This is a genomic window from Chryseobacterium arachidis, assembly GCF_900129245.1.
Taxonomy (GTDB): Bacteria; Bacteroidota; Bacteroidia; order Flavobacteriales; family Weeksellaceae; genus Chryseobacterium; species Chryseobacterium arachidis.
Window position 1 is genome coordinate 230,685 of sequence record NZ_FQUT01000005.1, and the last position, 57,671, is coordinate 288,355.

General features: G+C 35.5%; 51 protein-coding genes and 4 tRNA genes (2 of these 55 cut by a window edge). 38 read left to right on the forward strand and 17 right to left on the reverse strand.

Annotated features, from left to right (window positions below; genetic code table 11):
* Together BUA89_RS11850 and BUA89_RS11855 are read left to right on the forward strand one after the other, a co-directional pair.
* Positions 1 to 332: the 3' portion of an Rrf2 family transcriptional regulator gene (locus BUA89_RS11850; RefSeq protein ID WP_072957779.1), read on the forward strand. 79 nt of this gene lie to the left of the window's left edge; only the last 332 of its 411 coding nucleotides appear in the window; the start codon falls outside the window, past its left edge; it ends in the stop codon at positions 330 to 332.
* Between the two features lie 59 nt (positions 333 to 391).
* Positions 392 to 1,042 carry an NAD(P)-dependent oxidoreductase gene (locus BUA89_RS11855; RefSeq protein WP_072957782.1) on the forward strand — a complete coding sequence of 217 codons (651 nt, stop codon included), beginning with the start codon at positions 392 to 394 and terminating at the stop codon, positions 1,040 to 1,042.
* 72 nt (positions 1,043 to 1,114) lie between these two features.
* Here the strand turns inward: BUA89_RS11855 and BUA89_RS11860 are convergent, their stop codons facing one another.
* Positions 1,115 to 2,143, reverse strand: a complete 1,029-nt coding sequence (locus BUA89_RS11860) for a M23 family metallopeptidase (protein ID WP_083531672.1) — start codon at positions 2,141 to 2,143, stop codon at positions 1,115 to 1,117.
* 226 nt (positions 2,144 to 2,369) lie between these two features.
* On the opposite strand from BUA89_RS11860, the gene BUA89_RS11865 reads away from it, so the two are divergent.
* The 7 genes from BUA89_RS11865 to BUA89_RS11895 all read left to right on the forward strand — a co-directional run bounded on the left by BUA89_RS11865 (position 2,370) and on the right by BUA89_RS11895 (position 11,140).
* Positions 2,370 to 3,407 (forward strand): NAD(P)H-dependent glycerol-3-phosphate dehydrogenase, encoded by a 1,038-nt coding sequence (locus BUA89_RS11865; protein WP_072957786.1) that lies wholly within the window; start codon positions 2,370 to 2,372, stop codon positions 3,405 to 3,407.
* Between the two features lie 534 nt (positions 3,408 to 3,941).
* Entirely contained in the window at positions 3,942 to 5,447 is a 1,506-nt protein-coding gene (mqo, locus tag BUA89_RS11870) for a malate dehydrogenase (quinone) (protein WP_072957789.1), read from the forward strand.
* 86 nt (positions 5,448 to 5,533) lie between these two features.
* Complete coding sequence (locus BUA89_RS11875) at positions 5,534 to 5,935, forward strand: hypothetical protein (protein WP_072957792.1); 402 nt, start codon at positions 5,534 to 5,536, stop codon at positions 5,933 to 5,935.
* Between the two features lie 58 nt (positions 5,936 to 5,993).
* A complete protein-coding gene (locus tag BUA89_RS11880; protein WP_072958000.1) occupies positions 5,994 to 6,611 on the forward strand; it encodes a DUF1684 domain-containing protein in 618 nt (205 codons plus the stop codon).
* Positions 6,612 to 6,614: 3 nt separating this feature from the next.
* Complete coding sequence (locus BUA89_RS11885; RefSeq protein WP_072957796.1) at positions 6,615 to 7,088, forward strand: GNAT family N-acetyltransferase; 474 nt, start codon at positions 6,615 to 6,617, stop codon at positions 7,086 to 7,088.
* A 199-nt stretch (positions 7,089 to 7,287) separates the two neighbouring features.
* On the forward strand, positions 7,288 to 8,097 hold the full coding sequence (locus BUA89_RS11890) for a glucose 1-dehydrogenase (protein ID WP_072957800.1): 810 nt from the start codon (positions 7,288 to 7,290) through the stop codon (positions 8,095 to 8,097).
* A gap of 388 nt (positions 8,098 to 8,485) precedes the next feature.
* Entirely contained in the window at positions 8,486 to 11,140 is a 2,655-nt protein-coding gene (locus BUA89_RS11895) for an MGH1-like glycoside hydrolase domain-containing protein (protein ID WP_178362457.1), read from the forward strand.
* Positions 11,141 to 11,295: 155 nt separating this feature from the next.
* On the opposite strand, the gene recO is transcribed toward BUA89_RS11895, so the two are convergent.
* Genes recO through BUA89_RS11915 form a run of 4 tightly spaced genes read right to left on the reverse strand, consistent with a single transcriptional unit; the run spans position 11,296 to position 15,978 of the window.
* On the reverse strand, positions 11,296 to 11,982 hold the full coding sequence (gene recO, locus BUA89_RS11900) for a DNA repair protein RecO (protein ID WP_072957806.1): 687 nt from the start codon (positions 11,980 to 11,982) through the stop codon (positions 11,296 to 11,298).
* Positions 11,982 to 14,267 carry a type IX secretion system anionic LPS delivery protein PorZ gene (gene porZ / locus BUA89_RS11905; protein ID WP_072957808.1) on the reverse strand — a complete coding sequence of 762 codons (2,286 nt, stop codon included), beginning with the start codon at positions 14,265 to 14,267 and terminating at the stop codon, positions 11,982 to 11,984. Before porZ ends, recO begins: the two co-directional genes overlap by 1 nt.
* 2 nt (positions 14,268 to 14,269) lie before the next feature.
* The gene (locus tag BUA89_RS11910) at positions 14,270 to 15,220 is read right to left on the reverse strand and encodes a bifunctional metallophosphatase/5'-nucleotidase (RefSeq protein WP_072957811.1); all 951 of its coding nucleotides are present in this window, start codon (positions 15,218 to 15,220) and stop codon (positions 14,270 to 14,272) included.
* Positions 15,220 to 15,978: a 5'-nucleotidase C-terminal domain-containing protein gene (locus BUA89_RS11915; protein ID WP_072957814.1), complete on the reverse strand. Its 759-nt coding sequence runs from the start codon at positions 15,976 to 15,978 to the stop codon at positions 15,220 to 15,222. Before BUA89_RS11915 ends, BUA89_RS11910 begins: the two co-directional genes overlap by 1 nt.
* Before the next feature lie 192 nt (positions 15,979 to 16,170).
* On the opposite strand from BUA89_RS11915, the gene dapA reads away from it, so the two are divergent.
* From dapA to BUA89_RS11935, 4 genes are all read left to right on the forward strand, one after another.
* A complete protein-coding gene (dapA, locus tag BUA89_RS11920; RefSeq protein ID WP_072957817.1) occupies positions 16,171 to 17,043 on the forward strand; it encodes a 4-hydroxy-tetrahydrodipicolinate synthase in 873 nt (290 codons plus the stop codon).
* Positions 17,044 to 17,261: 218 nt separating this feature from the next.
* Positions 17,262 to 17,765 (forward strand): GNAT family N-acetyltransferase, encoded by a 504-nt coding sequence (locus BUA89_RS11925; RefSeq protein WP_072958003.1) that lies wholly within the window; start codon positions 17,262 to 17,264, stop codon positions 17,763 to 17,765.
* Positions 17,766 to 18,060: 295 nt separating this feature from the next.
* Positions 18,061 to 18,639 carry a helix-turn-helix domain-containing protein gene (locus BUA89_RS11930; protein WP_072957820.1) on the forward strand — a complete coding sequence of 193 codons (579 nt, stop codon included), beginning with the start codon at positions 18,061 to 18,063 and terminating at the stop codon, positions 18,637 to 18,639.
* Positions 18,636 to 19,082, forward strand: coding sequence for a hypothetical protein (locus BUA89_RS11935; RefSeq protein WP_072957824.1), 447 nt, complete (start codon positions 18,636 to 18,638; stop codon positions 19,080 to 19,082). The genes BUA89_RS11930 and BUA89_RS11935 overlap by 4 nt, the downstream gene beginning before the upstream one ends.
* Before the next feature lie 584 nt (positions 19,083 to 19,666).
* Here BUA89_RS11935 and recG read toward each other — a convergent pair.
* From recG to BUA89_RS11960, 5 genes are all read right to left on the reverse strand, one after another.
* Complete coding sequence (recG, locus tag BUA89_RS11940; protein ID WP_072957827.1) at positions 19,667 to 21,751, reverse strand: ATP-dependent DNA helicase RecG; 2,085 nt, start codon at positions 21,749 to 21,751, stop codon at positions 19,667 to 19,669.
* A gap of 73 nt (positions 21,752 to 21,824) precedes the next feature.
* Positions 21,825 to 22,358, reverse strand: a complete 534-nt coding sequence (locus BUA89_RS11945; RefSeq protein WP_072957831.1) for a thioredoxin family protein — start codon at positions 22,356 to 22,358, stop codon at positions 21,825 to 21,827.
* A 38-nt stretch (positions 22,359 to 22,396) separates the two neighbouring features.
* Positions 22,397 to 23,908, reverse strand: a complete 1,512-nt coding sequence (locus tag BUA89_RS11950; RefSeq protein WP_072957836.1) for a peptide MFS transporter — start codon at positions 23,906 to 23,908, stop codon at positions 22,397 to 22,399.
* A 148-nt stretch (positions 23,909 to 24,056) separates the two neighbouring features.
* Positions 24,057 to 25,769 carry a peptide MFS transporter gene (locus BUA89_RS11955; RefSeq protein ID WP_072957839.1) on the reverse strand — a complete coding sequence of 571 codons (1,713 nt, stop codon included), beginning with the start codon at positions 25,767 to 25,769 and terminating at the stop codon, positions 24,057 to 24,059.
* A 132-nt stretch (positions 25,770 to 25,901) separates the two neighbouring features.
* Complete coding sequence (locus BUA89_RS11960; protein WP_072957842.1) at positions 25,902 to 27,557, reverse strand: peptide MFS transporter; 1,656 nt, start codon at positions 27,555 to 27,557, stop codon at positions 25,902 to 25,904.
* 79 nt (positions 27,558 to 27,636) lie between these two features.
* Here BUA89_RS11960 and BUA89_RS11965 point away from each other — a divergent pair, with 79 nt between their 5' ends.
* A complete protein-coding gene (locus BUA89_RS11965) occupies positions 27,637 to 27,861 on the forward strand; it encodes a DUF2281 domain-containing protein (RefSeq protein ID WP_072957845.1) in 225 nt (74 codons plus the stop codon).
* A 106-nt stretch (positions 27,862 to 27,967) separates the two neighbouring features.
* On the opposite strand, the gene BUA89_RS11970 is transcribed toward BUA89_RS11965, so the two are convergent.
* The gene (locus tag BUA89_RS11970) at positions 27,968 to 30,097 is read right to left on the reverse strand and encodes a S9 family peptidase (RefSeq protein WP_072958006.1); all 2,130 of its coding nucleotides are present in this window, start codon (positions 30,095 to 30,097) and stop codon (positions 27,968 to 27,970) included.
* Positions 30,098 to 30,216: 119 nt separating this feature from the next.
* Between BUA89_RS11970 and BUA89_RS11975 the strand changes: the two genes are divergently transcribed.
* Positions 30,217 to 30,690, forward strand: coding sequence for a hypothetical protein (locus BUA89_RS11975; protein WP_072957849.1), 474 nt, complete (start codon positions 30,217 to 30,219; stop codon positions 30,688 to 30,690).
* A gap of 12 nt (positions 30,691 to 30,702) precedes the next feature.
* A complete protein-coding gene (locus BUA89_RS11980) occupies positions 30,703 to 30,888 on the forward strand; it encodes a DUF6496 domain-containing protein (RefSeq protein WP_072957851.1) in 186 nt (61 codons plus the stop codon).
* Positions 30,889 to 31,103: 215 nt separating this feature from the next.
* Here BUA89_RS11980 and glgP read toward each other — a convergent pair whose 3' ends face one another.
* Positions 31,104 to 32,768, reverse strand: a complete 1,665-nt coding sequence (glgP, locus tag BUA89_RS11985; RefSeq protein ID WP_072957855.1) for an alpha-glucan family phosphorylase — start codon at positions 32,766 to 32,768, stop codon at positions 31,104 to 31,106.
* 198 nt (positions 32,769 to 32,966) lie between these two features.
* On the opposite strand from glgP, the gene BUA89_RS11990 reads away from it, so the two are divergent.
* From BUA89_RS11990 to BUA89_RS12010, 5 genes are all read left to right on the forward strand, one after another.
* Complete coding sequence (locus tag BUA89_RS11990; protein ID WP_072957858.1) at positions 32,967 to 33,764, forward strand: hypothetical protein; 798 nt, start codon at positions 32,967 to 32,969, stop codon at positions 33,762 to 33,764.
* 133 nt (positions 33,765 to 33,897) lie between these two features.
* Positions 33,898 to 35,991 carry a T9SS type B sorting domain-containing protein gene (locus tag BUA89_RS11995; protein WP_072957861.1) on the forward strand — a complete coding sequence of 698 codons (2,094 nt, stop codon included), beginning with the start codon at positions 33,898 to 33,900 and terminating at the stop codon, positions 35,989 to 35,991.
* Positions 35,992 to 36,078: 87 nt separating this feature from the next.
* Positions 36,079 to 36,669: a DUF1572 family protein gene (locus BUA89_RS12000; protein ID WP_072957864.1), complete on the forward strand. Its 591-nt coding sequence runs from the start codon at positions 36,079 to 36,081 to the stop codon at positions 36,667 to 36,669.
* A 66-nt stretch (positions 36,670 to 36,735) separates the two neighbouring features.
* Positions 36,736 to 38,082: a tRNA (N(6)-L-threonylcarbamoyladenosine(37)-C(2))-methylthiotransferase MtaB gene (gene mtaB, locus BUA89_RS12005; RefSeq protein ID WP_072957867.1), complete on the forward strand. Its 1,347-nt coding sequence runs from the start codon at positions 36,736 to 36,738 to the stop codon at positions 38,080 to 38,082.
* A gap of 185 nt (positions 38,083 to 38,267) precedes the next feature.
* Positions 38,268 to 39,788, forward strand: coding sequence for an FMN-binding glutamate synthase family protein (locus tag BUA89_RS12010; RefSeq protein ID WP_072957870.1), 1,521 nt, complete (start codon positions 38,268 to 38,270; stop codon positions 39,786 to 39,788).
* Between the two features lie 45 nt (positions 39,789 to 39,833).
* Here the strand turns inward: BUA89_RS12010 and BUA89_RS12015 are convergent, their stop codons facing one another.
* The gene (locus BUA89_RS12015; protein ID WP_072957873.1) at positions 39,834 to 40,604 is read right to left on the reverse strand and encodes a hypothetical protein; all 771 of its coding nucleotides are present in this window, start codon (positions 40,602 to 40,604) and stop codon (positions 39,834 to 39,836) included.
* 57 nt (positions 40,605 to 40,661) lie between these two features.
* On the opposite strand from BUA89_RS12015, the gene BUA89_RS12020 reads away from it, so the two are divergent.
* Positions 40,662 to 41,099 (forward strand): RNA-binding S4 domain-containing protein, encoded by a 438-nt coding sequence (locus BUA89_RS12020; protein WP_072957876.1) that lies wholly within the window; start codon positions 40,662 to 40,664, stop codon positions 41,097 to 41,099.
* A 26-nt stretch (positions 41,100 to 41,125) separates the two neighbouring features.
* On the opposite strand, the gene BUA89_RS12025 is transcribed toward BUA89_RS12020, so the two are convergent.
* A complete protein-coding gene (locus BUA89_RS12025) occupies positions 41,126 to 41,641 on the reverse strand; it encodes a shikimate kinase (protein WP_072957879.1) in 516 nt (171 codons plus the stop codon).
* A gap of 114 nt (positions 41,642 to 41,755) precedes the next feature.
* On the opposite strand from BUA89_RS12025, the gene BUA89_RS12030 reads away from it, so the two are divergent.
* The 4 genes from BUA89_RS12030 to BUA89_RS12045 all read left to right on the forward strand — a co-directional run bounded on the left by BUA89_RS12030 (position 41,756) and on the right by BUA89_RS12045 (position 42,331).
* A tRNA-Lys gene (locus BUA89_RS12030) sits at positions 41,756 to 41,828 on the forward strand.
* Positions 41,829 to 41,867: 39 nt separating this feature from the next.
* Positions 41,868 to 41,950 (forward strand) — tRNA-Leu (locus tag BUA89_RS12035).
* A gap of 74 nt (positions 41,951 to 42,024) precedes the next feature.
* A tRNA-Lys gene (locus BUA89_RS12040) sits at positions 42,025 to 42,097 on the forward strand.
* 161 nt (positions 42,098 to 42,258) lie between these two features.
* Positions 42,259 to 42,331 (forward strand) — tRNA-Lys (locus BUA89_RS12045).
* A gap of 354 nt (positions 42,332 to 42,685) precedes the next feature.
* Here the strand turns inward: BUA89_RS12045 and panC are convergent.
* Positions 42,686 to 43,534 carry a pantoate--beta-alanine ligase gene (panC, locus tag BUA89_RS12050; protein ID WP_072957881.1) on the reverse strand — a complete coding sequence of 283 codons (849 nt, stop codon included), beginning with the start codon at positions 43,532 to 43,534 and terminating at the stop codon, positions 42,686 to 42,688.
* A 181-nt stretch (positions 43,535 to 43,715) separates the two neighbouring features.
* On the opposite strand from panC, the gene BUA89_RS12055 reads away from it, so the two are divergent.
* The 9 genes from BUA89_RS12055 to BUA89_RS12095 all read left to right on the forward strand — a co-directional run bounded on the left by BUA89_RS12055 (position 43,716) and on the right by BUA89_RS12095 (position 54,251).
* Entirely contained in the window at positions 43,716 to 44,486 is a 771-nt protein-coding gene (locus BUA89_RS12055) for a glycogen/starch synthase (RefSeq protein WP_072957884.1), read from the forward strand.
* Positions 44,487 to 44,499: 13 nt separating this feature from the next.
* Positions 44,500 to 46,098, forward strand: coding sequence for a DUF4270 family protein (locus tag BUA89_RS12060; RefSeq protein ID WP_072957887.1), 1,599 nt, complete (start codon positions 44,500 to 44,502; stop codon positions 46,096 to 46,098).
* 24 nt (positions 46,099 to 46,122) lie between these two features.
* Positions 46,123 to 47,976: a glutamine--fructose-6-phosphate transaminase (isomerizing) gene (gene glmS, locus BUA89_RS12065; protein WP_072957891.1), complete on the forward strand. Its 1,854-nt coding sequence runs from the start codon at positions 46,123 to 46,125 to the stop codon at positions 47,974 to 47,976.
* A 108-nt stretch (positions 47,977 to 48,084) separates the two neighbouring features.
* Entirely contained in the window at positions 48,085 to 49,503 is a 1,419-nt protein-coding gene (porK, locus tag BUA89_RS12070; protein ID WP_072957894.1) for a T9SS ring complex lipoprotein PorK/GldK, read from the forward strand.
* A 54-nt stretch (positions 49,504 to 49,557) separates the two neighbouring features.
* The gene (gene porL, locus BUA89_RS12075; protein ID WP_072957896.1) at positions 49,558 to 50,247 is read left to right on the forward strand and encodes a type IX secretion system motor protein PorL/GldL; all 690 of its coding nucleotides are present in this window, start codon (positions 49,558 to 49,560) and stop codon (positions 50,245 to 50,247) included.
* A gap of 40 nt (positions 50,248 to 50,287) precedes the next feature.
* Positions 50,288 to 51,877 (forward strand): type IX secretion system motor protein PorM/GldM, encoded by a 1,590-nt coding sequence (gene porM, locus BUA89_RS12080; RefSeq protein WP_072957899.1) that lies wholly within the window; start codon positions 50,288 to 50,290, stop codon positions 51,875 to 51,877.
* Between the two features lie 15 nt (positions 51,878 to 51,892).
* Entirely contained in the window at positions 51,893 to 52,831 is a 939-nt protein-coding gene (porN, locus tag BUA89_RS12085; protein ID WP_072957902.1) for a type IX secretion system ring subunit PorN/GldN, read from the forward strand.
* 55 nt (positions 52,832 to 52,886) lie between these two features.
* Positions 52,887 to 53,921 (forward strand): NAD(P)/FAD-dependent oxidoreductase, encoded by a 1,035-nt coding sequence (locus tag BUA89_RS12090; protein WP_072957906.1) that lies wholly within the window; start codon positions 52,887 to 52,889, stop codon positions 53,919 to 53,921.
* A 72-nt stretch (positions 53,922 to 53,993) separates the two neighbouring features.
* Positions 53,994 to 54,251 carry a SemiSWEET transporter gene (locus BUA89_RS12095; protein WP_072957909.1) on the forward strand — a complete coding sequence of 86 codons (258 nt, stop codon included), beginning with the start codon at positions 53,994 to 53,996 and terminating at the stop codon, positions 54,249 to 54,251.
* Positions 54,252 to 54,322: 71 nt separating this feature from the next.
* On the opposite strand, the gene BUA89_RS12100 is transcribed toward BUA89_RS12095, so the two are convergent.
* Positions 54,323 to 54,763 carry an META domain-containing protein gene (locus BUA89_RS12100; protein WP_072957913.1) on the reverse strand — a complete coding sequence of 147 codons (441 nt, stop codon included), beginning with the start codon at positions 54,761 to 54,763 and terminating at the stop codon, positions 54,323 to 54,325.
* 36 nt (positions 54,764 to 54,799) lie between these two features.
* The gene (locus BUA89_RS12105; protein ID WP_072957916.1) at positions 54,800 to 55,204 is read right to left on the reverse strand and encodes a hypothetical protein; all 405 of its coding nucleotides are present in this window, start codon (positions 55,202 to 55,204) and stop codon (positions 54,800 to 54,802) included.
* A gap of 457 nt (positions 55,205 to 55,661) precedes the next feature.
* Between BUA89_RS12105 and BUA89_RS12110 the strand changes: the two genes are divergently transcribed.
* The 3 genes from BUA89_RS12110 to BUA89_RS12120 all read left to right on the forward strand — a co-directional run.
* On the forward strand, positions 55,662 to 56,054 hold the full coding sequence (locus tag BUA89_RS12110; protein WP_072957918.1) for a hypothetical protein: 393 nt from the start codon (positions 55,662 to 55,664) through the stop codon (positions 56,052 to 56,054).
* Positions 56,055 to 56,204: 150 nt separating this feature from the next.
* A complete protein-coding gene (locus BUA89_RS12115) occupies positions 56,205 to 57,284 on the forward strand; it encodes an efflux RND transporter periplasmic adaptor subunit (protein ID WP_072958009.1) in 1,080 nt (359 codons plus the stop codon).
* Between the two features lie 88 nt (positions 57,285 to 57,372).
* Positions 57,373 to 57,671 carry the 5' portion of an efflux RND transporter permease subunit gene (locus tag BUA89_RS12120; protein WP_072957921.1) on the forward strand. Its footprint extends 2,893 nt past the window's final position, so 299 of the gene's 3,192 nt are visible here — the first part of the coding sequence; its start codon is at positions 57,373 to 57,375; its stop codon lies beyond the right edge, outside the window.

A 57,671-nucleotide genomic window follows, 5' to 3' on the forward strand; every position in this document is an offset into this window, starting at 1 on the left:
AATGGATGGCGGGGAGCATTAATATTAATCCGGTGATTGTTCGTAAAGAATTAAGTGTTTTAAGAGAAGCCGGGCTTATTATCAGCAGACAAGGGAAAGAAGGAGGAAGCCGGTTGGCAAAAAGTTCTGATGCTATCAGTATTTCAGAAATTTATCTGGCGGTGAAGAATACGGAAGTTTTAGGTAAGAAAAATAATAATCCGAATCCTGCGTGTACGGTAGGAAGAGAAATTAATGAGCATCTGAATACATTATTCTCGGAAACGGATCAAATGGTTTTAAATTTTTTAGGAAATAAATCGTTAAAAGAATTTACCGATCAATTCAAGTAAATTTTTTTAGGTGAAAATGTAACAAAAATTATTACAATTTAATTTTAAATAAATAAAGTATGAAAAAAGTAGCAGTAATCGGTGCAACGGGATTTGTGGGAACACAGGTCGTTAATGAATTAGTAAACAGAGGATATGAGGTAGAAGCGATTGTAAGAGATGTTTCAAAAGTTCAACAAAACGAAAAAGTAACGGCAAAAAGCGTTGATGTAAACAATGTTGATGAATTGGCAGAAGCTTTAAAAGGAAATGATGCGGTGATCAGTTCTTTCAATGCAGGCTGGACAAATCCTAATTTATATGATGATTTTCTAAATGGTTCGGTTAATATCGAAAAAGCGGTTGAACAGTCGGGTGTTAAAAGATTTATTACAGTTGGTGGAGCAGGAAGCCTTTATATTGATGGCAGCCAATTGGTAGACGGTTCGGATTTTCCGGCAGAAATTAAACCGGGAGCAACGGCAGCAAGAGATTATTTGAATAAAATTAAAGAAAACAAAACGTTAGACTGGACATTCTTCAGCCCTGCCATTGAAATGCATCAGGGAACTGCAGGAGTGAGAGTTGGAAAATATAGAACGGCTTTGGAAAATCCTGTATTTAATGAAGAGGGAAGAAGTATCCTTTCTGTAGAAGATGTTGCAGTAGCTTTGGTGGATGAACTGGAGCAGAACAATCATATCAGAGAGCGTTTTACGGCGGCTTATTAATTCTTATATGTGCTTAAAAAGTATCGGGGGCTCGTCAAAGACGAGCCCCCGATACTTTTTTATTTAATCAACTTATAAACTCATGAATAATCTCGGATTCACCGGAGCATTATTTTTATGCACCTCGTAATGAAGGTGAGGCCCTGTAGAGCGTCCTGAATTTCCGGATTTTGCAATGATCTGTCCTACTTTTACCTTATCATTGGTTTTAGCGACCAATTGGGACAAATGTCCGTAAAGTGTTGCCAAACCATTTCCGTGAGAAACAATGACACAGTTTCCATAGCCACCTTTTTGTCCGGAGAAAATTACAGTTCCTGCTGCGGTAGCCACTACATCAGACCCGAAAGGCACTGCAATATCCAATCCTTTGTGAAACTGCATCTGATCGGCTTCAGCAGGCGAATTATTTTTCTCTGCAGGTTTTCCTGTATTGGATGCAACAGCTTTTGACGGTGAATTAGCAGCCGGAGCGGCAGCAACTGGTGCAGCTTTAGGCGTTACCATTACTTTTACCTCTCTTTTGTTTCCGTAGCTGTCTGTCATTTCAATGATCTTTTCAATAGGCGCAGCTTTTACTTCCGGCTTTGGAGCAGCAGCAACAGCAACTTCCGGTTTTGCTTCAGACTTAGTCCCGGTTTTTACACCAGCCAAAACTGTTTTAAAAGGAATCGGATTTTTTCTGATCCCGAAGTTAGAGGAAATATAACCTTCAGTCGGCATTCCCAAAGGAACCTGTAAAAGTTTTTTCTGAAGATCCATCAGATATTGGCTGTAGCGATTGGCCTGTTTGGCCAGATAAATAGAATTCGAAATACTGTCTTTGCTCAGAACGGTAAGCTTTTCATTAGAAACATCCTTGGATTTAAGGAAAGAATTCAGCTGAGCGACTGTTTGATCTACCAGGGTAAGATCTGTTTTCATTTTTAAGTAATCTACACTGTCTTTTTCAGTGTTTATTTTTACAAGGTTCACTTCATAATTTTTGTCGTCTTTCTCAGAATACAATTTGGCAATGAAAATGCCTTGCGCAAAAACTACTAATAAAAGTACCCCTAAAAGGGTGTTTACGTTCCTTTTGCTGCTTAGAAATTTCTTCATTTTTTCTTCTCTTAGTAAATTAAAAACGGTTTTAAGCATACAAATTTAATTAAAAATAAACTTTCTGACTTATTTTTAACAAAACTTTAGTTATTTCTGTAATTAACGGTTAATTAGATATTTAATTGTGTTGAAGCGTTAATTTTATATAAAATTGGTTTTATCATGAGGTGAAATATTTTTCATCCATCTTTGTTTTAATATATTTGCAGTTCATATTTCTATTATGGCTAAAAAGAAAACCGGTACAGAGTCGAGTCCGAAAAAAGGCAAAAATGAGGTCGCGGTAGGCGTTGTCGGAAGCGGAAGTTTTGCGACGGCCATTGTCAAGATGCTTGTAGAAAACTGCAAGGTTGTACATTGGTGTGTGAGAAACGAATATGTAAAAGGGGCTATTGAGCAAAGAGGTCACAACCCGACTTATCTTACAGCGGTCAATTTTAACCTTAAAAATTTAAAACTGACCACGGATATCAACGAGTTGGTTTCTGCTTGTGAGGTCATTGTTTTGGCAACTCCTTCCATTTATCTTTCCGATACCTTGGATAAAATGACTTGTGATTATAAAGACAAGATTTTCGTTTCAGCAATCAAAGGAATTATCCCTAAGGTAAACGGTGTGGTAGCACATTATTTAAGAGACGAATTCAAAATCGGTTTCAGAAATCAGGCGGTTATTGCGGGGCCTTGTCACGCAGAAGAGGTAGCAATGGAGCGACTTTCTTATCTAACTATCGCAACGGTCGAAGATGAAGTTTCCCAAAAATTACTGGATATTTTCAATTCTGACTTTATAAAAATGCATTCCAGCAAAGATATTCTAGGAAACGAATACAGTGCGATTCTTAAAAATATATTTGCCATCGGAGCCGGAATTGCAAGCGGCTTAGGCTACGGAGACAACTTTACGGCAGTTTTTGTTTCGAATGCAATCCGTGAAATGGAAACTTTCCTTGAGGCCATTTATGAAGCACCAAGAGATGTTAACCAAAGCGCTTATTTAGGGGATTTATTGGTAACAGCCTATTCATTATTTTCCAGAAACAGAAGCTTAGGAAACCTTATCGGGAAAGGATATACCGTGAAATCTGCAATTCAGTCGATGAATATGGTGGCAGAAGGGTATTATGCTGCAGACTCTATTTATAAAACTTCAAAGGAAAAAGGATTAAAACTTCCAATTGTGGACACAATCTACGGAATCTTATATGAAGGGAAAAATGCAGAGAAACAATTCAAAAAACTAACGGCTAAGCTCGATTAATTTTAAAATTGAATATAAAAAATAAGCATCAGTAGGTTTCTGCTGATGTTTTTTATTTTATAAAGAGCAGTAAATTTTTTGAAGCTTTTCCGGCTTTCCGCACTCGCTATTTCATTGATTTTTGGTTGCGGCGGCTTTGCCGCCGCAACCAAAAATCAATGAAATGAGCTCAGGCAAATGCTGCAATCCGGGCTAGGGTTATAGTCATTTTTTAAACATTAGACAAAATATTCACAAACATCTGCGTTATCTGCAAAATCCACGAAATATTAAAAATAAAAATTTAATTTAATTAGGCTGTCCTTCAAGCTTCGCGGAGCAAATTTATTTGCCTTTGCTTTTTAAAAATAATACGAAATGATAGAATAAAAACTTTGCGTCCCCAAAAATAAACTCAAAGAAAGTCTCAAAATCGAAAGAAATTCAACAGATTTTTTAAATCAAATTTTTTGATAAAATCAACATGTTAAAATCGTAAAACCGATCACGATTTTAAGAACTTTTCCCGAACTTTGAGCTAACAAAATTTACATTATGTCACAATCGCTTACAAGCAGAACGCCGAAACCAAAATACGACGTTGTTCTAATAGGTGGCGGAATTATGAGTGCCACTTTAGCTACATTATTACATGAGTTTGATCCCAATCTTGAAATTGCCATTTTCGAACGGCTGGGAAGGTTTGCCAAAGAAAGTACGGCAGCCTGGAATAATGCAGGAACAGGGCATTCAGCATTTTGTGAGCTCAATTATACTCCGGAAAAACCGGACGGAAGCATCGATATTTCCAAAGCTGAAAGTATTGCCGAACAGTTTGAAATATCAAAACAATTCTGGTCTTATCTCATTGCGAAAGGATACATTAGCGAACCAAAGGATTTTATTAATTCCTGCCCGCACATGAGTTTGGTATTTGGCGAAAAAGATGCGGAATATTTAAAAAAACGTCACGATAAAATGTCAGAATCCGTTTTATTCAAAGGAATGGAATTCGCAACAGATCATGAAAAATTAAGAGAATGGATTCCTTTGGTGATGAGCAAAAGAAATCAGTCTGAAGTCATGGCGGCGACCAAAATGGATATGGGAACCGATGTGAATTTCGGAATCTTAACCAGAAAAATGGGAAGACACCTATTGGAAGATTCCAATGTTGAAGTTTTCCTGTATCATGAAGTAAAAGATATCGATCCTAAAAGTGACGGAACCTGGGAAATGAAGGTGAAAGACAGAATTCACAATCACAAGCAGGAAGTTAAGGCCGATTTTGTTTTCATCGGAGCGGGCGGCTATGCATTACCGTTGCTGGATAGTTCGGATATTAAAGAAAGTGAAGGATACGGAGGTTTTCCGGTTTCAGGACAGTGGCTGGTTACCCATAATCAGGAACTGGTGGAAAAGCATCAGGCTAAAGTATACACACAGGCGACTGTTGATGCGCCACCAATGTCTGTTCCACATTTGGATTTAAGAATTATTGATGGAAAAAAAGCGCTCCTTTTCGGTCCTTTTGCCGGATTTTCAACAAAATTCTTAAAAGAAGGAAGTTATCTGGATTTGCCGGAAAGTGTGAACACTAAAAATCTAAGATCTCTGTTTGGCGCTTGGTGGCATAATTTGCCCTTAACGAAATATCTTATTCAGCAGGTAGCCATGAACAAAGCGCAAAGAATTCAGCATTTACGCGAATTTATTAAAGATGCAAAAGAAGAGGATTGGGAACTGAAAGTAGCCGGACAAAGAGTTCAGATCATCAAAAAAGATGAAAAAGAAGGTGGAAAACTCGAATTTGGAACCGAAGTGGTAGTGAATAAAAAAGGATCCATCGCTTCATTATTAGGGGCATCTCCAGGTGCTTCAACAGCGGTGCATGCGATGTTAAACGTTATTGAGAAATGTTTCCCGGAAAAGCTTAACGGCGAATGGAAAGAAAAATTATTGGAAATGGTGCCGTCTTACGGACAGAAATTAGCCGATAACCCTGAACTCACTGAGAAAGTAAGAAATTACTCAAAAGAAAAATTAGAACTGGAATATTAAAAAAGTGAAAGGTGAATGGTTAATTGTGAATTTTAAAAATTGACATTTGAAAAAATAATTAACCATTCACTATTGACAACAGAATTATGTCTGATACGCTCGTAAAGCCCATTATTGCAAAAGAATTATTAGAATCTCTTCAGGCAAAAGTAGAAGAGGAGCAACAGGTTATTGTACATTGCTGTTTTCCGGCATCCCCATTTTTAGGAAATCTGATCAGGATTTGGCACACCACTTATCTTTTCGACAATCAGTCGGATCATAAGAGTAAACTGATTCATGCTGAAAATATTACGATCTTCCCCAATTGGACACCTGTCCCTTTTATGCAGGATTTTTGGTTTACCCTTGTATTTTCCGGGTTGCCGAAAGATTGTAAAAGCTTTGATCTGAAAGAAGTAATTCCTGAAGAAGGTGGTTTTTTTGTAGAATCTATCAAAAGAAATTCATCCGATATTTACCGGGTAAAAATTTCCGAGTCCTATTAGAAAGCCATAGGCAAACATCTGAGTAATGTGTAAAATCAGCTGGAGAAAGGCAAAAATTATGAAAAAATATATATTACTATTTTTAATAATCCCATTATTGGCATTATCACAAAAAACGGTTTCCAAAGAAATCAGGGAAGTGGAAAAATTTCAGAAAGAACTGAATGAAGAATATTTAAATCCCAAAGAAACACCGTTACGAGGAGATAATTTTACGAATTTCAAAAAGCATCCATTTTTCCCGATCGACTCGAAATACAGAGTGACCGCTAAATTTGTCAAAACAGAAAATGCAAAGCCATTCGATCTTCCGACATCTTCAGGAAAAACAAAGGTGTACAAAGAATATGGTAAAGTAACTTTTGAGCTGGGCGGAAAACCTTATACTTTAACCTTATACCAAAGCTTAGATTTAATCAAACAAAAGAAATACAAAGATTATTTGTTCCTGCCTTTCCGTGATGCAACAAATGAAAAAGAAACCTATGGTGGTGGCAAGTATATGGATTTAACGGTTCCTAAAGGAAATACTATCATTCTGGATTTCAATAAATCTTATCAGCCTTATTGTGCTTACAACGCCTACGATTACAATTGTCCGATCGTACCGGAGGAAAACAGATTGCCGGTTGAGATCCGTGCCGGGGTTATGTATGAAGATATTTATCATCATTAATCTATGATTAACCTAAAATTTTTCACACAAAAAGATTTTCACGGAGTACAGTATACTTTGAGTGAACTTCAATTGGAGTATACTTCCACAGCCGAATTTGCATTAAAGCGAATGGCGGAAAGAAATACGGGCTTAGAATTCGCTGTCACGATTTTTTTTGATGAGAAACCGGCAGGATTTTTTACGTTAGATTTTGGAGAAGATAAATTCGATTTAACGGATAACCCAAACTCTGCATTGCTTCGTTCGTTATCAATAAATCCTGAATTACAGGGAAAAGGTATTGGAAATGCAGCAATGATGCAGGTTGATGATTTCGTCCGCAAAAATTTCAGTGATTGTGAAGAAATTGTGCTTGCCGTTAATCAAAACAATATTTTGGCTTACGAATTATACTTAAAAGTCGGCTATCATTACGAAGGAAAAACCCGAATAGGGAGGAGCGGACCACAATATTTAATGTTCAAAAAACTTTAAGATAATTTCAAAGAAAGATTTATCACAAAAAACAACGCAATCTGCAAAATCAGCGAGAAAAAAACAGTATTTCAATTCATTAGAGGCGCACTTTAATCAAAACTTATTCACGATCAAACTTTAAGAAACTTTTAATTCAAAATTTTGGCCTTTGGCGTGAAACTTTCAGCTAAATTTGAATAACATCAAATAATAAAGTATGAAAATTTCATTGCATAATCAGGTCGCCGTGGTCACAGGTGCTTCCAGCGGAATAGGTTCAGGCATTGCCAAATCAATTGCCTCAGCAGGTGCAACAGTCATTGTCAATCATTCCTCAGAACGTTCAGTTGACGAAGCAAAGGCTGTTTTAAAGGAAATTACTGACGCCGGCGGAAACGGAATTACGTATCAATGTGATGTATCCAAAGAAGATCAGGTCATGAAAATGTTTCAGGATGTGGTTTCACAATTTGGGACAGTTGATATTCTTATCAACAATGCCGGAGTTCAGAAAGATGCAAAATTCACAGAAATGACGATCGACCAATGGAATACTGTTATCGGAATTAATCTTACCGGTCAGTTTTTATGTGCAAGAGAAGCCATCAAAGAATTTCTTCGCCGAGGAATCGATCCGTCCCGCTCCGTGGCCTGCGGAAAAATTATCCACATCAGTTCGGTTCATGAGATTATTCCTTGGGCAGGGCATGCTAATTATGCTTCGAGTAAAGGGGCGATTAAAATGCTGATGCAGACATTGGCGCAGGAATATGGAGCCGATAAAATCCGTGTCAATTCCATCTGTCCCGGAGCCATTCAGACGCCAATTAATAAAGACGCCTGGAGCACTCCGGAGGCTTTGAATTCATTATTAAATTTAATTCCATACAACAGAATCGGGCAACCGGAAGACATCGGAAATCTGGCTGCATTTCTGGCAAGCGATCTGGCAGATTACATCACCGGAGCAAGTATCTTCGTGGATGGCGGAATGACGACTTTCGAAAGTTTTTCCACGGGAGGATAAGCTTTGGGCGCACATTTCCGGCTCTCACTACTCGCTTTTTTGTGCCTTGCTTTTACCGAAGCTTACAAAAAGAGCTCAGACAGGCCGTTCAATCCGGGGCGCAGAACAGTCGAAGAAGAAGAGAAAGTCTTTTGAAAGTCAGTTATCAAGGTTGAATTCGTTCCCTTTGTCAATTTTAAATAGCTTCAGAAAGCTTGTATTTCAAAAATAAGCGAAGCGCCTTTGTTTATCTTAATTCAGAGGAAATAAATTTAAAAAACTTTGCTTAGATTCCTACGGATGACAAACAGAATGAAAACTATACGCAATCAAACCTCAAAGTTTTTTAAAAATTAAGCAATTCATATTTAATCATATATCATTGATCAATCATCATTTATAAAAAATTATGAAAGAAAAAGAAAGACTCTCCGATGTCACCTGGAAAAAATGGGGACCCTATGTAAGCAATCGCGAATGGGGATTGGTGCGAGAAGATTATAGCGCAGACGGTGATGCCTGGAATTACACCAATCATGACATTGCGGAAGCCAAAACCTATCGTTGGGGAGAGGAGGGAATCTGCGGAATTTGTGATGACCTTCAAAAGCTTGTTTTTTCCTTTGGATTCTGGAATAAAAAAGATAAAATGGTGAAGGAACGGTTCTTCGGACTTACAAACGGGCAGGGAAACCATGGAGAAGACGTGAAAGAATATTTTTACTATTTAGACTCTACGCCAACGCATTCGTACATGAAAATGCTGTATAAATATCCTCAAAATGCATTTCCTTACGAAGATTTAATAAAAACCAATACAACAAGAACCAAAGAAGAAACCGAATATGAATTAATAGACACCGGAATTTTTGATCAAAATGAATATTTCGACCTGTTTATAGAATACGCCAAAGAAAGTCCAAGTGATATTTTGGTTAAACTGACAATCATTAATAAATCTGAAAATGAAGCACCGTTAGTTATTCTTCCTACAGTTTGGTTCCGAAATACCTGGAATTGGGGGTATGATGAGTATAAACCGCAGATGAGTTCCGATGATGCCAATGTCATTAATGTTCATCACAAGGATTTGGAAATCAGGAATATTTATGCGAAAGAATCCGAGAAAGTTCTTTTTTGCGATAATGAAACACATAATGAAAGGCTTTATCAGTGTCCGAGCAGATCCAGATTTAAGAAAGACGGGATTAATGATTTCGTCATGAACGGGAATTCTCAAGCTATTAATCCAAAAGATTTCGGAACAAAAGCATCATTTTTCATCAATGAAAATTTTAAACCTAAAGAAACCAAGACATTCGAATTCAGAATATCAGACAAATCTTTGAAAAAGCCTTTCAAAGATTTTGACGATATTTTTACTTCAAGACAAAATGAAGCTGATGAGTTTTACGCCGAAATCCAGAACGGTATTAAAACAGATGATGAAAAACTGGTTCAGCGGCAGGCTTTTGCAGGAATGCTCTGGAACAAGATGTTTTATCATTACAACGTTGAAAAATGGCTAAAAGGTGATCCCACAGAACTCAGCCCACCAAAATCCAGAGAAAAAATCCGGAATTATGAATGGAAGCATCTGAACAACGAACATATTATTTCCATGCCGGATAAATGGGAATATCCATGGTATGCGACTTGGGATCTGGCTTTCCATACCATAAGTTTTTCATTAATTGATCCTGATTTTGCCAAGCATCAGCTCAAACTTTTTCTTTTCGAATGGTATATGCATCCCAATGGCCAACTTCCCGCTTATGAATGGAATTTCAGTGATGTAAATCCACCGGTGCATGCCTGGGCGGTTTTCAGAGTTTTTAAAATTGATGAGTATTTAAAAGATAAACCTGATCTGGAATTCCTTGAAAGTGCCTTCCAGAAGCTGCTGATGAATTTTACATGGTGGGTGAATAAAAAAGATAACAACGGAAATAATATTTTTGAAGGTGGTTTTTTAGGGCTTGATAATATCGGGATCTTTGACCGTAATGCCAAACTTCCTAATGGGGAACACCTGGAGCAATCGGACGGGACAAGCTGGATGGCAATGTTTGCGCTCAATATGATGAGGATCGCATTGGAATTGGCTTTATACAACAATGTGTATGAAGAAATGGCAATGAAGTTTTTTGAACATTTCCTGTCTATTGCGAATTCACTCGACAATATGGGGGATGAGTGTTTTAGCCTTTGGGACGAAGAAGATGAATTTTTTTATGATGCTCTTGCATCCAGCGACGGTAACCACATGTATTTAAAGCTTAGAACAATTGTTGGATTAATTCCGATGTTTGCAGTTGAAGTCATTGATGATGAAATGATAGAAAAACTTCCGAATTTCAAAAAAAGAATGAATTGGGTGTTAGAAAATAAACCGGAATTAGCTGCTCTGGTTTCGCATTGGGAAGTAAAAGGTGAGGATTCTAAGCATTTGCTTTCACTTTTACGCGGGCATCGTTTGAAAAGATTATTGAGCAGAATGTTAGATCCCAATCAGTTTTTAAGTGAATTTGGGGTGCGAGCTCTGTCGAAAGAATATGAAAAAAATTCATTCAACTTACATTTAAACGGAACAGATTATACCGTAAAATATACTCCTGCCGAAAGTGACAGCGGATTGTTTGGAGGAAACAGTAATTGGCGCGGCCCGATTTGGTTTCCGGTTAATTTTTTAATTATTGAAAGTCTGCAGCGATTTTTCTTTTATTACAGCCCAGATTTTCTGGTTGAATATCCTACCGGAAGCGGAAATTACTCAAGTCTGGACCAGATTGCAGACGGTTTAAGCAAGAGGTTATCTAAATTATTTTTAAAAGATGAAAACGGAAACCGCCCTTTCAACGGGCAATATCCAAAATTTCAGAACGACCCCGATTTTAGGGATTATATTTTATTTTACGAATATTTTCATGGAGACAACGGGCGTGGAGTAGGAGCATCGCACCAGACAGGATGGACGGGATTAATTGCAAAAATTCTGATGCCGAGATTTTCTAAAAAGGAAATTGCAGAATCTGAAACGGAAATGCCGGAGGATGCGAAATAATGAGGTTTATGTTGCTAGTTGTTGGTATCCTGCGGGCTTTTATAAGTGACACGACTTTATAGAAATTAGAAACAGTTAGGAGTTAAAAAATTGATGAGCTTAGTGTTCAAATAGTTTGCTAAGTTTAATAAAATAATGAATTTATCAACTTAATATTATTCAAATATCTGTTGGATAACTTCCAATGAACCAGGCGTTTTGAAATCTGTAATATGATAATGGTAATATATCAAAACACTGTCCAGAAAGTCTTTCCTGAACGATGTTGAAATTTTTATTTTATAAGGGTTTTCCATCGAAAGAATGCTTTTCCAGATGGTGGAAATATCTTCTGTAAAAAGCTGATGCGTAGATTCTAAAGCAAATGTTCCGGTTTCCGGATTCAGGAATTTTCCGTTGTTAATTAATGGTGCGACTCCATGAATCTTTAAAATTTTAATTAAAAAAATTAAATGTGACTGGTAATTTCCATTTTCCAGTTCATTGATAAATTCTTCCAGACAGAAGAAAATATGATGGTTTTTGTTCTCATATTTTAAGTTGTGATTCAGAAAATCTGAAATGAAAAACACAACGGTATTACATCGGATATCTGTATAAATATCGTTACTTTTTACCAGTTCAAACTTGGAAATCGTCTGTATTCCGTTGCCTTTTAAGGGGGTTAAAGAAAAGTTGAGTTTGCTTAACGGCAGAAGCAGGGCTTTTTTCTTATTTTTTTTGGCATAAATTCCTTTCAAAAAATAAGACTGAAACCCGTCTTCTTCTGTAAAACAATGCAGAACTGCATCATTTTCACCGTATTTTATGTATGATAATAAAAATCCGTTCTGTGAATTCATTAATTTACGACCGCTATCTTTGCAGTAGCTTTATCTGAGCCGTCTTCGTTAGTCATTAATACAAAATAGATTCCCGAAGCCACTCTTTTTCCTCTCTGATTGTTAAGATCCCACTCATAATATCCGCCTCTTGCTACAGCAGAATGTACGACATTTCCGGCTGCATCGGCAATTCTGATATTGGTAACCTCTGCTAAACCTTTAATGGTAACTTTCCCTTTAAAATTAGAGTATACAACAGGATTCGGGTATACCAAAACATTACCAAAGTCTGAAGTAACATCGGCCACATCTCCCTGATAGGTTACAATTCCGCTATAGGAAACGAAGTATACTTTCCCCGTTTTTCTATCTACCTTAATATCTGTGATGCTGTTTGTCGGAAGCGGAGAGTTTTCCTTGGTAAAATGCTTAATGGTTCGCTGGCCGTCGGCAGAAAGATAATATACACCACCGCCGTCTACAGAAACCCATTTGTGGTCTCCCGCATCCACCTCAATCTGCAAAATTTGCGAATCTCTGAAAAGTTCTTCTCCAAGCCCGTTTTGTTCTATGATAATGGGTTCAACAACTGCATCGGCAGGAGTTTTAATTACAGAAATAGCATTTGATAAAACTCTCAATCCTATATCGCTACCAATCCACGCATCTCCTGATTTGTCGATGGCTACAGAAATTGTTCCTCCCGAAGCTGTTGCAAATCCATTTGACTGGTTTAGGATATAAGCGGTATCATCTGATATACTCAAAGTTTTTTTTGTATCATAAGCAATAAAACTATTAATTCTGGGAATAGGCATCCATAATAATCCTTCATAATATAAAGGTTTTTGTGCGGCACCAAATAAAGAAGTAGTATTAGAAATAAGAAAATTATCGGCCGTTCTATCATATGCACCGACAGCAGTTAAAGCGCCAAGGGCAGCACCTTCTCCCGAAAAGGCGATCGAGGCAAACAGATTATTGGAGTCATCAAAAGTAAGCCCTACAGGACGTCTAGTTACTGGACTATCTGTTCCTAAATCATAGTATTTAGTAAATGCAAAATCTTTACTGCTTGCATTATATTTCATCTTATAGATCCCACGTCCAACATTATTATTATAATTAGTGAAAAAAATGTCATTTGGATCTGCAGGATCAGAAACTACATCCAAAATATTGAACGACGTTGTATTGCCTATGAAGTAAGATGGATAGATCCATTCCATTCCGTTGAAGAAATAGAATCCTGGATTTTTTGTATTAATAATTGGAACATTAAATCTCCCTTCCCTTCCTCCGCTGGAAACCAATATCTGATTATCACCATACAAACTTATTTTATAAGCGTAATTAAAGTATGGGCCATCCGGTTTAAAAGTATTGCTGCTTTCATTTTTTATTCCCGATAGAATAGTTCCTCCGTAAACACTGCTTCCAATGGTTGTTGCCGTATTACATTCTTCTCCAAAAGCAACAGCATTACCAAATGTACCGCTTGTATTAAATGTATACACTCTGCTAAGATCTGTAACAATAATGTTGTTGTTGTTAACCACAACATCATGAACATCTGTAAAGGTCTGAGAAAGTGCAACAGGAGTTCCACCATTATATAGATATGCTGTTGTTGCCGACGAAAAGCTTAATACACCCTCCGAATCAATATGTTTAAAAGAGCCCGGCATTTCGGTTGCCCATGTTGTGAAAACCGGGAAAGTAGTATTCATTTCATGAGTTTTTAAACCGGTATTGGTTACAGAGAAAACTTTGTTCCCTAAAATAGTAGCTTCATTACTAGCCTGATAAACTCCGCCGGATATGAAAAATGCTGAATCTTTAAATTCTTTTTTCTTTAAATCAAATATAGAAACACCATATCCAACAGAAATTACGGCTAAGTCTCCAGTAATCGAAATATGATTGATTTTCTTACTTCCATTGTATCCCGTTGCAATTGGTATATCAACAACATAAGTCACTCCGTCTGGTGTAACTACATCTAAAGAACCATTCTGATAGCCAATCAATCCGATTTTTGTCTGCGGATTGTAATCGAATGCTGAAATTTTTACCTCATGCAAGCCGTTTGCTTTAGACAGCTTGGTAATTTCACCTGTTGAAATTGTATAGTAGAATATCCCGTTTTCAGCTGCTGCAACTATTTTTCCGTTGTCTTCTTTCATGGCCAAGACATTATTGTAGGAAAATAAATCTGCCCATTTTTTTGAAGAAATAGTCTGTGCATTTGCAATTTGCAGGGATGCCAAAATACCAAGAGAAATTAAAGAGAGTTTTTTCATGCTTATGCTATTATACTGCTGTCTATTACCTGATTGTTCCAGGAAATATGTTTTACATTTTTATTAGTATCAAAGAAGAAATCTATTCTGCCCAAAAGAAGTCCGGCCCATCCCACTTGGTTTACCAACACATTTTTACCTGCTCTGTTGGTAAATGTCTGTGGTTCCGGTAAAAAAGTATGGGTATGTCCGCCTAAAATAATATCAATATTTTCTGTTTTGGCAGCCAGGATTTTATCACTTATTTTATTGGGTTCGTCTTTGTAATCGTAGCCGATGTGCGAAAGGCAGATGACAAGATCACATTTTTGTTCATTTTTTAGGAAGTTAGAATAATGTTGGGCTACTTCAACGGGATCTGAATACACAGTTTCTCCGTATTGTTTTTTGCCCACCAATCCATCCAGCTGAATTCCTACACCAAAAAGCCCAACCTTGATTCCGTTTTTATTGAAGATCTTATATTGAGACGTTTTTCCGTCGAGGACTGTATTTTTAAAATCATAATTTGAACAGATAAAAGGAAACTGCGCATTCGGCAAAACTTTTAAAAATCCGTCCAAACCATTGTCAAAATCATGATTTCCCATCGTTGAAGCATCATACTTCATCATGGACATTAATTTGAACTCAAGCTCACCTCCGAAAAAGTTGAAGTAAGGAGTTCCTTGAAAAATATCACCTGAATCAAGAAGCAAAACATTGGATTCCTGATTTCTGATTTGCTGAATTAAGCTTGCCCTTCTCGCAAAACCACCCTGATTAGGATTTTTGGTATAGCTTGTATCAAATGGCTCTATTCTGCTGTGTTGGTCGTTGGTATGAAGAATAGTTAGTTTATTTGCGGATTTTAAATCAAGAATATTTAATTGTTCAGCCATCATCATATTGGGAGCTAAAGCCATTGCTAAAGTTCCGCCACCTATTGCTTTTAAAAAACTTTTTCTCTCCATTATTTCTTACCAATAAAATTTAAACGAACATCATTATTTACAACAACTTCAGGAGTTTTCTTGAAATAATCAATAAAAAGATCCCTTAACTTAATTCCTGTCGGAATAGATTCTCCTTTGGCGAAGAATTTCATATTGTCACCTCCCAAAGCCAAATAATCAGACGTTGCGATGTAATAATCCTGAGCCGGATTTACTGCTTTTCCATTAATTAAAGTTTTGGTGAGTTGTCCGTTATTGGTTTCAATGTATAAATGAGATACAGGATTATTCACCTGAGTTTTTGCATAATAATCATACAAGCCCTGCAAATCCGAACCTTTCATTTTTACAATAATGACTTCATTTTCGAAAGGCATTACTTCAAAAACACTTTTCAGTAGAATATCTCCTTTTCCGATCGTGGTACGGATTCCCCCGATATTGATCAGTGCGGCATCCACATTTTTCTGAAGATTTTTTTTCGCCCATTCATCAGCTCCGTCGAATGTATAGTCTGCTAAAAGATTGCCCAAATTACTATTGTCCCCCTGTTTTGTAAGGTCTACATTAGTGTGGGAGATCTTCTGGTTCATTTCTCTGTCTAATTTTTCCTTATAGGGTTCAATAATTTTTGCAAACTCCTCATCATTCTTTAGCTCATTATTAATAGAAATATTTTTCTGGGTCTGAACATTTGCCACCTGCAACGGAGAAGCCGTTTTACAAGCAGAAAGTGCAGCCAGAGCAATTCCTAATAACAAGAATTTATTTTTCATATACAGCAAATTATTTTTATAAAGGTGATATGTTGTCGCTGATTACCCCCTGTGCCTTATAAAGAATCAAGTGATGGCGATTTCATAAATCTTTTAGTATATGCAAATATAATTATATGTATAATAAAACATTATTAATTATTAGAAATTCTTAGTCGAAATTATTAAATTTGACAAAAATAATTCTAACAGATGAGCATTTTAAAAGGAGTAGGTGTTGCATTGGTAACACCCTTTAATGAAGATTTATCCGTAGATTTCGACAGTTTGACAAAATTAGTTAATTACAACATCGAAAACGGAACCAATTATTTAGTTGTTTTGGGAACTACAGCGGAAGCTGCGACGCTTTCTGCTGAAGAGAAGAAACAGGTAGTTGAGCATATCATTAAGGTTAATAATAAACGTGTTCCCTTGGTTTTAGGGATTGGCGGAAATAATACTCTTGAGGTAAAGAAACAGATTGAAGAGACAGATCTTTCTGCTTTTGAAGCGGTACTTTCTGTGTCCCCGTATTATAACAAACCCAATCAGGGAGGGCTTTATCAGCATTACAAAGCTTTGGCTTCAACAGGGAAAAATATCATTATTTATAACGTTCCTTCAAGAACAGGACAAAATATTGAAGCAGAAACAACGCTACGTTTAGCAAAAGAATTCCCGAATTTATTCCTAATTAAAGAAGCGGCACCCAATATTTTACAGTATTTTGATATTCTGAGAAAGAAGCCGGAAGGTTTTAACTTAGTTTCAGGAGATGACGAATATACACTTCCCGTAACGTTAGCAGGTGGAGCAGGAGTAATTTCTGTAATCGGGCAGGCATATCCAAAAGAATTTTCAACAATGGTTCAGTTAGCTTTTGATAGAAAAGTTGATGAGGCGTATGAGATCCACAACAAGTTGGTAGAAATCACAAGACTGATTTTCGCAGAAGGAAATCCTTGCGGAATTAAAGTGATTTTGGCTGAAATGGGAATTATTAAAAACTATTTAAGACTTCCATTGGTTCCAGCATCAGAAGGACTTTATGCTAAAATTAAAGCTGAAATGGCGAACATTTAAAATGTCAATACTCAATTTGCTTTGCAGTGAATTGTGAACTTTACAGTTAAACATAATAAGGTGAGAAGTTTAGATGCTTTTCACCTTTTTTAATTAACCCCTTTGCTGAGTGAAATCGAAGATTCGACGTAGTCAAACGCCTTTGTGAACTTAAAAACATGAAGTATTTAAAGAAAATCTTTGCGAACTTTGCGTTAAAAAATAAATATTTAAATTCAATGAAATTTATAAAAGCCACCAAAAATGATATTCCGTTAATTCAGGATTTGGCAAGAAGATCCTGGGAGAATGCTTATGCTGAAATATTATCTGCTGAACAGATGGAATATATGTTGTCTACCATGTATTCTGCTGAAGAAATTGAAAGTCATTTAAAACAAGCAAATTATCATTATTATTTAATTCAGGATGAAAACAATCGTTCTTTTGAAGGATTTATTGGGTACGAAAACGGATATGAAAATGAAACCACAAAGCTTCACAGAATTTATTTGGTTCCTGAAAGTAAAGGTAAAGGTTTAGGAAAAGGAGCATTAGAGTTTTTGAAAGAAAAAGTTCGGGAGAGTGGGGATGTTAGAATTATTTTAAATGTAAATAAATACAATTCTGCCAAAAAATTCTACCAATCCCAAGGATATACAGTTTATGACGAAGGAGTTTTTGACATCGGAAACGGTTTTGTAATGGATGATTACCTGATGGAGTTTTTATTTCACAAATAAATGACTTAAAATTATATAACAATTTATTGTAATTCTATAATGTGTGACATGTTTTTTTTAGTCAACTTTGCAATAGAACCAAATCGCTTATAAATAATACATTCATATGCTTGGTCTTAAGCTTATGCTTTTTATCAGTATATTTTTTTTCATCCTTAGTGTTTAAATCCCTGCATTGCTAAAATGCAAGGATTTTTTGTTTATGCTATGTTTTAAATAATATATTTTATTTATTTCACGAATTAATGAAATATATTATTTATATTTACCTAAACATTTAAGAGATTACTACAGGATGAAAATGTATGTTAAATTTGATTTCAATACGCTTTGTCAGAGAATATTGGATGAAAAACTCAAGCAGCACGGGCTGAAATACCGTCTGCTGAACTTTGGAGAAGTAGAATTTTACGAAGCTTTAACCCAAAATCAACACGAAGAATTTAAAAAAAATCTTGAAGAGTATGGGATAGAAATTATTCAAAGCCAAAAGGATGCATTGGTTCAGAAAATAAAAGATACCATTGTGAAGCTTGTTTTTTCAAACGATATTATTCCGGTAAAAGCATCCATTCATATTGCAAAAGCATTGAATCACAGCTATGGATACCTTTCCAGCCTGTTTTCGGAAGCTACTTTTACTTCGATTGAGAATTTTATTATTATTCAGAAAATTGAGTATGCCAAAGAATTGCTTATCGGAAAAAGGCTCAGTCTTACGGAGATTGCCCACAAGCTTAACTATTCGAGTGTTTCGCATCTGAGCAGCCAGTTTAAAAATACAACGGGGATTACCCCTTCTCAGTTTCAGAAAATCATGCTGTTGAGAAGGAAAGGAGAGGGCTCCGAAAATCGATACCGTAAAGTAATATGAATAAGGAGTATCTGAATGTGGTTCTTCTGGATCATCATGAAGACCATCGTTCTCTTTTTCAGAATGTATTTAAGGAAATAAAGATTAATGTAAAATGCCTGTCGTTTGATGATGAAGAAAGCTTGATGAGGTATCTTAAAAAAAAGCAGAATCCAATTCCTGAAATTGCATTTTTAAGCTATACGGTTTTTAATAAAGACAATTCTGAAGTTTTTCTGAAAATTAAATCAGAATGCAAACAGGATCATCTGGTAACAGTAATTTACTCGGATTCTATGTCGGCAAGTCAGGAGGAACTAGTTTTTGTGAAAGGAGCAAATATTGCTATGGAACTCTCTGATAATTATAAAGATATGAAAAATAAAATTAATGAAATAATGATGATCATGTGGCAGTATCACACTTCAGGGCTCAATAAAAATAACTTTATCATGAAAGTGTGAAAAAATAAATATTTATGTTTTGGAATTTAAAAATAATATTTATATTTGCTGAACAATATTCACGTTAATGTGATAATTTTAGCAGGGAAATTACAAAGCATTTCCTGTAAAATTATTTCTTTTTCTGGATCTTGTTAAATATAAATCGGAACACAGATTTACTATATCGAAAACGTAAATGATCGGGAAATTATTGTTTCAAAAGAAATAAAAATATAAATCACAATGTTAGTTAAACAAAATGAATTATATCATTTCCAACTTTAAAGCGTAGAAGATCTTTAAACAAAACGGTACAATCATGAAAACTCGAAGTAGTTGAAGGAAAAAATGTTTCTTAGTTATAAAATCCTTTAGCCGAACGAAGTTAGTTTTTATAAATAACAGTTGGGAACATAATTCATTTTGTTTTTTTACTTTTTCGTTTAGAATTAAATAAGATAAATATTTTCAAACACCACATCACAAAATATTAAACGAGAAAATTAAAGTAAAATTATTTTAACGAAGCAAAGTAATTTTCTTCAAAATAACAGTTTTATAAGGGGGAACCGCGTGAAGATTGATTTCTTTTCGCGGTTTTTTTATGAAATTTTACTCCATTTATTTTTTCCTTTATAGTTTCTCAAGTAATAATTTTTAATGATCTGATTATCTGTTCTTGCTAATAAAGGATCGGTCTCCAGAATTTTTTCCACCGTTTTTTTGGTAGTTTTAATGATTGCTGCATCATTTACAAGATCTAATCTTTTAAAATCGACTACACCGCTTTGCTGGGTTCCCAAAATATCTCCGGGACCCCGGAGCTGCATATCAACCTCGGAAATTTTAAAGCCGTCATTGGTGTCCACCATAGTTTTGATACGGGTTCTGCTGTCTTTAGACAATTTATCGGAGGTCATTAAAATACAATAACTCTGTTCTGCACCTCGCCCGACACGTCCGCGAAGCTGGTGAAGCTGTGACAAACCAAATCTCTCGGAACTCTCAATCACCATTACAGAAGCATTCGGAACGTTTACACCAACTTCAATAACCGTTGTGGCAACCATTATTTCTGCTTTGCCGGAAGCAAAATAATTCATCGCAGCATCTTTTTCAGCGGGTTTCATCTTACCGTGAAGCATCGTGACGTTATAATGCGAAAAGTTATCCATTACATTTTCGAGTCCGGTCATCAGGTTTTTATAATCCAGTGTTTCAGATTCTTCTATTAAAGGATACACAAAATAAATCTGTCTTCCTTTCTGGATTTCCTCACGGCAGAAATTATAAACATACGCTCTGTCTTTTTCTCTTCTGTGAGCGGTAATGATAGGTTTTCTTCCCATCGGCATTTCGTCAATCACCGAAACATCCAGATCAGAATAAAAGCTCATCGCCAAAGTCCTCGGAATGGGTGTTGCCGTCATCACCAGAATATGGGGAGGAATTTTATTTTTTGCCCAAAGCTTTGCTCTTTGTGCCACCCCGAATCTATGCTGCTCATCAATAATTGCTAAACCTAAATTTTTAAACTTAACTTTATCTTCCAAAACAGCGTGTGTTCCTACCAAAATAGAAAGTTCACCATTTTCAAGTTGTTCGTGAATGATTTTTCGTTCGGATGTTTTTGTAGAGCCTGTTAAAAGCCTTACGTTAATATTAGTATTTTTTACAAGATCTTTAATTCCGTTGTAATGCTGTTGGGCAAGAATTTCTGTAGGAGCCATCATACAGCTTTGAAAACCATTGTCTAAAGCAATCAGCATCGTTAGTAAAGCAACCATTGTTTTTCCTGAACCCACATCACCTTGCAACAATCTGTTCATCTGGATCGGACGTTTCATATCCATACGGATTTCTTTCAATACTCTTTTTTGAGCCCCCGTAAGATCAAAAGGAAGATGATTTTCGTAGAAATTATTAAAATAATCTCCGACAATAGGAAACGGATTTCCAATTGTATGACTTTTGTGATGAAGCTTTTTTAAGGCATATCCCAATTGAAAGAAGAAAGATTCTTCAAATTTCAACCGATAGTTCGCTTTATCATAATGTTCCATATCTTTTGGGAAATGAATATTAAGATAGGTGTGTTGCCTTGACAAGAATTTAAAAGAATTCATCAGATAATCAGGGAAGTTTTCCTGAATAAGATTCGGGATTTCTTTGCAGATAGTTCTTAAGACCGTTTGAAAAAATCTCTGTCCCAAGCCTCTTTTGGTCAATTTTTCAGAACTTGGATAAATAGGTCTTAATCGATTTTCTGCATCTTTTTTTTCCTCAACTTCTATTTCCGGATGCGGCATAGAGTATTGATTGTTAAATACATTAATCTTTCCGAAAATATAGATTTCCTGATTGATCGGAAGCTGTTCTTTTAGCCATTTAGAATACTGAAACCAGACAAGATCCATCGTTCCAGTATCATCATTGAATTTGGCGGATAGACGTTTGGTTTTTCCGGTCTGTACTTCCTGAATATTGGTGATTTTTCCTTTTAACTGAACATCAGTCGTCACATCATGAAGCTGAGAAACTTTATGAACCTTGCTTTTATCCAGATAACGAAGAGGAAAAAAGTTCAGAAGATCTTCCACGGTAGAAATGCCTAACACAGATTTGATGAGTTTGGCTTTTTCAGGACCGATGCCTTTGACGTATTCTATGGAAGTTTCGAGATTCATTTTTTTAAGAGCCACGAATTTCGGGAAAAATTAGAAATTAAAAAAGGCTCTCAATAATGAAAGCCTGTATTTTTTAATCTTTTATTTTAGATTTAAATTTTTTCTGATAATCTTCCCATTGTTCTCGGGAACGTATTTTTTTGAAAAGATCTTTAGAAATTAATTCTAAGTAAGGTTCTAATTCTTTTGCGGATAATTCTCCCTGTAAAATCGTAATAGGTCCGCCATTTTCATCCAGAAAAACAGTGCTTGGAACGGCTCCTACGTTCATATACTGTGTAAATTCATGCAAAGAGTTTCTTCCTTTTTTATGTTCCGTATTGGCATTTGAAAATGTTCTTCCAAAAATTTCAATGGAATTTTTTTCTTCTGCATTAAACTTTACAGGATAATAATTTTCATTCAAAATATCAGCAATAACCTGATGCCCGTAGGTTTTTTTATCCATGATCTTACACGGGCCGCACCAGTCTGCATAAAAATCCACCAGAATTTTTTTTGGATTCTCTTTTTGTGCTTTCAGGGCTTCTTCAATGGTCATCCACCTTACTTGTGCAAAGTTCAGAGTAAACAGGAACAGACAGATTATGCTTATAATTTTCTTCATGATTTGATATTTACGTAAAAATAAGCAATTCGTTATTGCTATTTTACATCCTGCATTAATTTTTTTACAACAGGAGATATCAAAATTAACACAACTCCGGCAATTACAGCGTACAATCCTAATTGTTTATATCCATCGGTGTAAGTGATTAAAGCATCATAATTGGTAGAGCCTTCTTTTGCTGTTGCCAGACCGGCTCCAATAATTCCAGCAACGTACTGTCCATAAGCTGAAGCCAGGAACCACATTCCCATCATCATTCCCTGAAGGTTTTTGGTAGAAAGCTTCGTCATAATAGATAAGCCGATAGGGGAGAGGCATAATTCTCCTAAAGTGATAACCAGTAAAGCAATGGTAAAGAAATTCAGTGATGTAATTCCCTGAAGGTTGGCGAAAAATCGTGTTGCAAATAAAACATAATAACCTAATCCAAGGAAAATAAATCCTAATCCAAATTTAATGATCGTATTGGGCTCAATTTTTCTTTTGTTTAGCCAGATCCAAAGTAAACCGATCAATGGAGCCAAGAAAATAATAAAGAATGCACCTCCGGAATTGTTGACACCATTTGGATCAAGTCCTAATAAATCTTTATTTAAATTTTTAGCGGCAAAAATGCTTAATGAACCTCCACTTTGCTCGTAAATTCCCCAGAATAAAATGGAGAATAAAATGAAAACTAATGCAGCCCACAATTTTTTACGTTCTGATGGTGTTACTTTTGTCATTTCGTAGAATAGATAGATCAATGTCAACGGTCCGATAGTCCACATGAAATAGTCTGTGTATTCCGTTTTTGCAACCATGATCATGATAATCGGGACGAAGATAAGTGATAAAACATAGACTCCATATTCCTGCCATTTCGGAATCGGCGCAGATTTTACTTCATTATCAGGGTGCCCGGGCTGAAGCCCGATAGAACCTAGACTTCTTTGGGTAAAGACAAAATTAATTAAGCTGACAACCATTACTACAGCCGCAAATCCGAAAGCCAAATGCCATCTTAATTCTTCAGGAATAATGCTGGCAAAAAGTTCTCCTTTTCCGATGGCAATACACAAATATCCACCGAGTAAAGCACCCAAATTAATTCCTGCGTAAAATAATGAAAAACCGGCGTCTGCTCTTGAGTCATTCGGTTTGTACAACTGACCCACCATGGATGAAATATTTGGTTTGAAAAAACCTGTTCCTACAACGGTAAATGCAATTCCTAAAAAGAAAAATTTGTGCGGATCTGTAGCTAAAATTAAACTTCCGACAATCATTAGAAGTCCGCCCCAAAAAAGAGATTTCCTGAATCCTAAGATTTTATCAGCGAACAGCCCGCCCACAAAGGTAAAGGCATAAACAAATGCCTGAGTTGCTCCGTATTGAAGGTTGGCTTCTTTTTCATGGAAATTAAGCTGGGAAATCATAAAGAAAACCAACATTCCGCGCATTCCGTAGAAACAGAAACGTTCCCACATTTCAGAGAAAAATAAGCTCCAGATTTGTTTGGGGTATTTTCCTTTGAAATTTTGTATTTCATCTAAAGTTAAGCTCATAATGTTATATGATTGAATTTTAATTAAGAATTTATCAATAAATTATTGAGATAATATGTCAACAATTATAATTTTTGATTAAGAACATACGAAAATAAAAAAAACCTCCGACTTAGCAGAGGTTTTCATTGTATTTTGTTGATGCGGATTAGTTTACACCGTGCATCATTTTCTTTAAGATTGGTGAAATTAATGCTAAAATCACAGCAGCAATACCACAAAGAACTACGAATACCATAAAGAATTCGAATAAGTTGTGGATTTCAAATCCTGCGAAAGTTGGGTTTGCTAGAGGTAACTGAGCTTTTTCGAAAGCAGCAACCTGATCAGCATTTAAAGTCACTTTTTTATCTAAAACATCCTGAAGATTTACTCCTATTTTCTGAGCAGCCTCGAATTTATCACCTGTTGCAGGTAAGATAGAACCTAGTGTTCCAGCTAATGCATATCCAGCTGCGTTCGCGATGAAGAATACTCCATATAATAATGAAGCGAATCTTTTTGGAGCTAATTTTCCTACCAATGATAATCCGATTGGAGATAAACAAAGTTCACCACAAGTTTGGATGAAATATAATAAGATTAACCATTTTACTGCCAAAAGTCCGTTGTTTCCAAGATCTTTTACGTTATGTGCAATAATGAAATATGAAACTGCGATTAAAGCCAATCCCATTGCTTGTTTGAACGGAGATACAGGTTCTTTGCTTCTTGCTCTCAATTTATCCCAAAGAATACTGAAAGGTACTGCCAAAGCAACCACGAAAATTCCGTTGAAGATCTGTACCATTGAAGGCGGCATGTTCCATCCGAAGAAATGTCTGTCTGTCTGATTATCCGCGATGAAAGTTAAAGATGAACCCGCCTGCTCAAATGCAGCCCAGAAGAAGATAACGAAGAATGAAACGATATAGATTACCCAGATTCTGTCTCTTTCAATTTTAGTTAAAGAAGAATCGGACATAATTAAATATGCTAATGAAATTCCACTTGCATAAACCAATGAATAGATTACGTTTTGTCCTAATGCAAAGTGGAATAATGATCCTAAAATTGCGAATAAAACTACTGCAATTCCGACAGATGCACCAGAGAATTTTGCAGTTTGTGCTTCTCCTTCTTCAAAATCTTCAGAAGTATTGTGTTTTGGTAAACCTCCGATTGGTCTTCCTGTTGGAGTTACAACATATTTATTTTTAAGCACTAAGAACGTAACAGTTCCTACCATCATTGCGATAGAAGCCGCTAAGAATCCCCATTTGAAAGCGTGGATATCTCTGATTCCGTCTGCAGATTTTACGTCTCCGATCAATGGACAAATCAACTGACCAAGGAAAGCTCCTAAGTTGATCCCCATATAGAAAATCGTGAATGCAGAGTCTAATTTTGATTTTTCCTGTTTTGGATAAAGACTTCCAACCATTGAAGAAATGTTTGGTTTGAAGAATCCGTTACCGAAAATAATCACACCCAAAGCAGTCCACATAATCGTTGTTGCCGTTCCTAAGCTGGATCCGAATGTACTTGCACTAATGAAAAGCAAGAACTGTCCGATTGCCATTAATGTACCTCCCAAAAGGATACAATATCTGTTTCCTAAGAATCTGTCGGCGATAAAACCTCCCAACATCGGAGTAAGATAACAAAGAGCAAGGAAACCTCCATATACAATTGAAGCATCTGCCTCCTTCATCAAAAGCGAGTTTACCATAAATAAGGTAAGCAATGCTCTCATCCCATAAAAGTTGAAACGCTCCCACATTTCTGTTCCGAAAAGAACCCATAATCCTTTTGGATGCCTGGAATTGCTATTCTCTACAAATTCATCCGGTTTCGGACTTAATGCTTCAGTATTATCCATTTTTATTGTTAATTTTTGTTAAGACTGACAAATATAGTTTTTTTTGTGTTTTCGGCAAGGTTTTAATTTTATAATTAAATAAAAAAGCCATAGAAAGATTCTACAGCTTGATTTTCTTATAATAAATGAGGATCAATGTCCTTTTTCTTTCATGATTTTGTTTAATCTTTTCAACATGGAAAGTCCTAAAAGTGTGGCAAATATCAATAAAGCGAAATTCACGAGGAAATAATTCATCTTGTTGTCGTAGCTATACCAAGTACTTGCTAAAATTCCTGAAAGTTTATTTCCAACGGAGTTTGCCAAGAAGAAACCTCCCATCATTAAAGCGGTAATTCTCGCAGGAGAAAGTTTGGAAACGAATGAAAGTCCCATCGGTGAAAGACAAAGTTCACCCACTGTGATTACTCCGTAACTTGCAACCAGCCACCATGGTGAAACTTTTACAGCGCCGTTATCTCCAGCCCAAACTGCCAAAACCATTACTAAACACGATAGCCCTGAAATGAAAAGCCCCAAAACTATTTTTGTTGGTGTTAAAGGTTCTTTTCCTTTTCGTCTTAAAAGTGCCCAAAATCCTACAACAACCGGCGTTAAAGCAATTACCCAAAACGGATTGATGGATTGAAATAATTCAGTATTGTATAAATAAGTTTTAGATTCTGGATTTTTTTCTAATGCTACGCGTTGTTCAGGAGAAATATTTTTAAAATAAACATCTTTTCCCTGAACTTTTATTGTATTTCCATCTTTATCTTTTTGAGACTGGAATTGATCGTCGTAGACAGGAACTTCTTTGTCTTCATAGCTTTTTCCATCAACCATATAAATTCCTTCCAAAGGTTTTTCTAATGATGCTGGAACACTTCTATCTGTGTAATAATTTGCCCATCTTGTCAATGCTGTTCCGTTTTGTTTGAAAACTGCCCAGAAAAACATACTGATCATGAAGACTGATAATAAAGCTCCGATAGATGATTTTTCTTCCGGTTTTGCTTTAAAATAAAGAGAAGCGTAAAAATAAATAACAGGAATACATGCAAAAATAAAGGCATCCGTATTATCACTTCCAAAAATATTTCCCGGAATTACCCAACCGATTGCTCCTGCAATAATGGCAGGTAAGAAAACTTTAAGCATAATTTCAGAAAGCTTGGTATCTCCTTCCTGTACAGGCTTCATTTGAGCCGCATGAATGTAATGTTTTCTACCAATGGTAAAAATCACCATACCAATCAACATTCCAACTCCGGCAGTGATGAAAGCTTCACCCCAACCGAATTTATTTCGCATAAACGCTGCAATAATGTTGCAAATAAATGCTCCGATATTGATTCCCATGTAAAAAATATTGTATCCGGAGTCTTTATTCGCTTTATAAGGTTCTTCAGAATACAAATTACCCAGCAATGTTGAAATTGTTGGTTTAAAGAAACCGTTTCCGATGATAATTAATGCTAATGAGCAGTAAAATAAAGTAAGATCTTTGAAAACACCCATTCCAATATATCCGGCTGCCATTAAAACTCCTCCAAGATAAATAGATTTAATATAGCCTAAAACTCTGTCCGCCAAAAATCCACCGATGAAAGGGGTTAAATAAGTCAAAGCGATATAAGTTCCGAAAATATCATCTGCTGTTTTGTCGGGAAGTCCAAGACCACCTTTTAAACCTGTTGGTTCGATTACATACAACACAAAAATTCCGAGAATCAAATAATACCCGAAACGTTCCCACATTTCCGTAAAGAAGAGGAAAGGCAATCCCTTAGGATGTTTAGTCTTCATAGTTGATAAATTTCAAATTTCACAAATATAGAATTTTAAAAATAATAATCGAATTTTATTAACTTTGGCTTAAACAAAGATGAAAAATACATTGCAAGATTTAGAACAAAATATAAAAACACTTCCGGAAAATTTTTATGGACAAGTGAACGATTTTATTGATTTTTTAAAGCATAAACATTTTAAAGAAAAACAATATAAAGCTTCTGAATGGGAAGATGAAGACACAAAAAGGATGAAGTATGCACAAGATTATCCTCAAAGTCTTTCCACATCTGATGATGATTTAGAAGTTGGAGATTAAATATATCCAGTTTTTCGCTTTTTAAAATTCAGAATAATAGAAAATAAAAAATCCGAATCTAAAAAAATAGATTCGGATTTTTTTTATGTTTAAATTTTACTTGAAATTACAAATTCTCCAAAATAAAATCAGTCATTTTCTGATACAGTTGCGGTCTTGTCTGTCCACCATAAATGCCGTGGTTTTTATCTGGATATGCCATAAAATCAAACTGTTTTTTGTTTTGAATCAAAGCTTCCGAGAATTCCATAGAATTTTGGAAATGTACGTTGTCATCGGCAGTTCCGTGAATTAAAAGAAATTTTCCTTTCAATAAATTCGCATATTCAGTAGGAGAGTTTTTGTCGTATCCATCAGGATTTTCCTGTGGTGTTCTCATGAATCTTTCCGTATAAACCGAATCATAATACCTCCAGTTTGTAACCGGTGCTACAGCGATTCCCATTTTGAAAACGTCGGCACCTTTTGTCATTGCTAAGCTCGTCATATAACCTCCGAAACTCCATCCGAACATTCCGATTCTTGATTTGTCGATGTATGATTGATTTCCGAACCATTTTGCAGCCGCAATCTGATCTTCAATTTCATATTTTCCTAAATTCATGTACGTTACTTTCTTGAATTTAGCACCTTTGTAACCCGTTCCGCGTCCGTCAACACAAGCTACGATGTAACCTTTTTGTGCTAACATTTCAAACCAGATTCCGTTTCCGTTGTCCCAAGAATTCGCCACTTGCTGAGAACCCGGACCAGAATATTGGAACATGAACAATGGATATTTTTTGTTTTTATCAAAGTTTTTAGGCTTAATAATCCAGGCATTCATCTGATCTCCTGCTTCATTTGGAATGGTGATGAATTCTTTTTCAGTGAAATTGTCAGCTTTTAATTTTTGAAGCTGCGCATCATTATTTTGAAGTTCTTTTACCACTTTACCGTTTCCGTCTTTTAAAACATAAGTGTAAGGTTTTGAAGCCGTAGAAGATGTTTCAATGAAATAATTATAGTTTTTGCTGAAATTTGCAGAATTATTTCCTTCTGTATTTGAAATCAGCTGAGTTTTTCCGTTTTCGATATTTACTTTAGAAACCACTTTATTGATGCTTCCTTTTTCAGTAGTCTGAACGTAAATTTCTTTTGATTTTGGATTAAATCCATAGTAATCAGTTACTTCCCAGTTTCCTTTCGTAACCTGTTTTTTCAGTTTTCCGTCTTTGTCGTACCAATATAAATGACGGTTTCCGTCTCTTTCGGAACCCCAAAGGAAAGAATTATCCTCTAAAAACTCCAAAGTCGGGCTGTCTGTATCGATCCATTTATCGTCTGTTTCAGTGAATAATTTCTGAACAGCTCCCGTTTTTGTATTCACTTTTAAAACATCAGAAGCGTTTTGAATTCTGTCTGAAGTAATCAAAACAATTTCGTCCGCTTTTGCCGTCTGAATAACATTCGGAATATAATAATGTTTAAAACTGTCTAAATTAACTTTTGTTTTTTTGCCATCGCTCAACTGATAAATATGAGCCGAAGCCACAGAGTTTTTTTCTCCGGCTTTCGGATATTTATAACGCATTTCACTTGGATAAAGCGTTTTCCCGTAAATAGGAATATAGATTTCCGGAACTTCTGTTTCGTCAAGTTTTACAAAAAGAATGGCATCCGAATTTTTTGTCCATTCATATAATCTTGCGTGTCCGAATTCTTCTTCGTAAACCCAGTCTGCAAGACCATTTAAAATTTTATTTTTTACGCCATGTTCCGTAACCTGCGTAATTTTTCCTGAATTTAAATCCTGATAAAAAATATTATTATCAACAATGAAAGCTACTTTTGTAGCATCCGGAGAAAATCTTGGTTCCTGAACAGGTTTTCCTTCATTTAAACTTACTGTTTTTCCGGATTTTAGGTCTTTTACATCATAAGTTCCTAAAAACGAGTGTCTGTAAATAGGCTGACTGTCTTTCAGCAACAAAATTTTAGACTCATCATCAGAAAATTCATAGCTCTGGAATTGTCCGTCCACAAGATTTCCTTCTTTTTGAGAAGTTTTGTAAGAGTATTTTGCAATTCCGCCTTGTTCGATCACTAAATAATTTTCACCGTTTTTCATGGAAGTGATTCCGGCAATGCCCTTTCCACGGTAATATCCTGAATATATTTTATCTAAAGTAATTTCCTGTGCCGATACACTTTGAAATGCAGCAGCAATAGTTAGAGTTAATAAGAATTTTTTCATTTCTAATTTTAAAGGATTCAAATATAATAATTTTATAAATGGTAAAAAAAGCATTTTAAATCAGCCCCTTTGGCAAAAGAATTGAATATCATTAAAATATAATCAAATCAATAATAATTATGGAAACGAATGCTTTTAACCAAAAACTGAACCGATATGTTTTAGACAATCAGATCATATATACAGGATTTTCAAGTTTTAAAGATGCGGAAGAATGTGCACAGAAAAAAGGAGGAGAATTGGTGGAAGTAGGATTTAAGGACGGAAATGACAATCCTGAAATTTGTAAAGACTGTGATCTAATAGAAAAAAAGCTTCATTATTATGTAGACGCAGGACCGGAGTATAAATTTATCCATTCGTCTGACCCCGGATTCAGAAAATATGCTGATGAATTGCAAAAAATAAAAGCAAAACTTCAGCAGTCTCCACCGGATGAAAGATATATTGCCAATTTTGAAATTGAAAATGCGGAAGACCCTATTGTAGTTATTAAAAATGATCATTTTGAATCGGTAACTTCAAGAGAACGTTCCAAATATCTGAAACATGCCCATGTGTATGAAATCGGAGTTTCTTTACCCAAATCTTAAAATAATAATATCATGAGCAAAACAAAATATTCAGACAAAGCTCAGGACAAAGTAGGAAAAGTAATGCACGAATTCAAAGAAGGAAAGTTGAAATCTTCTTCCGGAGAAAAAGTGACAAGCAGAAAGCAGGCAGTGGCGATTGGTATTTCTGAAGCAAGAGAAAAAGGTCTTAAAGTACCTAAAAAGAAAAAAGATTAACCTAAAAATAAAAATCGGCTTGAAGTTTTTCAAGCCGATTTTTTTATTTTATAACGATTGTAATATTTGCGTCAGTTCGGGTAATTTTCGAAATGAAATGTAGAAAATATATCGAGAACTTTTAATTTTAGTAAATTTCTTGATACGTTTTTTCAAAATCTACTTGAAATGACGGAATGAATGAAACTTAAGTTATTTGCATTTTTAGCCAAAAATTACCCATTATAATTGTAAAGCACCTTATAATATTCATCCGCCATTCTATCACTATTGAACTGATCTTTCACGTCATTCATAGAATTGTGCTGAATTTTTCTCCATTGATCGGGCTTGTCATAATACGTTGGAAGAATCTCATTTTCAAGAATTTCGTAAAGGGTATCTAAATCGTGATTATCCTGCTCGTAAATACTCATGTTCATGTAATCTGCTTTGGGTACAACGAAAGAATTTTCGCCGTGTTTTGCAAATTCAGGGATCCATCCGTCGTCTGTGGAAAGGTTGATCGATCCGTTCATTGCAGCTGTCATTCCTGAGGTTCCAGATGCTTCTCTCGGAACTCTTGGGTTGTTTAACCAAAGATCTGAACCTTGTTTTAAAGATTTGCTTAAAGACAATTCATATCCTGTAAGAACCGCCATGTTTTTGTGATTTTTACTTTCTTCAACCAAAGAATTGAAAGTAGAAATCGCAGAATAATCCATAGGATAAGGTTTTCCTGCCCAGATAATTTGTACCGGATATTTTGGATTATTTAATAATTTATAAAATCTTTCTTTATCGTGTAAAAGAAGATCGGCACGCTTGTAACCTGCAAATCTTCTCGCCCAGACGATCGTGAAAACATTCGGATTAAATAAATTTCCCGTCTGGTCTGCTACAATTTTGAACAATCTTTTCTTTAAATATTTCTTGCGGTAATCGAATAAAGTTTCGTTGTGTTCATCTTTAGCGTTATATAGCGCTTTGTCTGCCCAATATTTGAATTCCTGAGCATTGGTAATGGAAGTAATTTCGCAAATTCCCGGATATTTGCTCCACATTGCTCTGGACACCACCCCATGAAGCTGAGAAACTCCATTCGCTACTTTTGCCATTTTCAGAGCACAAAGTGAATGATTGAAACGGTCATCATCAGAACCTTCAATACTTTTCACATCTTCCATGCTGAATCCGGAAAAATAAGACATATCATAGCAAAGCCTTAAATTATGCTTTTCATTTCCGGCTTCCTCTGGCGTATGGGTGGTAAAAACCAGTTTTTCTTTCACTCGGTTTAAATCTCCATTGTATTTTTTCAGCAAATGGAAAGCTGCGGGAAGTCCGTGGGCCTCATTTAAATGATAAACATCTCTTTCAATGTTCATTTCATCCAGCAATTGTGCACCCCCTTTTCCTAATAAAATATATTGCGCCAGTTTTGTAGATTCATTCGCATCATATAATTTATGGCAAATTGTTTTTGAAACATGGTCGTTTTCAGGAACGTCTGTGGAAAGAAAAAACATCGGAGCCGTATTGAAAATTTCAGGATCCAGGTACCAGACTTTCACCCAAACCGGTGCGCTGTGGATTTCGATCTGAAATTTTATGCCCGTATCTTCAAGGAAACTGTACATTTTTCTTGTCCAGGTTGGCTGCAGGGTCTGGTCATGATTTCTCGCCTGATCATAATAGCCGAACTTCCATAAAATCCCGATCCCGATAAGATCCTGTTTAAGGTTATAAGCACTTCTCATGTGAGAACCTGCCAGAAAACCCAGCCCTCCGGAATATATTTTCAGTACCTGCTCAATGGCAAATTCCATTGAAAAATAGGCAACTTTTTTAGAATATTGAGGATTTACACTAAAAGGTATTTTAAAGTTTTTAAAATCCATATAACAGTTTATAAATGAAGAAGCAAAGGTATTAATTATGAAAATAAACCTTACATTAATTATTTTATAATTTAACATTAAATGTTTATTTTGAATGCTTTTTTTCTTTACCTTTAATAGGTAAATTTTTGATAATCAAAACTTCAGGGTACGAAACCGGAAGTTTTATGTGTCCCATAACAATTAAATAATAAGCACATGAAAAAGGCATTTTCTGATGAAGATTTAATTAAAAATCTGAGCTTATATTATCTGAACCGACATTTGAAAAAAAAGCCGATAGAAAAATATCATCGCAAAATCGACGAATCTCCGCTTCATGATCGCGAAAAATATAAAAAGAAAGCCGAGATTTTACTTCTTAATTCTTTTATGCATCATTTCCCCGAAGTTAAGTTTGAAGATTTAACCTGTGAAAGCCCCGACTTTATTGCAAAATTAAATGATAAGAAAATCGGAATCGAGCTTACCGAAGTGATCAATCATCTGGAAATGAAAAAGGTGGAAAGCAATCTTAACAAAATTTTTCGTCAGGCAGAAATATTATTGGAACAGGAAGACACTACGAAATATCGTGGTGTTTATTTTTTAGAATTCCATTCCAATATCAAGCTGGATTCACTGGAACATCAGCAGGAAATTATTTTGAATATTTACAAAAGCATAAAAAAAGGAAAACCCGTCGGAAACGTAAAAAGTATCAGGAAATCTTTTCACAGGAGAAATGTTTTCATTACTCATGAATACAATATGAATCTTTTTGATGAGCTATGCTCGGAGAAAATTTTAGAATTGATCGAAAAGAAGAATGAAAAATTTCCTTATTATGATACCTCAGTTGACGAGTGTTGGCTGGTTATTGTTTCCGATATGAATTCCATAGCTTCAAGATATACCTTCATTCAGGATAAAGAGCATTTGCAAGAGGTGAAAAGCCCATTCCATAAGATTTTTCACTTAGAAAATCTTTGCGGAAATATTACTAGTATTAAATAGTTGTTGTAAAAATCATATTGTTTTTCAATTTGGATTGAATTATTTCTGTTAATGTGGTTGTTTTTGGTTTGAATTGTTTATATTTGATAGACAACAAATTACATCACTTAATTAATAACCAAATTAACGGGATATGAAAAAAACTTTACTACTTTTCTTTCTGCTTATTTCTCGTACTTTTTTTGCTCAGGAAGACTGTGTTACTGCGCTTACTGTATGTGGAAATTCGAATATAACTTACTCTCCGACAGGGATCGGGGCTATTGATGAAAATTTAGGAGGATGCATGACATCCGGAGAACACAATTCTATCTGGTATAAGTTTACGATTGCTACAGGAGGAACACTTACTTTTGATCTGGTTCCTACAGATCCTGAAGCGGATTACGACTGGGCAATTTATGGTCCCAATGTAAGCTGTGGAAGCCTTGGATCTCCGATACGCTGTAATGCGGCAACTGTACTTGGGGTAGGTGCTTCCACCGGATTGAATATGACGAGTACTATTCTAAGTGCGGCAGGAGGCTCACTTACCCCTTACTGCAAATATATGGATGTACTGCCGGGGCAGACCTATTATTTATACATCGATAACTGGGTAGATATTTTTAATCCGACAACGGCTCCATTCTCGTTAACATGGGGAGGAACAGCAACGTTGGCTTCACCATTTACGGATCCTACGATTCAGACTCATCCTTTTAATGCTCCCGGAGTTCCTGCTGCAAACCCTGCAGATCCAAGAGAGATTATTGTCTGCGAAAATCCTATGGTTTTTGATTTCAGTACTTTATCTTCGGGTATTCTGAACGGAAATGCTAATTTTCAGATAAGCTATCATACTTCTCAGAATGAAGCTCTTTCAGGAGCAAATCCTATTCTGACTCCAATTACTGTAAATACAACGAGTATTTATTATTTTAGTGTACATTATCAGGATCCTACGAATCCTACAAATCCGATTAATTCATGCCGACAGATAGGTGCTTTTAAATTTAAGTACGGAAATATTTCAGGAACTAACGTTACCCTTTATAGCTGTAATAACAACAATGCCGGAGTAGGAACATTTGATCTTACCTCTGCAGCAGTGTTTGCAGATCCTTTGGCAACGAAGAAATATTATAATACTTTAGGTGATCTGAATGCGGGAATTAATGAAATAACCAATTATACAGCATTTGTATCTGCTGAAGGAACGGTTTATGTAAAGATTACATCACAATATGGTTGTAGTGCAATTGCTATTATTACTTTGAAATTTCATCCGGTAGTAGTTGTTACGGAAGCAACGCTGAGGTCTTGTTTTATTGAATCGAATCCGTCGACAGGCCTATTTAATTTATCCACAGCTGCGGTAACCTCACAAACAGCGATAAAAAAATATTATCCTTCTTTGCTGGATGCAACCAACGGAACCAATGAAATTTTGGGCTTTACAGATTATATTGCTCCAAACGGTGTAATTTTTATTAAAGTTATCAATGGAAATGGCTGTTATGCTATCGCAAAAGTTAATTTAATAGTCATACCTCCTGTTTACTCAAGTATTTTGGAAGATAAAATAATTTGTATGGAAGACAGAACGACATTGGATGCAGGCCCTGGGTTCACAAGTTACCAGTGGAGTACAGGGGCAACAACACAGTCCATCAATAATGTAGGGGTTGGCACATATTGGGTGAAATTAAAAACAGGACAGTGTATTACCACACAAACCGTAAAAGTTTATGCTTCCGAACAGCCTGTGATTTCAGATATTGATATTACCAATAATTCATTTACTGTAAATGTTGCGGGAGGAACCGGACCTTACAAGTATTCAATTGACGGAATTAATTGGCAGGATTCTAATGTATTTACCAACATTCCAAGAGGGGACTGCCAGGTTTTTATAAAAGATATTTATGACTGCGATCCTATTCATATCACGATTGTTGTTCCGAATTTAGTGAATGTCATCACTCCGAACGGAGACGGAATTAATGATGTGATCGATTATTCGGCGTTGGGAAGCAAACAGAATCTTATTTTCAATATTTTTGACAGATATGGAACGAAAATTTTCCAGGCAGATAAATTCAGTAATTACAAATGGGACGGAACGATTACCGGTAAAAAGGTTCCTACAGGAACGTATTGGTATTCCGTATCGTGGAATGAAAACGATAAAAAGAATACCTTATTCAAATATTCCGGTTGGGTAATGGTGAAAAACAGGGAATAATTTTTATAATTTAAATAGAAAGACCGTCGCAATTGTGGCGGTTTTTATTTTATGAAATTTCTTAACTTAGATATTCAAATTTAGATCATGAAGGATTTATTTATTAAACGTTTTGAATACTACAAAATGCTCGGTGACAAATCATTTGAGCAGATTTCAGACGAACAGGTTTTTTGGCAGTTCAATAAAGAAAGTAATTCTATTGCTATTATCGTGAAACATATTGCAGGAAATATGCTTTCGAGATGGACGAATTTTTTGACCGAAGATGGCGAAAAGTCCTGGCGAAACCGCGATGAAGAATTTATTGATACTTTTCAAACGAAAGATGAGGTCTTAGAATATTGGGAACAAGGCTGGAAATGTCTTTTTACTGCCTTGAATCAGATTAATGATGAGAATTTATATTCAACCATTTATATAAGAAACGAACCGCATTCTGTAATTGATGCTGTTTTCCGGCAGTTGGCGCATTATCCTTATCACATCGGACAAATGGTTTACATTGCAAAAATGATGAAAAATGACAACTGGAAAACACTTTCTATTGCCAGAAATAAATCTCAGGATTTTAATTCTGAAATGAAAAATAAATTTTCAGAAAATGCTGCCGACACAAACTCTTCTCCGGTCTGTTATCAAAACAGTACGGAAGTTAGAGATGAATTTAAGCAATAGACTGAATCAATTTATAATTCATATTAAAATTGTTATCTTTGCACCCACAAAATTCAGAATCAATAAATGTCTCAATTTCACAGAACTGCCGCATTTCATACTCTTGGCTGCAAATTAAATTTTGCAGAAACATCTACTATTGCCCGTCAATTAACAGATGCTGGTTATGAGAAGGTAAGCTTTGATGAAAAAGCAAATGTATATGTGATCAACACCTGTTCGGTAACAGAAAATGCAGACCGTGAGTGTAAACTTCACGTGAAAAGAGCTATGAAAGCCAATCCTGAAGGTTTGGTGGTGATCGTTGGATGCTATGCTCAGTTGAAACCTGAAGAAATTTCACAAATTGAAGGTGTCGATCTGGTTTTGGGAGCCAAAGAGAAATTTAATATTCTGAGTTATCTTGATGATTTGGAAAAGTCTGAAAATGAAGGTACTGTCCATTCGTGTGAAATTGAAGAAACTGATTTTTTTATCGGAAGTTATTCAATTGGTGACAGAACCAGAGCTTTTTTGAAAGTTCAGGATGGCTGTGATTATAAATGTACCTATTGTACGATTCCTTTAGCAAGAGGGATTTCCCGTTCCGATACCATCGAAAATGTGTTGAAAAATGCCAAAGAAATTGCGGCAAAAGATATCAAAGAAATTGTTTTGACAGGTGTAAACATAGGCGATTACGGAAAAGGTGAATTTGGGAACAAAAGACATGAGCATACTTTTTTAGATTTAATTTCTGAATTAGACCAAGTTGAAGGAATTGAAAGGATCCGTATTTCTTCAATTGAGCCGAATCTTTTGAAAGATGAAAGCATCGAATTGGTTTCTAAAAGCAAGAGTTTTGTTCCGCATTTCCATATTCCGTTGCAATCGGGGAGTGATGATTTATTGAAAAAAATGAAACGTCGTTATTTGACTAAATTATATAACGACAGAGTTAATAAAATCCGTGAGGTAATGCCGCATGCCGCGATTGGAGTTGATGTAATCGTTGGTTTTCCCGGCGAAACCGAGGAACTGTTTATGGAAACTTATAATTTTATTAATGAGCTTCCCATCACTTATCTCCACGTTTTCACCTATTCTGAAAGAGAAAATACGGAAGCTGTCGGAATGGATGGTGTTGTTCCGATTCCTGAAAGAAAAAAACGTAACAAAATGCTAAGAATTTTATCTGAAAAGAAAAAGATGGCATTTTACCAGACCCAGCTTGGAAAAACACTTCCTGTACTTTGGGAGCACGAAAATAAAGACGGCAAAATGTTTGGCTTCACAGAGAACTATGTGAGGGTTCAGAAACATTTTGATGAGGCTTCTGTCAATCAGATCGAGTTTTTAAAGCTTGAAAAAATTGAAGCTGATGGAACAGTTTCTGTCATGAATTCTTTTGAAAGCTTTTTGGAAAAGATTTAATATTCTTTTAATCAAAAATAATGTAAGCATTGCTATTATAGTGATGCTTTTTTTGGCTTAGTTAAAATGAAATTGAAAATCATAATATTTAAACTAAAAATAACTTCTTTCATTGGTGTTTTTGATGTTTTTCAAGCTGTAGATATCAATTTAAATTTTTTAACTTTGATAAAATTCAAAAGGATATGAGAGATAAATTTTTGCTTTGGGGAGCTGTTGTTTTAGTTGTTGCCTGGGCTGTTGCTTTTTTAATAAAAGCGGATTGGTGGATTCCTGTTTTACTTACCATTGTTTATGCTGTCGGTATTTACAATGTCACACAGTCGAAACATGCCATTTTGAGAAACTTTCCTGTTTTGGGGTATTTCAGATACTTTTTTGAAAGTATTTCCCCGGAAATGCAGCAGTATTTCATTGAAAGAGAAACTGATGGCAAGCCTTTTCCGAGAAATCAAAGATCAGCAGTTTACAGACGGGCTAAAAATCTGAGTGATACTGTGCCTTTTGGAACCCAGCTTGAAGTTAATCACAGAAAATATGAAGGAATTAAACATTCCATTTACGCAAAATCTCCGATGGAGGAGCTTCCACGAGTTTGGGTAGGAGGTGAGCAATGTTCACAGCCTTATCATGCTTCATTATTTAATATTTCGGCAATGAGTTTTGGGGCTTTAAGTGACAGAGCTCAAATTTCTTTGAACAGAGGCGCTAAAAAAGGTAATTTTTATCATAATACCGGTGAAGGAGGGATTTCTCCGCACCATCTTGAGGGAGGAGATCTTTGCTGGCAGATCGGAACAGGATATTTCGGATGCCGTGATGAAGAAGGGAAATTTAACCCTGAATTATTTAAGAAATATTCTACCATGCCGAACGTAAAAATGGTTGAAATTAAATTATCCCAAGGAGCAAAACCTGGTCATGGCGGAGTTCTACCGGCTGTTAAAAATACTCCTGAGATTGCAAAAATCCGTCACGTCACTCCGGGAATGACAATTATTTCACCGCCTTCCCATACTTCTTTTTCGGATGCGGCGGGGTTATTAAAGTTTGTACAGCAATTAAGAGAACTTTCAGGAGGTAAGCCTGTCGGTTTTAAATTATGTATCGGAGACACCAAAGAGTTTGAAGATATCTGTGTGCAGATGAATGTTTTAAAGATCTATCCGGATTTCATTACAATCGACGGAGCAGAAGGAGGAACCGGAGCAGCGCCACCGGAATTTTCTGACGGTGTGGGAATGCCTTTAGAGCCAGCTTTGATTTTTGTGAACAGAACGCTTAAAAATTATAATTTAAGAGAAAAATTAAGAGTGATTGCCAGCGGAAAAGTATTAACGAGTCTTGATATTTTAAGAGCCGTAGCCATGGGAGCGGATATGTGTAATAATGCTCGAGGATTTATGTTTTCTTTGGGTTGTATTCAGGCTTTAAGATGTAATTCTAATAATTGCCCGACGGGAGTGGCAACGCAGGATAGAATGTTAATTAAAGGGCTTGATGTAACGGATAAAGCAGAGAGAGTATATCATTTCCATAAAAATACGCTTCATACCTGTAATGAATTGATTGCAGCAGCCGGAAGAAGTTCATACGAAGAGGTAGACGCCACAATGTTTATGAGAGGAGATGAATTTGATCATCTGTCGGATCTGTATTTTCCGGATATTTTGGGAAATGTAAAACAGCAGAAAGCTAAATATTAAATAAATAAAAAAACGCTTCAAATTAAATTTGAAGCGTTTTTTTATTTATTGTTCACCAGAAGGTCTTGGGTTTGCTTTGTATATTTGGAAATTAAAAACAAAAGAAACATTCTTTAAAGAATAGCTTGATGAATAAGGGAAGTGCGAATCCCTTGCAAAAGCCGCTCTTGAAGGTACGATAATTACCCCTTGTAAATTGTAAGGATCACCATCTGCCATATTCTCAAAACCTTTGAAATATTTTAATCCTTCCTGAAGACCTTCAATTTCGTAATAGCTTCTTTGCTTGGCTGCATCTGAATTATTAGTATTATTTAAGACAGCATCTTTTACATAATAAAACATGGGGTCAGTAACAGGAGATCCGTCTCCATTGATTGTATTTATTATATTTCCGATTGATGAAAAAGCAACATTCCCATCTGTACTCGTAGCAATGTAGCCAGTAGCTCTCATCATGGTTCTGATTTGAGTTGCATTATTTCCAGCAGATGAATTAGTTTCCAAAGTTACTCCCGGATTGGGTTGCGCATCATCTCTTTTAATATAGATAACCCCGGAAGATAGTGTTTCATGAGGTAACTGAGACAATTTTTTATAATTATCATCAGTAGTATCAGAAGCACTAAATGCTTTTATATTTCCTTGAACATCCAGATAATTCTCATCCATAAACTTCTGAATTGCCTGATCATCATAAGAGTTTCTTACAGCAATATCATCGGGTTCCACGAAAGTTGCTACGTCCTCATCATCCTTTTTACAAGCAGTGAAACAAAGAGATCCCGCAAGGATATATAAAAATATTTTTTTCATTTTTCAAAAAACTTTAATTACTTTACAAATAATATAACGACAAAAGTATAAAAAAATATGAGAATAGATAAATTTTTATGGAGCATTCGTTTTTATAAGACCAGAACCATTGCTACTGAGGAGATTAAAAAGAACAGAGTTTCCATTGGTGAGTCGGTTGTGAAGTCTTCTAAAGAGGTAAAGGAGGGTGATGTGATTAAGATCCGTAAAAATCAGATTGATTATAAAATTAAAGTAATCCAGATCCCGAAAAGCAGGATAGGAGCGAAGTTAGTTCCACTTCATATAAAAGATGTGACCGACAAAGAACAGTACGAATTGCTGAAAATGCGTAAAATGTCTCAGGATTATTACAGAAACAAAGGAGAAGGAAGGCCCACTAAAAAAGACAGAAGAGAAATGGATGACTATGTTGAAAATGACATAGCATCAGATTTCACAGATTGGGATGACTTCTTTGGAGAAGCCGGCGACGATTCTGAAACGGAAGATTAAAATTTCATTAACTCAACAAAAAAGCTCTAATAATAGAGCTTTTCTATTATTTCATTGGCAATCACTTCAGGTTCTCTGGCATCAGTTGCTACTGTAAACTGTGCTTTACTGTAAAAAGCATTTCTTTCAAACAGATGTTTGGCAATGAATTCAGGAAGATCTTCATCCGGAATATTAGCAATTAATGGTCTTTTTTCTTTTTGTTTGGAAATTCTTTCTGCTAAAGTGGGAATGGATGTTCTTAAAAAAACACTTTTAGAATTATTATTAATAATTTCCATGTTGTTATAATAAGCAGGGGTTCCCCCTCCAAGACTTAAAATCAGATTTTCTTCCGTTGCCAGAATTTCCTCCAACGTTTCTCTTTCCAGCTTTCTAAAGTAGATTTCTCCCTTTTTCTCGAAGATTTCAGGGACTGTTAATTTATTTCTCCGCGAAATCTCTTTATCAAGGTCAATTAATTTAAAATTAAGTTTATCGCTTAATATTTTGGAAATGTGAGATTTGCCACTTCCCATGTATCCGACTAGTGAAATTATCATGAATTTTTTTTAAACAAATTTGCAAAAAAGTTTTGAGATAACGAAAAAACTCCTATCTTTGCACCACTAAAAATGAGAGACATTATCACAGTGTTTATCGTTGATTAAGTGGCCGACTCGGTAGCTCAGCTGGTAGAGCAATACACTTTTAATGTATGGGTCCTGGGTTCGAATCCCAGCCGGGTCACTAAGCAAGAAAAGTTACTTGATTTTTGTAATTTTTATTGCCTGCGTGGTGAAATTGGTAGACACGCCATCTTGAGGGGGTGGTTTCCTAAGGATGTGCTGGTTCGAGTCCAGTCGCAGGCACAGTGCAGAAAAATTGAAATAATTGTAATGAGATTTAAAATTTAATTTTATATTTATCATTATCAATTGTGGCCGACTCGGTAGCTCAGCTGGTAGAGCAATACACTTTTAATGTATGGGTCCTGGGTTCGAATCCCAGCCGGGTCACAAGTTTACTGAAAAGTAAATTTTTTTCATATTAATATTTTGTGATTTGGTGTTTCAAGGGCTTCCTAAAGAAGCCTTTGATTTTTAAAAATAAATTTTGCAACTACGAAAAAAATCGTATATTTGCACCGCTTAAAAAACGAAATCGTTTATAAGTGACCGACTCGGTAGCTCAGCTGGTAGAGCAATACACTTTTAATGTATGGGTCCTGGGTTCGAATCCCAGCCGGGTCACAAGTTTACTGAAAAGTAAATTTTTTTCATATTAATATTTTGTGATTTGGTGTTTCAAAGGCTTCGTAAGAAGCCTTTGATTTTTTATATACCTCATAATTCTATTTTCTTAAATCAATCCGAAATAAAAACGAAATTTTGGAATTCAATAAATAGAAAAAGATTGTAAATTAGCATCATTATTTGTGGAAATCTGTTTATCCGCGGGAATAAAATAAATTCAATATTTTATACTTATTTCTTCTATCTATATTTACACTTGAGCTTTTGTTATTTAAAATAGAATAAAAAAAGCGTCACTCAAAAAGCAACGCGTATTCATTAATTTTAAGGCTAAATCTTCAAATCTCAACTTTAATCTAAATGCATATTGTCAATCAACCTCACTCCGTCAACGACAACGACAATGAATGCTCTGAAATTTCTGTCTTTATAGAAAAATTCTGTTTCTTTTAGCGTTTCTTCGTCCGCAATGAGAAAATATTCCAGTTGCATTCCTTTTTGGTGATCAAAAATATCCTGCACTTTTTCTTTGATTTCAGAAACAGTGATTACACGGAACCAATCATTTACTTTTCTTAATGTTTCATAAATAACTTTTGAAGCTTCTCTTCTGTCTTCTTGAAGCCTTTGATTTCTCGAACTTAAGGCTAACCCATTTTCTGCTCTGTAAATTGCAACTCCTTTTATATTAATTAAGAGTTTTTTCTTTTCAACCATTTTTTTAATAATGGCCAATTGTTGAAAATCTTTTTCACCAAAATACGCATTGTCAGGTTTTACCTGATTGAAAAGCTCTTCCACTACCGTTCCTACACCATCAAAATGTCCTGGTCTGGATTTTCCTTCCATCTCATTTTCCAGTCCGTCGAAATCGTAGTGGTGACTTTCCGTTTTTTCAGGATAGATATCGGTAACTTCAGGGATGTAAACAGCATCTACCAAACCGGATTTTTCAAGAATCAAAATGTCTCTGTTGATATCTCTCGGGTACTTTTCCAGATCTTCCGGATTGTTGAATTGAGTGGGATTAACAAAAATTGATGAGACAACAAGGTCATTTTCTTCTCTTGCCGCTTTATATAGTGATAAATGGCCATTATGAAGGGCTCCCATTGTAGGAGCAAAACCTATCTTTTTACCCATTTCTTTCTGTCTTTCAATGAAATCCTGAAGAACTTTTTTACTTTTTAGAACTTCCATAATTTATTTTAATAGTATTTCAAAAATACTAAAAATATCATATAATTATTGTAAAATTTAATGTTGTTTTAGCGATTTTGGAAGCCTAATTATCGTAAAAAAATGTTAATTAAATTAATGTTGGATGTTTTTTCGTAATTTTGCACATTAAAGCATTTATACAAAAATTAGATAGAAGTTTATGCCGAATCAAAAAATACTGTACATTACTACAGAGATGTATCCATATCAGGAAGATACAAATATGGCTGCAGTTGTAAACAAAATGGCACTTAAGATGCACCAAGAAGGCAATGATGTAAGAGTTTTTATGCCAAGATTTGGACAAATAAGTGAAAGGAAATTCCAGCTTCATGAGGTCATCCGCCTTTCAGGGATGAATATTATCATTAACGATCTAGATCAGCCTCTGATTATTAAAGTAGCTTCTCTTCCGGGGGAAAGACTTCAGGTTTACTTTATAGATAATGAAGAATACTTCAAAAGAAAGCAGTATTATTTGGATGATGAAGGGCAGCCTTTCAGTGATAACGACGAAAGAGGGATCTTCTTTGCAAGAGGAGTAATAGAAACGATCAAGAAGCTTAATTGGGTTCCGGATGTAATTCATTTAAATGGATGGATGTCTTCTTTTGTTCCGATTTATTTAAAAACATACTACGAATCTGATACTTATTTCAAAGACGCAAAAATTGTTCTTTCATTATACAATGAGAAGGATGCATCGTTTGCCTCTAATATTGCTGAAAAACTTCAGTTTGATAATATTTCGGGATTAAAAGCGTTAGAAAATCCAACAGTAAAAACTTTTGTTGCAGAAAGTATGAACTATGTGGATATGGTAGTAAAGGGAGATGAGTTTCTGGATGAAGATTTGGATAAAGCCTTCAACGAAACGTCTACTCCAAAATCGGAATATCTTGACGTAGATTCTATAAATCAACTTTATTAAAAACACATTTTTAATGATCCATACTATTAAAAAAGCGATCACCGTATTTTCTCTGGTGGTTTTTGGAAGTGTATTACTTTATAACTGTGAGCCAGATCCGGATTCATTGGGAGAGCAGTTGTTTTTGGATGGTGCTGCACAGGGGAATGAGGAGTCCTTTGATGTTACGGCCTTTAATATTAATAATAATGATAGTATTAGAAGTGATGCATCCAAATTAGGGCTTGCCACTTTAGGTACTTTTAATGAAACTCAGTTTGGTAAACAAAAAGCATCGTATTTTACCCAATTAAGATTAGCGACATACGATCCTGATTTTGGAAAAAATCCAACTATTGATTCAGTTGTTTTGGTTATTAAACCAACTTATGTATCTGACTCTTTAACACCGAATACGATAGATGACGGTTTTACCTTTACAACAGCTACAGATGCTAATGTAAATGCTAAGAAAGTTGTGAATACATACCCAATTAATAAGTATGGAAGAGCCAAAATAGGTTCTACAACCGCTCCGTTTAATATTCAGGTACATGTAGTTGAGGATTTCTTAAAAGGTGCTTCAGATGTTGCGTACTCTAATACGGCATATAATGTTGGTAGTTTGTTGGGTGAAAAGAGCCTTAATGGAAATGTTAGCTCTGTAGCAATTACTAAAGATGAGGATGGAAGTGCTTTATTTACTGCTTCTACTCCTGGAATTAGAATTAAGCTGGATAATGATTATTTTAAATCTAAGATTATTGATTATCAGGATAAACCAGAATTACAGGATGCTTCAAACTTTATTAGACATTTTAAAGGCTTAAGATTATCTGCTACTCAGGATGACGGGTATTTGATACAATTTAATCCAAACGATTTGGAATTAATCATGTATTACAAATATGATAATACAGCTGTAACTCCAAACACGAGACCACAAGCAACTTACACATTTGCTTTAGGTTCTGCTAATACGCATATTGGACGTTATGAATATGTGAGATCTCAAGCATTTTATGATTATGTTAATGCACCAGTTGGTACTGAGGGACATGAAAAATTATTTTTGCAAGGGATGGGAGGCCCTTCAATTGGAGTTAAAATTCCTGAGCCAACTTTGACAGATCTTAAGAAATTATATAGTGAAAAGAAAGCTGCTATTATAGGTGCGAAAATCAGAATTTTCACGGATAAGACTTTATGGAATAATAATTTACCTAAACCGACGGCATTTGCTATTGTTCAAAGAGACAAAGAACAGCCTACGGATCCTAAGGAAACAACTACATTTACAACGGATCTCACCACTTTAATTGGATCCAATAACTTTGCTATTTACAAACCTTACAATTTGGATAAAGAGCAAGCATATTATGATTTTACTGTCACACAATCTATAAAAGAGCTTGTGGAAGGAAAGAATGGAGTAGACGTAAGTAATGTTGATAAGTATTTTAAAATTGATATGGGAAGCTTCTTGTCAAATAGTCAGACTGGTTCTTTAGTAGGTGTTAATTATACTGCAAGGGCTTATGCAAGAGATAGAGCTGTTTTTGTCGGTTCAAAAACAACAATTCCAAAAGATCCAAATAGAGTACAACTACTAGTAACTTACGGAACAAAATAAAACTTAAAAAACACTTAGAAAAATATGTGCGGAATTGTAGGATATACAGGTTTTCAGGACGCTTATGATGTAGTAATCAACGGGCTTAGAAGACTGGAATATAGGGGGTATGACAGTGCTGGAATTGTTCTGGAAGATACCAACAACAAACTTGAAGTTGAAAAAACAAAAGGAAAAGTTGAAGATCTTGTCAATATCTCAAGCCAATTGAAAGGAAAGGCAAAAATCGGTATGGGCCATACGCGTTGGGCGACTCATGGAGTTCCGAGCGACAGAAATTCACACCCGCATTTGTCTAATAATGATAAAATTGCAATCATTCATAATGGTATTATCGAAAATTATGATACTATTAAAACGATGCTTACTGAAAAAGGATTTACTTTCAAATCTGAGACAGACACTGAAGTTTTGGTAAATTTAATCCAATATTTCATGGATCTTAATTCGGAAACGGATTTTCCGACGGCGGTAAGATTTGCTCTTAATGAAGTGTACGGAGCTTATGCAATTACCGTAATGCATGAAGATTATCCCGGAGTGTTGGTAGTGGGAAGATTAGGTTCTCCTTTAGCTATCGGTATTGGTGATAAAGAATATTTTATTGCCTCTGATGCATCGCCTTTCGTAGAATTTACAAAAGAAGCAATTTACTTGGAAGAAGGTCACATGGCTACCATTTCATTGGAAAACGGTGTAGACATCAGAACAATCAATGATAATTCTAAAATTGTGCCTGAAATTCAGGAACTGAAACTGAGCTTAGAGCAGATTGAAAAAGGAGGATATGAGCATTTTATGTTGAAGGAAATTTTCGAGCAGCCAAAATCAGTTCACGATACAATGAGAGGAAGACTTCTTGTAGATGAAGGAGTTATCAAAATGGCGGGAATCTGGGATCATATTGAAAGATTCAAAAATGCAAACAGAATTATCATCATCGCTTGCGGAACTTCTTGGCATGCAGGGCTTATCGGCGAATATTTAATTGAAGAATATGCAAGAATTCCGGTTGAAGTAGAATATGCTTCAGAGTTCAGATACAGAAACCCTATTATTACTGATAAAGATGTGGTTATCGCAATTTCTCAATCCGGAGAAACGGCAGATACAATGGCCGCATTAAAATTAGCTAAGGAAAAAGGAGCATTCATCTATGGAATCTGTAATGTTGTAGATTCTTCTATAGCAAGAATTACAGATGCCGGATCTTATACACACGCCGGCCCTGAAATCGGGGTAGCTTCTACGAAAGCATTCACGGCACAGCTTACAATTCTTACATTAATTGCCTTTAAATTAGGTAAACATAACGGAAACTTAGGAAATGCAGATTTCATGAGTTTAATTGCTGAATTGGATGCTATTCCTAAAAGAATTGAAGACGTTTTGAGCTCTACCCACGAATTAGTACAGAATATTGCCAAAGACTTTGTAGGGGCTACAAACTTCTTGTATTTAGGAAGAGGGTACAATTACCCGGCAGCTCTTGAGGGTGCGTTAAAATTAAAAGAAATCTCTTATATTCATGCTGAAGGATATCCTGCTGCAGAAATGAAGCACGGTCCGATTGCTTTAATTGATGAAAATATGCCTATCGTTATCATTGCCCCTAAAAAAGGACATTATGATAAGATTGTAAGCAATGTTCAGGAAATTAAGGCCAGAAAAGGAAAAATTATTGCTGTTGTTAATAGAGGAGATACGCAGGTAAGCGCTATGGCAGATTATGTTATTGAAATTCCGGAAACGTCAGAATGCTTCTCACCAATCGTTGCATCAGTACCTTTACAGCTTTTAGCGTACTATATTGCTGTGTATAGAGGTGCCAATGTAGACCAGCCGAGAAACCTTGCAAAATCTGTAACCGTGGAATAAAAATTACTTGTAAATAAAATAAATTTAGATTTATTCCGTTATTTCAAAAAAAATCTTAAAAGTTTCTTAAAAAAATTATATATTTACGGCTTAATTATAAAAATTAACATGAAAAGGATATTTCTTTTATTATTGTCTGCGTCGGTAGCATCGGTATCTTGTTCAGGTGGGGGATCATCTTCAGTGGGAAAACCCGGAACAAAAGGAGAATTGATACCTAGAGAAAAAACAAAATCATTTGTTGCAGAAAGACCATTCGGAATGGTTGCAATTCCTGGAGGGTCATTTGTAGCTGGGTTAACAGATCAGGATTTCACGAATAATCCTGAAAAAGCTCAGGCGAAAACTGTTACTGTTTCTTCTTTCTTCATGGATGAAGCAGAAACTACAAATGCAGAATACAGAGTATTTATCAATTATGTAAGAGATTCTATTGCGAGAACTTTACTTGCTGAAGCTGCCGGAGAAGGTGGTGAAGGGAAAGGTAGAGGTACAAGCATTGGAGATTATGCTTACCTTGCTCAGAAAGAAGAGAATTTAACACCATATCAGGAATATTTAGAAGCACAGGGAGGTGGAGAAGAAGCTAGCTTTGATCCAACTAAAAAAATTGACTGGAAAGTTCCATTACACTGGACTACAGGAAAATATCCTGATGTAGAATACGCAGAAGTTTTAGAATCTATGTATTTACCGGCTTCTTCCAGAATTGGTAATGAAAGAATCCTTGATGTTAGTAAACTGAAATACACATACAGATGGGGAGATATGGATGTGGCTTTGGCTGAAAAAGAAAGAGGTGTAAACTATCTTAGAAGCGAAAGTATTGCAATCTATCCTGATACAACAGTATGGGTAAAAGATTTCCACCATGCTTATAACGAGCCATTGTTTGAACAGTATTTCTGGCACAAAGCTTACAAAGATTATCCTGTAGTAGGGGTAACTTGGGATCAGGCTAGAGCGTATTGTAATTTCAGAACTAAATTAAAGTCTGACTATAACGAAAGCTTAAAAAGAAAGAAACAAAAACCATTGATCTTCAGACTTCCTACAGAATTCGAATGGGAATATGCTGCAAGAGGTGGAAAACAAAATGCTACTTACCCTTGGGGTGGTCCTTATTTAATGGATGACAGAGGTTGCTACCTGGCAAACTTTAAACCGAAGAGAGGTAATTACATGGAAGATGATAAAAAAGGTACTTATACATATACTGCTCCAGTAAAGAAATTTAAGAAAAATGGATTTGGGTTATTTGATATGGCTGGAAACGTTTCTGAATGGACAGAATCTGCTTATAACAACTCTTCATACGGGTTCTCATCCACTCTAAACCCTTCTACAAAAAACAAGGCTGATACTCAGAAGTCTGTAAGAGGTGGTTCTTGGAAAGATGTAGGATATATGTTGATGACAGGTGTAAGAGATTCAGAAAGAAAAGACTCTGCAAGAAGTTATATCGGATTCAGAACTGTACAGGATATTCCTGAAGCTGCTGTTAAGCCAAGAAATGTAAACAGATAATCAAACCCTTATTTTCATAACAATTTTATTTAACATTAAAAAAAACTAACTTATATGTTTAAGACTAAAGATGCTTGGATGAATTTCTTTTATTCATTCGGTGCTGCAATTGTAATTCTTGGAGCTTGGCTTAAAATTACTCACATTACTTTGGGACCTATCAATGGTAACATCGCTCTTACGGTAGGGCTTGTTACGGAGGCGATTATCTTTATTATCTTCGCTTTCGATCCACCAAAAAACGAAGAGTCTTATGCTTGGGAAAATGTATATCCTGAATTGTTGGATAAGCATGCAAACCCAAACCCACTTCACTCAAATACACCTAAAAATACTGCAAACCAATTTGCAGAATTAGAGAATTCACTTTCTACTAAATTAGATAAAATGCTTCAAGATGCGAAACTTGATGTACAATTGTTCGACAGATTAAGAACAGGTATCGATAAGTTTTCAAATTCTGTAGATCAGATCAACCAGACTGTTGACGTATCTGCTTCTACTCATAAGTATAACGATCAGCTAAACAAAGCTGCTCAGCACATGGAAAGTATGAACGCGTTATATGCTATGCAGTTGGAAAGTGGTAAAAAACAAGCAGAGTTTGCAAACAAATATGTATCTGATATGCAAAAATCTGTTGAGCATTCTGAGAAGTTTAATCAAGAACTACAAGGTTTAACAACTAATCTAAATAACTTGAACAGAGTTTATGGTGGTATGTTAACTGCTATGAAATCTTAATCCTTAACCATTTAATTAAACAAAAACTAAAGAAGAAAGAATGGCAAAAGGAAAACAGACCCCTCGTCAGAAGATGATCAACCTTATGTATTTGGTGTTCATCGCGATGATGGCCCTAAATATTGATGTTGAGATCATCAGATCTTATTATGATTCTACAAGAGCACTTAACGAAACAAGATTTTTAACAGAGCAGAAAAACGAAGATATTTTCGAAAAGACTTTAGAAGCTAAGGCACAGCAGGTACCGGATACCTATGCAACACCTTGGGAACAGTATAAAGTTTTAAGGGATAAAATTAATGTCTTGGTTAAATCTGCACAGGATATTAAAGATTTAGTAAAGAAAAATTCAGACTTCCATGATAAAGATCCGGAAACGGGTAAAGATATGGATGTTAGTGAGAACTTCTCGGCTTTAAATAATAATGAAGCAACTACTGAATATTTCTTTAAAGAAGGAGATGAAAACTCTCCATCCGCTAATGCTTTGGAATTAAAGAAAAAAATAGATGATGTAAGAAATTATATCACTTCAACATTTGGAAATAATCCTCAGTTACAGAAATTGGTAGACAGAGCCAACAAATCTCTTATTGCAGAATATCCTCAGGGTAAATCTCCAAACGGGAAAACTTGGTTCCAGAACAAATTCTACCACCAGCCGCTTATTGCAGCAATTTCGAATCTTGAGATTATTCAGAATGATGCAAGAAACGTACAGTCTGATGCATTGGCTTTAATGCTTCAGGAGAAAGTAGACGCGAGCATCAAGTTTAACCAGTATGAAGCTATTGTTTCTGCACCTACAGATATTCAGTCCGGTAAAAAAGCTGAAGCGGTTATCATGTTAGGTACTTATTCAAACAGTAACAAAATCAGCATCAGCGGGGTAAGCAGACAAGAAAACGGTAAAGGATATCTTCCTTTAAATACCGGAGGTCTTGGAGAAAGAAAAATCGGAGGTGTAATTACTTTAACGGATGCTACAGGAAAAGCTCAGCAATTCCCTTTCACGCATACTTATAATGTAATTGCAGGACCACAGCAGGTAAAACTAGAACAAGGATTACTACTTTCTGCTGATAAGATGAATGTAATGTATAGAGGTTTAGAAAACCCTGTGTCAGGTTCAATCCTTGGAGCAGACAATTCTAAATTATCATTATCCGCTCCTGGCGCTGTAGTAAGAAGTACAGGTCCTGGTAAATGGATTGTGAAGCCTCAAGCTGGTAATACAGTGAAATTAACATTATCAGGAACAGATCCTAACGGAAAAACAGTTTCTCAGGTATTTGAGTACAGAATTAAAAATGTACCACCGCCACAAGGACAAATGAGAGGTCAGAATGTATTAACAATGCCGGCTAACTCAATTCAGAATCAGACAGTTCAGGCTGCTATCCCTGATTTTGATTTCCCTGTGTCATTTACAGTTACCGAGTTTATGGTTAGAGTTCCTGGTAGAGCAGCGATGTTAGTGAAAGGTAATTCATTACAAGATGCAGCAGGTTTATTGAAAAATGTAAGATCTGGAGATGATGTTTCAATTATTGAAATTAAAGCTACTGCACAAGGATTAGAAGGTCCTGTTAAGAGAATTACTCCAATCATTATTCACGTTCCATAATTTAAAACAATTATTATGAAAAAATATATTAGCAGTCTTATGGTACTAGTTTCTGGGTTTGCATTTTCCCAGACTATCCTGAACGCTTCATCTCCTGAAGAGTTTAGAAAGATGAGAGCTGAAAATACTAGAAAAGTAGGAGATTCTGTTGTTAGTAATAAAGTAACTCCTCTTGAATACGGATATGTAGATGAAAAAGACATCTTGAAAAGTATGTTCGTATGGGAAATTATTGATCTTAATGACAAAATCAACCAGCCTTTTTATTATGATAATGTAAATGGGCTTCAGTCTAAAACGACAAGATCTCTATACCAAATTTTGTTGGATGCAGCAATGGGTGGACAGATTGAAGAAGTTTATGATGATGAAAATTTTTCTACCAAGCTAAGTCCTGAGCAAATCAAGGCTAGATTACAGAAAGTGGTTGCCAGTGATGTTTTAGTAGATATCATTGCATCAGGTAGAAAGCCTACAGAACAAGAAATAAAAGAAAATACTGATATTTTTGAAACGACAAGCGAGAAAGTTAAAGTTTTGAAAATGATGGGTATGTGGTTCATCGATAAAAGAGACGGACAGTTAAAATACAGACCTTTAGGAATTGCTGCAATGGGACCTGATCCCGCTGTACAAGGTGTTTATGACGCTGAAGGTAAACCAATTGCTGGTAAAGATGAATTGATCGATCTATTCTGGGTTTATTATCCAAAAGCAAGAGATATTTTAGCTAATAATTATGTGTATAACAGAAAGAATTCTTCAGCAGATTTATCTTTCGATGATTTAATCAACGCAAGAAGATTCTCTTCAGTTATTTACAAATCTTCTTCTGGTATGGGAGACGGCGCTATTAAAGACTATATTCCTAATGACGCTGAGGAGCAACTTGAAGAAAGCGACAGAATTAAGGCGCAAATCCTTCAAATGGAAAATGATATGTGGAATTACTAAGATTTCACTTGATATTTATAGAAAACCTGAGTATTTTTACTCAGGTTTTTTTATTATGAAGAATGTAGATTATATCATCGTAGGAGATGGCTATGCCGGGTTATTTTTTGCGCATCAGCTATTAAAGAACAATAAATCTTTTGTTATTTTTTCGGAAGGAAGGAAGAGCGCTTCTCAGGTTTCGGCCGGAATTATCAATCCTGTGGTGCTTAAAAAGTTTACTACATTTTGGAAAGCCCAGGAGCAGATAGACTTTCTGAAAAGCTCTTTAAAAGAAATAGAAAATTATACAGGAAAAAATTATTTAATCGAAGCACCGATTCACAGAATTTTTCATGATGAAAATGAACAGAAACTTTGGCTTAAAAAATCGGAAAATGAAGAGCTCAATCATTTTTTAGATAAAAATTTCGATCGTTTAGAGGTGGTAAAAAACGATTTTCAGACAGGAAAGGTTAATCAGTCTGCCAGGCTGGATGTTAATGGATTTTTCATGGGTTTATTTGGTTTTTTGGAAAAAAAAGGACATTTGCTCAGAGAAAAGTTCATATATTCGGAAGTAAGTACTGAGAATTCCGCATACAAAGATTTTGCGTTCAAAAATATTTTATTTTGTGAAGGGATGGGAGTAAAAGGCAATCCGTTTTTTTCTGATATTCCTGTTAATCCAAATAAAGGGCATCACATTAAAGTAAAACTTTCAAAAGATATTCCTGAAAATATTACCATAAAAAAGAAACACTTCTTATTTCCCGTAAATGATGAATTGTACTTTTATGGCGGAACCTACGATCGCGAGCAATTGCATCATCATATTGATGATTCTGCGGTAGCACAGCTTACAGAAGGACTTTCTGCGTTTTATCCTTATGATTTTGAAATAGATCATGTCAATTTCGGTTTCAGGCCAACCGTAAAAGACCGCAGACCGATCATCGGAAGGCATTCTGATTATAGAAATGTATACGTTTTTAATGGTCTCGGGGCAAGAGGAATTCTGAATGGGTGTTATTTCTCAAAAAGTTTATACGATTTTATTGAACACCAGATTCTTTTACCCGAAGAAGTTTCCTTGGGAAGATTTAAGTAACCGGCCTTAAAATGATTGGAATCATTGTGTACATTCCTGATAATTCCTAACTTCATCTGTAAATGATCATTTATGAACGAAAATGTTTTAGGGATAGTAGCCGGGGTTCTTACCTCAGTGTCCATGATTCCGCAGCTGATAAAGGTAATTAAAGAAAAGAATGCGGACGAACTTTCCTGGGTAATGCTTTTGGTACTTATTTCAGGACTTTCATTATGGGTTTGGTATGGTTTTATACAAGACGAGCTACCGATTATTCTTTCTAATTCTTTTGCCGTTCTGGTCAATGTTGTTTTACTGATTTGCTGGTTTATTTACAGGAAAAAATAGAGGTAAAAAAAGAGGACACCGCTGGCATGTCAGAAGTGTCCTTATTTATATTGATGTGTTTCTGGGATGGATTATTGTTTTAGTACAAATTTGGCCAACGGAGCCATTCTTGCCTTATTCAGTGTTAAAGTATTTCCGTTTACAGAGTAATTATCTGCAGCTAGAAGAGCCTGCGTAAATGCACGTTCCGTATCCAGATCGTCGCAGGCAATCATGGTAGACATTCCCTGATTGAATTTGATGCGCATTGCTTCCTGTTTGATTTCAAAAGTTCCGCCAACTCCATTGCACCCACCATGCCCTTCGTATCGCATATCGGCTGTATTAAGCAAAAAATGCGGTACCGCGCTTGGATTTTTAAGTTTTATCGGCTGTCCGTTTAGTTCAGTCAATTCCCACGTTTTCCCCGTGATGTCAGATGTTTTTTCAGATGAAGCTGCGGTTTTACTCATACATGATGCAGTGAAAGCAATCATTAATACAGAGCAAAAATAAGTCAGTATTTTTTTCATAGTTTTAAATTTGTAATTAAATTTCTTGAGCTGATTTTAATAAGAAGCCATTTTTGTGCCTGAAGACGATGATTGATCTTTTTTATGGTGAAATAAAACCATATTGTAATCTTTTTTCAGAAAAGTAATGTCGCCTCTGATGTCGGAATATTGATAATTGGCGTCTGTAGCTGTGTATTCAGGAAGTTCTTCGTTTTTTTTCAGCTCATAAGATTTTCCGTTCAGACGTATCGTGATGGTATTCTGAGTTTCGTTAAGAGTAACTTCAAGCTGATCCCCAAATTCATCGGTATAGACATCTTTTGTAATTTTATCCGTATCCTGAACTTCGGGAGCATTCTGCTGTAAGCTTATTTCTTCCTCTTTAGCCTGATGTTTACACGCTGTTATGGTAAAAGCCGGGAGGACGGCTAGGAGGGTGATTTGCAATAATTTTTTCATAATAATAAGTAGCTTTTAGGTGATTCATTGATGATGATGGTGTTAGTACTGTATAAAATTACGATTTTTATTAAAAATATTATGTTAATTTTATATAAATTATTAAATGTTTTCTTTTTTATCAGTTCTGATAATTTTCATTAAATAAAATATAACCTGTAATTATATTAGTTTTTTCACTCAAAATTCAAATTTTAAGATTGCTTAACAAAAATCAGGCCTATTTATTTATTAATTCAATAATCTAGATTATTTTTAAATAATTGATTACTTGTAATTTTTTTATTTAAATTATTGAAAATTAATATATTATTTAATTTTTGAGTGGTTTGCTAAAGAGAAAAATTGTTGGATTCAGCTTATTTAAAGGACTGTTAAATATTGTTAACAAATGGATTTGGATCTCAATTATGATGAAAAATATTTAAACTAAAGCCTACCTTTGTCCTCTGAAATTATGAGAAACTATATCGTATATTTTTTGACCGCGCTTTTTCTTCTATTCGTAGTTGAAAGCAAGATCAATGTCAAAACATTACGAAATGATTATACCGCTCATACTTCTCATAATTTACCCAAAAGAGCAAACCGCCTAAACCAGACCTACGAAAAACTTTCTATTCAGCAGTCTTCTGATGACGTTAGCAATGCTTACTCGCTAGAACTTACAGAAGATGATTTCCAGCTGTCTGATACTGTTCAGGCGATGGTTGTTTTTGCCAGTGTTTTCACATTGGTTTATATTTTTGGGTTAAAAAGTTTCAAGAAATTAAAGCCTACTATCCATGGCTTTCTATCCGAATTTTCTACGGTTAAAAGATTCATTCTGATTCGTTCTATCAGAATCTAAAATTTATTTTTACGATCTGTTTTCTGCTGATGTTCTCGGCGGGAAATATACTGCGTTGTGTTTGCCGGTAATCTTCACATCGCCAGTTCTCTCATTACCATTTTTCATTTTTTAAAACATTAACGATTTATATACACTCTAGAAATTATGATGAAAAGAGTTGTCGCAAGCATTGCGCTAAGCAGTCTTTTGTTGTTCAGTTGTAACAAGAAAAAAGAAGAAAAAGAAGAAGCTGCAGTTTATCCCGTAACATCGCCGGTAGTGATGGATACGGTAATTAACAAAGAATTTGTGGCTCAGATCAGATCTGTGAAGAACATCGAGGTTCGTGCACAGGAGAAAGGTTTTCTTGAGAAAATCTACGTAGACGAAGGTCAGTATGTGCACCAGGGGCAGACATTGTTCCGAATCATGCCCAAGCTGTATCAGGCAGAATTATTAAAAGCTCAGGCAGAAGTTGCCCAGGCTACAATTGAACTGAAAAATGCAAGTACATTGGCCAACAACAACATTGTTTCTAAAAACGAAAGAGCAATGGCAAAAGCTAAATTGGACGCAGCTAATGCTGAAGCGAAATTAGCACAGATCCATTTGTCGTTTACAGACATCAAAGCTCCGTTTTCTGGAATTATCGACAGAATTCCTTTGAAATTGGGAAGTTTAGTTGACGAAGGAGATTTGTTGACATCGCTTTCTGATAACAATGATATTTATACGTATTTCAACGTTTCAGAACCGGAATATTTAAATTATCAGAGAAATATTGCCTCAAGAGGAAGCAATCAGGTTGATCTGGTCATGGCAAACGGAGATATTTTCCCTCAAAAAGGTCAGGTTCAGACGATCGAAGGAGAGTTTGACAGTGAAACAGGAAATATTGCTTTCAGAGCGAAATTCCCAAATCCGGATAAGTTATTAAGAAACGGGGAAACCGGGAAAGTAAGAATGACTTTACCGTTGAAAAATGCCTTAATCATTCCTCAGAAAGCAACTTACGAAATTCAGGATCAGAAATATGTTTTTGTAGTGGATAAAAATGGTGTGGCAAAATCAAGAAATATTAAAATTGCTTATGAACTTCCTGATGTTTACGTTGTAGCTTCAGGTATTTCAACAGGTGATAAGATTTTATTGGAGGGAGTTCAGAAAGTGAAGGATGATCAGAAAGTTCAGACCAAGGCTCAGGATCCTAAAAAAGTTCTTCAATCATTAAAATTAAAAGCGGAGTAGAATACGATAGTTGGTAAGTGATCATTGATCATACAATTGTTCAAATTCATCATTTATCATTCATCAATAATAATTTATCATTATTTTTATGTTTAAGAAATTCATTCGCAGACCTGTTCTGTCTATCGTAATCTCTTTGATTATCGTATTTATGGGAGTTTTGTCCTTGGTAAAACTTCCGGTGACACAGTTCCCGTCCATTTCACCACCAAAAGTAAATATCACTGCCAGCTATCCCGGAGCCAACAACGAATTGTTGATCAAATCTGTGGTAATTCCTTTAGAAAGAGGGATCAATGGTGTACCGGGAATGAAATATATGACTTCTGATGCCGGAAACGACGGGGAAGCTTCTATTCAGGTGGTTTTCGACTTAGGAACTGACCC

Bases quoted from the DNA above. Each gene is read 5' to 3' on its own strand.
- BUA89_RS11910 (WP_072957811.1), bottom strand. From the start codon at position 15,220: ATGGAGAGAAAAAGTTTTTTAAAAGCAATAGGTGGCGGAACTTTAGCA.
- glgP (WP_072957855.1), bottom strand. From the start codon at position 32,768: ATGGATTTTAAAAACTTTAAAATACCTTTTAGTGTAAATCCTCAATAT.
- porL (WP_072957896.1), top strand. From the start codon at position 49,558: ATGTTTAAGACTAAAGATGCTTGGATGAATTTCTTTTATTCATTCGGT.
- BUA89_RS12115 (WP_072958009.1), top strand. From the start codon at position 56,205: ATGAAAAGAGTTGTCGCAAGCATTGCGCTAAGCAGTCTTTTGTTGTTC.
- porZ (WP_072957808.1), bottom strand. From the start codon at position 14,267: ATGAAAAAACTCTCTTTAATTTCTCTTGGTATTTTGGCATCCCTGCAA.
- dapA (WP_072957817.1), top strand. From the start codon at position 16,171: ATGAGCATTTTAAAAGGAGTAGGTGTTGCATTGGTAACACCCTTTAAT.
- BUA89_RS12110 (WP_072957918.1), top strand. From the start codon at position 55,662: ATGAGAAACTATATCGTATATTTTTTGACCGCGCTTTTTCTTCTATTC.
- BUA89_RS12095 (WP_072957909.1), top strand. From the start codon at position 53,994: ATGAACGAAAATGTTTTAGGGATAGTAGCCGGGGTTCTTACCTCAGTG.
- BUA89_RS12105 (WP_072957916.1), bottom strand. From the start codon at position 55,204: ATGAAAAAATTATTGCAAATCACCCTCCTAGCCGTCCTCCCGGCTTTT.
- porN (WP_072957902.1), top strand. From the start codon at position 51,893: ATGAAAAAATATATTAGCAGTCTTATGGTACTAGTTTCTGGGTTTGCA.
- BUA89_RS11950 (WP_072957836.1), bottom strand. From the start codon at position 23,908: ATGAGCTTAACTTTAGATGAAATACAAAATTTCAAAGGAAAATACCCC.
- BUA89_RS11970 (WP_072958006.1), bottom strand. From the start codon at position 30,097: ATGAAAAAATTCTTATTAACTCTAACTATTGCTGCTGCATTTCAAAGT.
- recO (WP_072957806.1), bottom strand. From the start codon at position 11,982: ATGAATTCACAGAACGGATTTTTATTATCATACATAAAATACGGTGAA.
- BUA89_RS11960 (WP_072957842.1), bottom strand. From the start codon at position 27,557: ATGAAGACTAAACATCCTAAGGGATTGCCTTTCCTCTTCTTTACGGAA.
- BUA89_RS12100 (WP_072957913.1), bottom strand. From the start codon at position 54,763: ATGAAAAAAATACTGACTTATTTTTGCTCTGTATTAATGATTGCTTTC.
- BUA89_RS12015 (WP_072957873.1), bottom strand. From the start codon at position 40,604: ATGAAAAAAATATTTTTATATATCCTTGCGGGATCTCTTTGTTTCACT.
- glmS (WP_072957891.1), top strand. From the start codon at position 46,123: ATGTGCGGAATTGTAGGATATACAGGTTTTCAGGACGCTTATGATGTA.
- BUA89_RS11895 (WP_178362457.1), top strand. From the start codon at position 8,486: ATGAAAGAAAAAGAAAGACTCTCCGATGTCACCTGGAAAAAATGGGGA.
- BUA89_RS11890 (WP_072957800.1), top strand. From the start codon at position 7,288: ATGAAAATTTCATTGCATAATCAGGTCGCCGTGGTCACAGGTGCTTCC.
- BUA89_RS11995 (WP_072957861.1), top strand. From the start codon at position 33,898: ATGAAAAAAACTTTACTACTTTTCTTTCTGCTTATTTCTCGTACTTTT.
- BUA89_RS11880 (WP_072958000.1), top strand. From the start codon at position 5,994: ATGAAAAAATATATATTACTATTTTTAATAATCCCATTATTGGCATTA.
- BUA89_RS12060 (WP_072957887.1), top strand. From the start codon at position 44,500: ATGATCCATACTATTAAAAAAGCGATCACCGTATTTTCTCTGGTGGTT.
- BUA89_RS12055 (WP_072957884.1), top strand. From the start codon at position 43,716: ATGCCGAATCAAAAAATACTGTACATTACTACAGAGATGTATCCATAT.
- BUA89_RS11990 (WP_072957858.1), top strand. From the start codon at position 32,967: ATGAAAAAGGCATTTTCTGATGAAGATTTAATTAAAAATCTGAGCTTA.
- BUA89_RS11860 (WP_083531672.1), bottom strand. From the start codon at position 2,143: ATGAAGAAATTTCTAAGCAGCAAAAGGAACGTAAACACCCTTTTAGGG.
- BUA89_RS11875 (WP_072957792.1), top strand. From the start codon at position 5,534: ATGTCTGATACGCTCGTAAAGCCCATTATTGCAAAAGAATTATTAGAA.
- BUA89_RS11975 (WP_072957849.1), top strand. From the start codon at position 30,217: ATGGAAACGAATGCTTTTAACCAAAAACTGAACCGATATGTTTTAGAC.
- panC (WP_072957881.1), bottom strand. From the start codon at position 43,534: ATGGAAGTTCTAAAAAGTAAAAAAGTTCTTCAGGATTTCATTGAAAGA.
- mqo (WP_072957789.1), top strand. From the start codon at position 3,942: ATGTCACAATCGCTTACAAGCAGAACGCCGAAACCAAAATACGACGTT.
- BUA89_RS11865 (WP_072957786.1), top strand. From the start codon at position 2,370: ATGGCTAAAAAGAAAACCGGTACAGAGTCGAGTCCGAAAAAAGGCAAA.
- BUA89_RS12090 (WP_072957906.1), top strand. From the start codon at position 52,887: ATGAAGAATGTAGATTATATCATCGTAGGAGATGGCTATGCCGGGTTA.
- porM (WP_072957899.1), top strand. From the start codon at position 50,288: ATGGCAAAAGGAAAACAGACCCCTCGTCAGAAGATGATCAACCTTATG.
- BUA89_RS11955 (WP_072957839.1), bottom strand. From the start codon at position 25,769: ATGGATAATACTGAAGCATTAAGTCCGAAACCGGATGAATTTGTAGAG.
- BUA89_RS11965 (WP_072957845.1), top strand. From the start codon at position 27,637: ATGAAAAATACATTGCAAGATTTAGAACAAAATATAAAAACACTTCCG.
- mtaB (WP_072957867.1), top strand. From the start codon at position 36,736: ATGTCTCAATTTCACAGAACTGCCGCATTTCATACTCTTGGCTGCAAA.
- BUA89_RS12000 (WP_072957864.1), top strand. From the start codon at position 36,079: ATGAAGGATTTATTTATTAAACGTTTTGAATACTACAAAATGCTCGGT.
- BUA89_RS11935 (WP_072957824.1), top strand. From the start codon at position 18,636: ATGAATAAGGAGTATCTGAATGTGGTTCTTCTGGATCATCATGAAGAC.
- BUA89_RS11945 (WP_072957831.1), bottom strand. From the start codon at position 22,358: ATGAAGAAAATTATAAGCATAATCTGTCTGTTCCTGTTTACTCTGAAC.
- recG (WP_072957827.1), bottom strand. From the start codon at position 21,751: ATGAATCTCGAAACTTCCATAGAATACGTCAAAGGCATCGGTCCTGAA.
- BUA89_RS11855 (WP_072957782.1), top strand. From the start codon at position 392: ATGAAAAAAGTAGCAGTAATCGGTGCAACGGGATTTGTGGGAACACAG.
- BUA89_RS11885 (WP_072957796.1), top strand. From the start codon at position 6,615: ATGATTAACCTAAAATTTTTCACACAAAAAGATTTTCACGGAGTACAG.
- porK (WP_072957894.1), top strand. From the start codon at position 48,085: ATGAAAAGGATATTTCTTTTATTATTGTCTGCGTCGGTAGCATCGGTA.
- BUA89_RS12020 (WP_072957876.1), top strand. From the start codon at position 40,662: ATGAGAATAGATAAATTTTTATGGAGCATTCGTTTTTATAAGACCAGA.
- BUA89_RS11980 (WP_072957851.1), top strand. From the start codon at position 30,703: ATGAGCAAAACAAAATATTCAGACAAAGCTCAGGACAAAGTAGGAAAA.
- BUA89_RS12010 (WP_072957870.1), top strand. From the start codon at position 38,268: ATGAGAGATAAATTTTTGCTTTGGGGAGCTGTTGTTTTAGTTGTTGCC.
- BUA89_RS12025 (WP_072957879.1), bottom strand. From the start codon at position 41,641: ATGATAATTTCACTAGTCGGATACATGGGAAGTGGCAAATCTCACATT.
- BUA89_RS11925 (WP_072958003.1), top strand. From the start codon at position 17,262: ATGAAATTTATAAAAGCCACCAAAAATGATATTCCGTTAATTCAGGAT.
- BUA89_RS11930 (WP_072957820.1), top strand. From the start codon at position 18,061: ATGAAAATGTATGTTAAATTTGATTTCAATACGCTTTGTCAGAGAATA.
- BUA89_RS11915 (WP_072957814.1), bottom strand. From the start codon at position 15,978: ATGAAAAATAAATTCTTGTTATTAGGAATTGCTCTGGCTGCACTTTCT.